Here is a 55,203-nt window from a genome sequence, read left to right as displayed (position 1 = left end):
TAAACTGGTTACCAAAATCCGTCGCAATATGAAAAATAAACTATTGACCATCAAAGAAAAGTTTATGTTGAAGCGAAGAGCTTTGATAGAAACAGTGATTGATTTACTAAAGGACTTTCAGGATTTGTGGCACACCCGGCATCGTAGTGTGGACAATGGATTTAATAACATGCTTGCCTGCCTGGCCGCATATAACTTCAGAGATATCAAACCTACCTTCAAAGCGCATAAACGAAACTTTTGGATCGCTATTGCTGCCTAAATCTTGTCGAACTCACGTTATATTATTACCGAAAATACAAGAGATTTTTATTTCTCAATCATTGAAGTGGATACTGCGGCTGATTTTTTGAAAAAGCATTATAAAGGTGGATATCAGCGATAAAACAGTCCGAAATAGAGGATAAGCAATATAAGACCGTGAAGCAGCGCTATAAAAAAGAAGCTTCTTTTAATGATGAACCCCTTTATAATATTGATAACCACCAGGAGCGCGATGAGCACCATAAAAAAGATCAGCGCCATACTGCCCAGTCCGGGGGCACCGCCGTCGTGATCCGGACTTAACTTTACGAATACAAAAACGATAAGCGCGGCGAGAGTATAGAATAACAGTACCAGAACAGATGCTCTTTTCATAGTAGGGCTTTTAGGATACACTTGCTGATAGAGCCACAAACTTTATGCTAAACTGGGAGCAGGTGAAGATCCGGCAGAGCCCTCTTGCGCCCCGGTATGGCAGGAGCCGTTATTCCCCGGCATCGGAGAGCTTTGATCTGCAATGCTCCGGAAATCATCAAAGCTTACAGCTGCCATATTATGAAGGGGCCCCGCTACAACTGGTAACCCCGCAAAAAATCTTCGATAGCCATGCGTTTTTTCCCTTCCAGCTGGATCTCTTCCAGGTCCAGGAACCCATCAGTACAAGCAAAAGAAAGACGGGTTTTGCCATCTGTTTTACAGGCGCCGGGCTGCCGGTCCGTTGTTCCTTTTCTTGCAGATGCGCGGAAGATCTTAAACTTTTTGCCGTTTAAGAACGTAAAGGCACCCGGGTAAGGCGAGAGCCCGCGCACAAGATCATGAACTTTCTCAACCGGTTGGCTAAAGTCAATCTGACAGGTTTCTGTAAAGATCTTTGGCGCATGGCGCAGCGGCGTCCCGGGCACGATCTGCTGCGGGGTTTCTGTAAGCGATCCGTTTGCCAGGCCCTGTACGGTCTTTACCAGCAGGCGGGCACCTACTTCCTTCATGGTGTCGTGCACGGTACCCGCGGTATCTTCTGTTGAAACAGGAAAGCGGTCCTGCAACAGGATATTGCCGGTGTCAATCTCATGCTGTAACTTAAAGGTGGTTACACCAGTTTCCTTTTCACCGTTGATCACAGCCCAGTTGATCGGAGCTGCGCCCCGGTATTGCGGTAGCAGGGAGCCATGCAGGTTGATCGTGCCCATGGGAGGCATGTTCCAGACAACTTCCGGAAGCATTCGGAATGCGACACAGATCTGAAGGTCGGCTTTTAAAGAACGCAGTTCCTCCAGGAATGCAGGGCTCTTTAGTTTTTCAGGCTGCAGGATCGTCCATCCTTTTTCCAGGGCGTATTTTTTTACGGCGCTTTGTTGCAGCGCCATACCTCTGCCTGCGGGCTTATCGGGGGCAGTGATCACGCCAACAATGGAACATCCGGCTTTTGCAAGGGCATCCAGGCTGGCTACCGCAAATTCCGGGGTTCCCATAAACACGATACGTGGCTTTTTTGCCTGTTCATTCAGCGTCATCCTGCAAAAATAGCAGTAAATGGTCTATCTTTGAAGAGTTAAGCCGTGTTTCAGACAGCAATTTGCCCCGGTCTGGAACCGGAGTTACAGACACTTTTTATTTTCCCGCTTTCATCATTCAGTAATTTTTAAAAACGATATTATGAAACAGCTGTTGATCTGTCTGTTTTTATTTGGCGCAAGTAACTTGGTGCACGCTCAGAAAGCTGAGGTCGCGCCCGGAGACCGGAAGTTTGCCGTTGATTATTATTTAAAAACAAAAGAACGGTTGCTCCGCGACGTGGAAAAGCTGAGCGACCAACAATTGAATTATAAACAGGATTCTTCGCGCTGGTCAATTGCACAATGTGTAGAGCATATTGCGCTGGCAGAAAGCGGGTTGTGGCAGTGGTGCATGATGACCCTCAAAGACGATTCCGCTAAACTGATAAAACCGGGAAAGCTGATCACCAATGAGCAGCTGATCGCCGCGGTAACGGACCGTACAAAAAAGGCGCAGGCTCCGGAAATGTTACGGCCGGGAAACCAGTTCCCTGGCGCGAAGGCGGCTTTAGCAGCTTATATTTCGAGAAGAGACTCCACAATCGGGTATCTGGAAACCACGCGGGCGCCGCTGCGGGATCACTATATGCAAACGCCCGCCGGAACACTGGATGTTTTCCAGGGGCTGCTGCTGCTGGCAGCCCATAGTGAGCGGCATACCCTGCAGATAGAAGAAGTGATGAAAAGCCCGGGTTTTCCACGGAAATAGACGCCTGTCCGGCACAAGATACCGCGGGCCAGATTGCGGCATCTGGGTAAAAAAGACTACCTTGCCCCCGAATCCGTTTATTCATTTTAAATTCTATCAATGCAACAAGCAAAAAAAGGAGATAAAGTAAAAGTACATTACCACGGCAAACTGATCACGGGGGAAACATTTGATTCTTCCGAAGGACGGGATCCGCTGCCGTTCGAGATAGGTGGGGGAATGGTGATCAAAGGTTTTGACGATGGTGTTACAGGAATGACGGTTGGTGAAAAAAAGACCATCACTATTCCTGCCGATGAAGCATACGGCCCGGTGAACCCGGATATGGTCATCGAGATGCCCAAAGATCGCCTGCCCCAGGATATGGAAGTGGAAGTAGGCATGCCGTTGGTGATGAGTGATCCGCAGGGGCAGCAGTTCCAGGTAACGGTAAAAGAGATCGCCGAAGATAAGATCGTGCTGGATGCAAATCATCCGCTGGCCGGAAAAGACCTGGTCTTTGACCTGGAGCTGGTAGAAATAGAAGGCGGTAGCCCATTGATCATTATGCCTTAATACAAACCTGATTCATTATTGGATAAAGCAGCTTTTAAGCTGCTTTTCTATTGCTTGTATCTTTTTTAAATGATTGATATTGCTTTGTTTATTCGTTATTATTTATTTTTTTAATGATATTGTTGGCGTAACAATAAATGACCATGACCTACAATTTTACGGTCGCTGACCGCTTTTTGAAATATGTGGCCATCGACACCCAAAGCGATCCGCTGTCGGATACAGTGCCTTCAACAGCCCGGCAGAAGGACCTGAGCAGGATCTTGGTTGATGAATTAAAGGATATGGGAGTGCAGCAGGCCGCGTTGGATGATTTCGGGTATGTTTATGCCACGATCCCGGCGAACACGCAAAAGACTGTTCCTGTAATCTGCTTTTGCAGTCATGTAGATACATCATCCGACTGTTCCGGCGCCGGGGTAAAGCCCATCGTGCACCGTGAATATGATGGCAGGGAAATCGTACTGCCCGATGATCCCGCACAGATCATCCGCCCCGGCGACCACCCTTACCTGAAAGCAAAAAAGGGCGAAGACCTGATCACGGCCTCGGGTACCACGCTGCTGGGAGCAGATGACAAGGCCGGTGTAGCCATTATTATGGATCTGGCAAACTACCTGGTAACCCATCCGGAAATAAAACACGGCACCATCAAAATTTTATTTACGCCGGATGAAGAGATCGGGCGCGGTGTTGACCATGTGGACCTGGAAAGACTGGGTGCTGATTTTGGTTATACGCTGGACGGAGGAGAACGGGGTAGTTATACAGATGAGACTTTCAGTGCCAACGGGGTTACCATTCATTTTTATGGCAACAGTATCCATCCGGGCTATGCCAGGGGAAAGCTCATTAATGCCATAAAAGTAGCTGGTACTTTCCTGGAGCTCCTGCCCAAAGATGGCTTCAGCCCGGAAACCACCGAGGACCGGGAAGGGTTTGTACACCCGGTGCATATGGAAGGAGGCGCAGAAAAAACCTCGCTCAGTTTCATTATCCGGGACTTTGATACCTCAAAATTAGCATTACATGAAGCGCGGCTCGAACAGTTTGCAAAACAAGCCACCGGCAGGTATCCGGGAAGCAGGTACGAGTTTGAGAGCCGGGAGCAATACCGGAATATGAAGGAAGTGATCGACAACCATCCCGAGATCGGGGAATACGTAAAGATCGCTATGGAGCGGAGCGGCGTGGTTTTTAAAAAAAGCAGTGCCCGCGGGGGAACGGATGGTTCGCGTTTGTCGTTCATGGGCATCCCGTTCCCAGACATTTTTACCGGCGAAATGGCATTTCATGGCAAGCATGAATATGTAAGCATACAGGATATGCAAAAATCTGTGGAAACCCTGATCCATTTGGTGCAGGTTTGGGAAGAAAAAGCTTCCTGAGGCTGAACGGGATGGGCTCCTTTACAAAACTTAAAAATTACATTTTATGATCAATCCTTTTTACATTATTCTTGTGGTGATCCTGCTGGCCGTTCTAAGCGGGCTCTTTACCATTAACCAGGCGTATATCGGCGTCGTTACCATGTTTGGCAAATACAGGCGCATAGTAGGGCCGGGGCTGAATATCAAGATCCCGTTTATAGAAAAAGTGTACCGGAAGGTTTCTGTCCAGAACCGGTCTGTGGAGCTCGAGTTCCAGGCTGTGACCCAGGATCAGGCCAATGTATATTTTAAGAGCATGCTGTTGTATGCGGTGCAGAATGAGTCGGAGGAAACGGTAAAAAAAGTGGCGTTCAAGTTCATTGACGAGCGGAATCTGATGCAGGCACTGGTGCGCACGATCGAAGGAAATATCCGTGCATTTGTGGCTACCAAAAAGCAGGCGGAAGTACTGGGGCTGCGCCGTGAAATTGTGCAGTATGTAAAAGTGGAAATTGATCACACGCTGGAAGAGTGGGGGTATCATTTGCTGGATCTGCAGATCAATGACATTACATTTGATAAAATGATCCTGGATTCCATGAGTAAAGTGGTCGCCAGTAATAACCTGAAAGCCGCTGCAGAAAATGAAGGGCAGGCATTGCTGATTACCAAAACAAAGGCGGCAGAGGCGGAAGGAAATGCCATCAAGATCAGTGCGGAAGCAGAGCGGGAAGCGGCACGCCTGAGAGGGCAGGGGATCGCGCTGTTCCGGGAGGAAGTGGCCAGAGGCGTTTCTTCGGCGGCCGTTGAACTGCGACAGGCCAACCTGGATACCAATTTTATTTTATTCAGTATGTGGACGGAAGCCATCAAGAACTTTGCGGAATACGGAAAGGGTAATGTGATCTTCCTCGACGGCAGCACGGAAGGAATGGAGCATACGATGAAACAATTTCAGGCAATGATGATGCGCCCCGCGGGTACCGACGCCTTAAAGAACGAGGCCTGACGTTTCCTTGAAGCCGGCTTCTACAAACCGCTGTTTACCCTGCAAGTCGTTCTGAATGACCGCAGAAAACCCGTGACTTTCATAGAGGGATGCTGTGGCCCCTGCCTGCTGCTCGTGCACTTCCAGATAGATACGGCCCTGCGGATGCAGGATTCGGTGGGCGAGTCCGGCTATTTTTCTGTAAAACAGCAGAGGGTCATCATTGGGCACAAACAGCGCAAGGTGCGGCTCATGATCCAGTACGTTCCGGTGCATGGCCGTCTTGTCCGTCTCCGGAATATAAGGTGGGTTGCTTACCAGTACATCCACTTCCTGAAGTTGCTCCCAATTGCGCTCGTCCAAAATATCCAGCTCTTTAAAGTCTATCTCCACCCCGTGGGTGGCGGCATTTTTACGGGCCACTTTCAATGCACCGGGACTGACATCGCATGCAGATACGGTGGCCTGTGGCAGCTTCCTTTTCAGGATGACGGGGATGCACCCGCTTCCGGTTCCGATATCCAGCACCCGTAGGGGTTGCCGGTTCCGGTATTCCCGGATGATCCTGTCGGCCAGTTCTTCTGTCTCCGGCCGGGGTATGAGCACATTTTTGTCCACATAAAAAGGAATATCATAGAACCAGGCTTCGTTCAGAATGTATTGCACCGGCTCTGCTTTCAAAAGTCTTTTTTTGATCTCCGCCAGCATTTTTATATAACAGGGGTCGGGGGTGAACCGTTGATCCGGGTTATTGCGCAGGTTCATACCCGTCAGGCTTTCAATGACCAGGTACCATATATGCTGCGCTTCATTTTGCGGATAAAGCACCCCCAGCTCCGTAACAAAGCTTTGTTCTATGTTTTTTAAAGCCATGCTGCAAACTTAATTCTTTTACTTTTGTAAAAATGGTTACGGAAGCACATCGTATATATCTGCAACGCTGTTTTCAGCTGGCGCGCCTGGGTGCGGGCAATGTGGCCCCCAACCCGATGGTGGGCGCCGTGCTGGTACATGATCAGCGGATTATTGGTGAAGGATATCACCAGCGGTACGGGGAAGCCCATGCAGAAGTGTATTGCATCCGGGAAGCCCTGAAAAATGACGCGGCCCTGATCCCCGGGGCTACCTTATATGTTTCTTTAGAGCCCTGCGCGCATTATGGCAAAACGCCTCCCTGTGCCGACCTCATTATCCGGCACCGGATCCCGACGGTAGTGGTAGGCTGTCGCGATAGCTTTGAAGCGGTAAATGGAAAAGGGATCGAAAAGTTGCGGAATGCCGGCATAACCGTGATCGAACAGATCGCTGCCGGGGACGCGGTGACCCTCAACAAGCGGTTCTTTACCTTTCATGAACGGAAACGTCCGTATGTGATCTTAAAATGGGCACAGACAAAGGACGGGGTCATGGCTTCGGCGAGCACAGGGCGTTTAAAGATCACCCATCCGGTAACCGACCGCCTGGTACACCGGTGGCGTTCTGAGGAAGCTGCCATTATGGTGGGGGCGGCCACAGCGGCTAAAGATGATCCGCTGCTGGACAACCGGCATTGGGCAGGGAATGCACCGCTGAAGATCATTGTTTCTGCTTCGGGCGATCTGCCGGGGGATCTGAAGCTGTTGCATTCGGGCAACGCTACCTGGGTATTTAACTGCAAGCAGTCAAAAAAAAGTGCGAAGGCAGAGTGGATCAAAGTGGCGGATGATGAGTTGATCGCGGGCATGTTGCGTGTTTTGCTGGAACGGCAGATCCAGAGCGTTTTTGTGGAAGGCGGGCATCGGTTGCTGCAATCTTTTATCGACGCAGGCTTATGGGATGAGGCCCGGGTAATTACCAATACGGAAATGATCGCCGGCGGCGGGTTGCAGGCCCCCTCACTACACGATCAGGTACGGCTGCAAACAACGATTTTGGGAACCGATGAAGTAACCGTTTATAAGAATACGCATAATCAGTTTATCATTTAAGATGGAGCAGGGGAATTATTATCAGACCATTGAAACCAGTGCGCAGGCAGAGTTTAAGGACCGGGGAAGCCGGTTTCTCGCACTTGCCTATCCCATCAGGGATACGGATGATTTTAAAAAGATAATGGCTGCTGTAAAGAAAGCGCATCCCAAGGCCAACCATCATTGTTTTGCTTACCGGCTGGGCACGGATGGCAATACCTTCCGGTCCAGCGATGCAGGAGAACCGTCCGGAACGGCCGGCCGGCCCATACTTGGGCAGATCGACAGCCGCCAGGTGACTGACGTCCTTATTGTGGTGGTCCGGTATTTTGGAGGCACCCTGCTGGGCGTTCCCGGACTGATCAATGCCTATAAATCGGCCGCGGCCATGGCTTTACAGGTAACGCCGGTAGTGCGCAAACCGGTACTAAAGGGATACAATCTCCAGTTTGATTATACACAGCTGAACGAAGTGATGAACGTGGTGAAGCAGTTTGACTGTATGGTGCTCAAACAGGAGCTGCAGCTTTTTTGCTCTATGGACATCGGCATCCCCAGGAACCGGCTAACGGAAACGGTGATGCGGCTGGAAGATATTAAGAACCTGGCGCTGAAAGAGGTTGCGGCTATTTCAGCTTAGCCAATACTTTTTCTTTGCGGATATAACCCAGGGTCGACCATTGCAGCTTCCCGTTCTTATAAAGATGCAGCACCGGCAACGCATCGATCCTTAGCTCCCGGGCAAGCTCCCGGCTTTCGTCCACATTGATGCGCAGCACCGTTACGGTAGCGGCCTTTTCGCGGGCTATTTCTTTCAGGTAAGGTTCCATCTTTTTGCAGGGCGCGCACCATTCCGCGTAGAAGTCAACCAGAACAAGTTTATCGGTGACCAGCGCTTTGTCAAAGTCTGCCCGGACAAATGCGTCGTTCACGGCTGCTGATCGTTCTTCGGGCAGCCCGTCAGCGCGCCATTTCATCATTCCGCCCGCCATTTCATATACCTTTTTAAACCCCTTTTTCCGGAGAAAATCCGCAGCCTTTGCGCTTCTGCCTCCACTCAGGCAATAGAGATACACCGGCTGGTCTTTGGGCAACAGCCGGGCCCTGGAAGCAAAAGAAGAATCGTTCCAGTTAATATTTATGGCGCCTGCTACATGGCCCGCATGATATTCTTTGGGAGTGCGCACATCCAGCAATGTCCTGGAGCTGTTGTCTTCTATTTTGTTATAAAATGTTTGAACGGGTAATGCGGCCGTTTGTCCGTATGTAGAGAAGAACAGTGCGGTGCCAACAATGGCAAAGAGTAAATATTTCATCCGGGATTATTTTGTGATCCATTTTAAAGAAACGGGAGCATCGGTCTTTATTTCCCTGCCGGTAGGCGCAGGAACTCCGGTTTGCGGGTCTATTTTAAAGATCGTAATGTTATTGCTTTTTTGATTGGCCGCCAGCAGCCAGTTGCCAGAAGGATCGATGGTGAAATTCCTTGGAAAATCTCCGTTGGTGGATAAGCTGCTCACGAATGTGATCCTGCCGGTTTTACGGTCGGTCCGGTAAACTTCAATGGTGCTGTTACTGCGTTGCGATACGTAAAGGAATTTATTGTCTGGTGAAAGGTGAATATCTGCTCCCGCAGCTTCTCCTTTTTCCGCCTTTAAAGCATCTTCTGTTTGCAGCTGTTGCAGCTGCCCTTTATGCAGGGCGTAAACGTTCACGGTGCCAAACATTTCATCTACATTGTAAACGAATTTTTTGTTTTTCGAAATGACCATATGGCGCGGACCGGCGCCGGGTGCCGTTTGAATAAAGGACTGTCTTGCTGTATCCACTTTTCCCGTTTGGGCATTAAAGGGATAAGAAACGATCCGGTCTGTTCCCAGATCGCATACGTACAGGAACTTATTGCCGGGGTCGATGGTGGTACTGTGCACGTGCGGGGTCTGCTGGCGGGTGAGGTCCGGCCCGCTTCCGGTATGTTTTACCAGTTGAGAAAAAGCGCCGATGGTGCCATCGCTGTTGATGGCATAAATGGAAAAATCCCCGCTGGAGTAGTTGGAAGCAAACAGCCACCTGCCTTTCCGGTCGCTTTCGAGGTAGCAGGGATCATCTCCCATACTCTTTACCGAATTTAAAAGCGTAAGTTTCCCGGTGCCGTTATCAACCGAAAAAGCGCTGATGTCCCCGTCTTTGGTTTCATTAACGGAATAAACAAATCTCCCGCCTTTTGAAACAAGCTGGTAAGACGGGTTTACAGTTTCCGTCATGCCCGCGGCCACCAGGGTGCCGGTGCGGGGATCAAAGTCGTAAACATAAATGCCTTTACTGGTACTGTTGTGCTGGGTGTAGGTGCCCACAACGAGGTATTGGCCATACGCTTTGTTTTTCAGCGTAACGCTCATAAGAAGCAACAAGATAAAAAATGCCTTCATGCTAAAAGTTGAGATGCAAAGGTACGATAAGTTTGAGGTTTGAAAGTGCGCATTCCCTGCGGGATCCGGGCGAGCATATCCGGATGACGGTACGGCTGCGGCCGTTGCTTGTAAGGACGAGGCTCGGCCTGTTTAAAAGATCTGGGGAGTGGATGGCGTGTCGCTGGCCGGCGTATCATTCATTTGTCGGCTTAAAATGTGTTTGCCCGGGTGCGGAATATTCCAGGTTCGCTTTTATCTGTTTTTTAACAAATGTCATGCAATTTTCATAACCAATAGAACTTCTATATATTAAAGAAATGTGGCGACAGGAAAATTTGAAAACAATTAAACTTTAACTACCATGAAACGGATTTTTACATTTTCAATTATAGCGGTTTTAGCTGCTGTTGTTTTGACAAGTTGTTCCAAACGGGATTATTGGAGGGATGATGATCCCTATAATGATGAATCGGGGATCACGGTTTATATTTCCGAGGTAGGCTCTCCTTATTCGGTTATACGTATGGATTATGACGGCAGGTATGCTATAGTTTATAGCCAGGAAAGTGACAAATATTACTGGCCGGAGATGAATGATGTGATTTATGGTGATTTTTCGGTGGGAGGCGGCAGAACCTTATACAATAAAACTGCGGGGTTCAATATCCGGTTAGAGGTAGATGAGTTTTTTGATTATAAGAATGATGCCGTTAATGCAGTGATCCGGCGGGAAGACAATGAGGGTTACGCCAAGGCTTTTAATAACACAAAGGTTTCGCTTCAGAGACGCAGTGGCGTGCAACCGGCTCCCATAAAATAAATTTTGTAGTCCGTTCCCTATAGGGCTGCCTGTGCGGGCGGCCCTTTTTTATGTCTTTTAAAATGGTATGCCTTCATTGCTACAAGGCCTATGCGGCGCTGGAATTTTTTATTTTTTAGAGTCTTTGTGGATGTCCGCGGTCGGTTGACTGCAGCTTGGTAAAAGCATGAAGCAGCGCTTCTGTTGCCTTGCCTGGCAAAGACCGGCGGCAATTGATTGCCTGGCTACCGTGGCATTCGTGCTGAGAAGCTGTTTAAAAACAGTTCAACATAATCCGTATAACCATTAAATGCGCCAACCTTCTATTGTGTCTCTTATGGCCCCGCAGTAGCCACCATCTGTAAAAGATCGGGGTTAAACGATCATTGAGCAAAAGAGGCATCGCCTCGAAAGATCCGGCAAGAACGGATTTCAACCTGTTTGTTAAGCCACAAAGAGCGGAAGAGAGCCCCCGGCCTGGTGCATGATGGGCCGTGCCCATGGCACTCATGAGATTTCCGCTCGTTAAGGTCATGCTCAAGTGCGGCTTTAATGATAACAACGCGATGGTGCTTATAAGGGGAATCGAAATTCTATTTTTAAACGGGCTTCAAAGTAGGCCGTAGATGCGAAGGACTGCGCTGCCCGGATCGGGAGACTGTTTTATTTGCAAAAAAAATGCCACCCGTTAAGGATGACATTTTTATAGAAGGATACCTGTTTTTAAAGAAGGGTTTATTTAACAGCCGCATCAGTGGTGCTGCCCGCATTCCAGATCCGGTATTTCAGCTCATATCCGTCCGGAACAAATACCACTACCGGCAATTTGCTGTTATAGCGGATCTGTTCGGATTTTGCTCTCACAAATTTTTCGACTTTTTTGCCGTCGGGGCAAGCCATCATGGTTGAGATCACGGTACCATTGGTTGCAAATTCATAATAACTGTATCCCCATCCCCGGAGATCTTTTTCTACAATTTTACCATTCAATGAGCGGGTATTGCAGTCGGTAGGCATTACCTTGCCGGGAATCAGCTCCAGTTTAAAATCCGCCTCTGATGAGCCTTTTTCCGGAGGCAGGATCACATAACGTTTATATCCTTTTTTCTCTTTTGGAAAGTGCTCCAGCTGTTTTTGTGCTTCTTCATTTTTTACCACGGTCTTTCCTGTTTTTTGGGTAGTACTGCAGGAGATCAGCGCCATCGCGATGAATAAAAACCCTGCTAATTGAAATCTTTTCATGGATCATTATTGTTTAATGGTGAAACGAATTATTTCATGTTTTGCAACACCAGGATGCAAAAAAAGACGGGATTGCATAAAATGCCGTGTTCGCAAGGCAGACCGGCGAAGCGGGGTAAAGGTTGCCTCTTTCCGATAATGATGATCTTGATCAAAAAATCAATGCGCAGGATGCGGCGCACGGTAAGGGGACGCTGTTTTAGCCCGGCTGCAGAATTGCGGAGTCCTGGTTGGTAATAGAGTAACGATAGGTTTCCTGTATATTCCGGGTAATGCTGTTTACAAAACTGCTGATATCATGAAAGCTGATGCTTCCTTCGATGATCCATTCAATGCTCTTGTGATCGGACATTATTTCTCCCGATGATCTTTTTACATTCCGAGTATAAACCGCTTCTTTTAACAGCCTGACCAGCTGTACGAGGATGATGTCTGCTGCTTTTGGAATATGGATCAGGATTGTATATGCCGCCATTTTCGTGTGTTTAAGTGGTTATAAGACCGGCTCACCCTAAGAGGACAAAACAGATAGACAACCGGTATTCCTCCCGGGAAAGATACCACTGCTTCCGGGCCGGAATATTAGTCTACTAAATTTGTAGACAAAAATACTGTAAAATGATCAACCGGACAAATTGTTATCCGGCAAAGAAAAATGGTTGCGGCTTTTCAACTATGCGGGTAAAAAAGTTCTTGTTCCGGGACTCCGGCTGCAGGATCCGGAAAAGGGGATATTGTTATGCACAGTCCTTTGTTTCTTTGATGGCACCGCTTACATTTGCAGCCCAACGAATAAAAAAATGGATGTAAAATACATACAGCAGATTGCAATGGACCTGAGCCTGCCGGTGAAGCAGGTGGGGAATGTGGAACAGTTACACGCAGAAGGGGCAACGATACCGTTTATCAGCCGTTACCGGAAAGAAGCAACCGGCAATATGGATGAGGTGCAGGTAGCCAACGTGATCGATAAGATCCGTTATTACGATGAGCTGGAGAAGCGAAAGGAGACGGTTTTAAAGACCATCGAAACTGCGGGGAAACTGACGCCGGAACTAAAGGGAAGGATCGAAGCCTGCATCAGCGCAACAGAGCTGGAAGACATCTACCTGCCTTACAAACCCAAACGCAAGACCCGGGCTTCGTTGGCCATTGAAAAAGGCCTGGAGCCGCTGGCCGATCTGCTGTTTGCGCAAGGGGGCATCCAGGTGGAAGAAGAAGCCGCCAAATACATCAGCGAGCAGGTTAAGGATGCGGCGGATGCACTGCAGGGCGCAAGGGATATTGTGGCTGAGCGGATTGCCGAAAGCGAACAGGCCCGTACCCTGGTTCGTGCTATGTTTGCGGAAACATCTGTTGTTTCCTCGCGTGTGCTGACCACCAAAAAAGACGAGGCAGAAGCCCAGAAATACCGCGATTACTTTGATTTCAAAGAACCGCTTTCGAAATGTCCGTCGCACCGGATCCTGGCCATCCGCCGTGGCGAAAAAGAGGGGTACCTCATTATGGATATTGCTATAGAAAAAGATTCGGCGACCGGCGCGCTGAAAAATGAATTCATCCGGTCGTCGGGTGAAGCCGCCGGCCAGGTGGCATTGGCCATTGATGATAGCTATGCCCGGTTGCTGAAACCGGCTATTGAAACCGAGTTCCGGATGAACAGCAAAACGGTGGCTGATGAGGAGGCCATCAAAGTGTTTGCCGAAAACCTGCGGCAATTGCTGCTGGCTTCGCCGCTGGGTCACAAGCGCGTACTGGCGATCGATCCGGGTTTCAGAACAGGATGTAAAATAGTATGCCTAGACGAAAGCGGTACCTTTCTCAAATATGAAACGATCTTTCCGCATGCGCCCCAGAACGACGGGTATGGGGCAACGGAAGCGCTAAAGCGCCTGGTAAGCAGATATGATATTGAGGCGATCGGCTATGGGAACGGAACGGCCAGCAAAGAAACCGAAAAGCTGGTAAGGGGAATTGATTTTGGGAGACCGGTATCTGTTTTTATGGTGAATGAAAGCGGTGCTTCCATTTACTCGGCCAGCGAAGTAGCCCGGGAAGAATTTCCAGATGAAGACGTAACAGTGCGGGGCGCGATCAGCATCGGGCGCCGCTTGCTGGACCCGCTGAGCGAACTGGTAAAGATCGACGCAAAAAGCATCGGGGTGGGCCAGTATCAGCACGATGTGAACCAGAACCGTTTAAAGGACAGTCTGGACCAGGTAGTGCAAAGCTGCGTAAACTATGTGGGCGTGGATGTGAATACAGCCAGCAAGCATCTGCTGATGTACGTATCCGGTTTAACCGCTACAACGGCAAAGAATATTGTGGAATACCGGGTAAAGAACGGGGTGTTCAAAAGCAGGGAAGCATTGCTGAAAGTGTCGATGCTGGGTCCCAAGGCATATGAGCAGTGCGCCGGGTTTTTGCGCATACCCGATGCCGCCAATCCATTGGACAATTCTGCCGTGCACCCCGAGAGTTATGCCGTGGTGGAGGCAATGGCCGGAAACCTGAATTGTACAGTTGGGGAATTGATCACAAAGCCGGAACTGCGGAAGGGGATTAAGGCACGGGATTTTGTTACGGAAACGGTTGGACAATACACCATCGAGGATATCTTAAAAGAACTGGAAAAACCGGGACGCGATCCCCGTTCGGCCATAGAAGAGTTCCGTTTTGCAGAGGGGCTGGCTGCCATTGCCGATCTGAAACCGGGGATGAAAGTGCCCGGTATTGTGACCAATATCACGAATTTTGGAGCCTTTGTGGATGTAGGAGTAAAACAGGACGGACTGGTGCATGTATCGCATCTTGCGAACAGGTTTGTAAGCGACCCCAACGAAGTGGTAAAGCTGAATCAGAAAGTAATGGTTACGGTGCTGGAGGTGGATGCCGCGCGCAAACGGATCTCCCTGAGCATGAAAGATACCGCCCCCGGTGAAAGCGGGGGCCGGCCTGCGAAACAACACCAGCAGAAACAGGCTCCGAAGGCTGCACCTGCGGGGAAGAACAACTTTCAGTCGAGCCTGGACGCACTGCGGAAAAGATTTGCCGATTGATCCTGATATACCGGGGCAAACAGAAAGCGGCTCGTTAAAATGCATTGGATTACGGCCTGCTCTTTAATTTTGTATGCGAAATATTTGGGGAAATATGAGAAACAAAAGAGCAGCTTTTTTGCAGACCGGCATTGTATTGTTATTCCTGTTCATTGCTGAACATCCTGTAAGCGCACAGCGGGTAAAGGAACCTGAAAATGTTCCGGCAGACTGGTCGGCGCCCTACCCACCATTCAGGATCGCCGGTAACCTCTATTATGTAGGCACCCACGAGCTGACTTGTTACCTGGTTGCAACAGATAAAGGGAATATCCTCATCAATACAGGACTGGCCGGATCGCTGCCATTGATCAAAAACAGCATAGAGCGGCTGGGGTTCCGGTTAAAGGATACGAAGATCCTGCTGACCTCCCAGGTACATTATGACCACGTAGGAGCAATGGCTGCCATAAAGCAGCTAACGGGCGCACGCATGATGGTAAACGCAAAAGATGCGCCTGTACTGGCAGATGGCGGCCGGTCCGATTATGAGCTGGGAGGGCTGGGGGTACAGTTTAAACCGGTACAGGCAGACCGTTTATTGTATGACGAAGATACCATTGCGCTGGGTAATACCTGTTTGATCCTGCTCCATCATCCGGGACATACCAAAGGATCGAGCAGCTTCCTGGTCACTACAAAAGATGAAAAGCGTTCCTACCGGGTGCTCATTGCCAATATACCCACGATCATTACTCGGCGCCCCTTTGATGCCATCCCGGCCTATCCGGATATTGCACGGGACTATGCGTATACACTGGAATCCCTGAAGCACCTGTCATTTGATCTTTGGGTGGCGGCACATGCCAGCCAGTTTAAGCTGACGGAAAAACGTATGCCAGGCAGCCCTTACGATCCGTTGGTGTTTGCGGACCGGAAAGCGTATGATACGCTCATCCATGACCTATACGGGGCCTACCGCGAAAAAACGGGTCAGAAAGATCCATAAGACATACCGGCCGTGCAATTGCCGCGTTGGTTATGGAGAACACAGGTGGCCTGTTGCAAAACAGGCTGGCCCCTCATGATTGGTCCGGGGCACCGGCGGCGCCTGTTTAGCCGGCTTTTATTGTAATATGGAACAGGACGCTGTTGTATAGTAATCCACATTCCGGCCTGCCAACTGTGGGGAAGCGGTTTCTTTTGATAAACCTTTTCCCTTTATTTTTGTAATACATACAACTTTTAATAACATAAAATAACATTGTAGATGCCGCCCCGATTAGCCTATCGGGGTGTTTCGGCATTATCGTTCAAATCGACAATATGACACAGGAAACAGGAGCAGAAAGAGTAAAATGTTTGATTATCGGCTCGGGGCCGGCAGGATACACGGCAGCTGTTTATGCCTCCCGTGCCAACCTGAACCCCGTTTTATACCAGGGGATCCAGCCCGGAGGACAGCTGACCATCACTACCGAAGTCGAGAACTATCCCGGGTACCCGGATGGGGTACAGGGACCGGAAATGATGATCGACTTTGAAAAACAGGCCAAAAGAATGGGGGCCGACATCCGTTTCGGGATCGCCACAAAGGTGGATTTTTCCAGTCACCCGCATAAGGTATGGATCGATGATGAAAAACTGATCGAGGCCGATGCGGTGATCATTTCAACGGGCGCTTCTGCAAAATGGCTGGGCCTGTCGAGCGAAGAGCGCCTGAACGGGTTTGGTGTAAGCGCCTGTGCGGTGTGCGATGGTTTCTTCTTCAGAGGAAAAGACGTAGCCATTGTGGGCGCCGGCGATACAGCGGCAGAAGAGGCCTTGTATCTTTCGAAACTTTGCACCACTGTACATATGCTGGTACGGAAAGGGGAGATGCGGGCGTCCAGAGTAATGCAGGACCGTGTTTTGAAAACTCCCAATATCAAGGTTTACTTTAATACGGAAACAGAAGAGGTATTGGGTGAAAAAACCGTAAACGGTGTGCGGGTCCGGAATAACCAGACCGGGGAAACCCAGGAGATACCGGTAAGCGGCTTTTTTGTTGCCATTGGACATCAACCCAATTCCGATATCTTTAAAGGATTCCTCGATATGGATGAAGCCGGGTATATCAAAACCGTCCCGGGTACCTCAAAAACAAATGTGGAAGGTGTTTTTGCTTCGGGAGATGTGCAGGACAAGATCTACCGGCAGGCCGTCACCGCTGCGGGAAGCGGCTGTATGGCTGCACTGGATGCCGAACGTTACCTGGGAGAAAAAGGCATTCATTAAATTCCCGGTTGCGAAAACGGTGCGGCGGCGCTCAATGGAGTTTTCAGAAGACGTGCCCCTCCCGGATCTTCAGGCAAAAACAACAAGCTAAATGGCACAACTCATCACCATTCACCTGGAGCATTTGCGCTTTTTTGCGGGTCACGGATTATATGCCGAAGAAAAAAAGACCGGCAATGCGTTTGAAATGAGTCTTTCGGTTTCCTTTCCAAAAGAGGACGGCGTGATCAGCAAACTGGAAGATACCCTGAACTATGCCGAGGTGTACGGCCTGGTAAAAGAGGAGATGCAATATCCAAGGGAATTACTGGAAACGTTTCTTACGGAACTGGCCGGGCGTTTGAAGGACCGGTTCCCGGAGATCTCTGCGTTAAAAATGAGCTTATATAAGCTCACCGTCCCCATCGAAAGCTTCGCAGGAAGAGTAGGGGTGGAGCTGGAACAAAGGTTTTAAGAACCCTTCCGGCCCGATTGCTGAGGAGAACCCGCGGCGGTGCTTTTAACAGTACTTTCAGGATTCCGTTTACCGGTTTCTGATCGTTCTCTTCTATCTTGTGTGCTCAACCACTGTCATTTATGAAAAAACAACTCATTGCTGCTTTTTCCTTTCTTGTGTTGGTGACAGCCTGTGGCAAAACGGATGTGGAGCTGCCGGAAAAAAAGCCGGGAAAAGAAACGGTTTCCCTGTGGGCCAAAACCGAAGGGCGGCTGGCATTGCCTGCCTATGCAGGTAAAGGATATGTATTGGCTTCTTCAGACACTGCTATTGCAAAAGCCGTTTGGAAAGGGAACGGGGCGCTGATAACGACCCATGCCCCGGGCAATACGACCGTCACTGTTCAGGATAAAAGTACAGGGAAGCCGCTGTTGCAGATCGGCGTTTTTTCACGGTCGGTAGAAACGGCGTATGGCTGGAGGAATATAGAAAATGAACAATGGAAGACATCGGTTGTGGTTAAAGCCCGTAACGCCACGGATTCCCGCGCATTGCAAAATCAATTGCTTGATTCCATCAAAGCCGGAACAGCCGGCAGTGGTTTTATTTTCCGTAAAAATGAAGCGGCGGAATATGCACAGAATCGGCAGCTTTATAAAGTAGGATACACTTTTGACAACTGGTTACTTACCCTTCGTCATGAAGGCTGGCTCGAGCAGATCTTCCTGAACCCGGTTCAATACAATGTGATCGGACTGACGCAGGACCTGACAGACCAGTATAAGGCCCGCTACCCCGGAAAGAAGATATTGAAAGTGAAAATTACCCGGTATTTTACAGAAGTGCTTCCACCCGGGTGATCTCTGCAGAAAAGCATTATATTTTTTCGAAACTCCACTGTTCCAGGATATCAGCCCCGGATGCCCAGATCATCGTTGCCAAAAGCGAGGGGAAGCAGATCCTTTATGGTGTCAATGATGTAAACAGGTCCTTCCATGCCGGAGAGCAACAAACGAATGGGGCTGCCAGTGCGTTTTTCATATTCCGATAGCGCCTGGCGGCACATGCCACAGGGAGAAATGGGCCGGTTGCTGTTCCCGGTATGGGAATGATAGGCTACCGCAAGGGTAAGGATCGGCTCATCGCTGTACTGTGTGCCTACGGTTGCCAATAGTGCTCTTTCTGCGCAGATGCCTACGGGATAGGAAGCGTTCTCCTGGTTGGAGCCTACAACCGTTCTGCCATTGGCCAGTTTAGCGGCGCAGGCCACACTGAACCGGGAATAGGGGGCATATGCTCTCCGGGTCGTTTTTCGTGCTTGCTGCAGCAAAGCAGCATCTTCTGCTGCCAGTGCGCTGCTGTCTTCTGCTACGGTATAGGTGAACTGAAATTTTTTTTTCTTCATGATCTGCCGGCCCGGTGTTTTTAAAACAGAGGGTATTAAAGATAAGGAATATTTTTTTGGATAAGAGGGTTGATTTTTTTAATGATTAAAGGTTGGTGTGTTGGGTACGGCATTTTAAAATGTAATCAAGTTTGATTGCATTTGTATCATGTTGGGAAAGTTTGAAAAATATCATTGGGGATTTATAAAAGAAGATATCGAAAAAGCTGTTGCTGTATGTAAAGTCATATAGCTGTTGCTCCGTCTTCAAACGATTGGAGTTTCCTCCGTTTAATTGTGACAGATCTGTTGGAGCAAACCAACCTGATATCTTTAACGCACAATGGCCTGTGCGCGCCTCAGGTTATCGGTGCATTGGAGGATCTTGGCTTTTAAATGACCATTCAATTCCTGATGGCGTTGCAAAAATGTAGTGACCGTATGGTAGGCCGATGCGGATTGATAGCTTCCGAAGCTTGACTGGAGCCAGTTGCCCGGGAAAAAGATGTCGCCGGTACTCTGGATCTCGGGTAGAAGCTCCAGTGTTTTTTCCAGGTATTTTTCCGCGGAGGGCTGCCGGAGCGGGTGATGGAGATAGGAAAGTGCTGTTCCCACGGCAGATTCATTGGCCCGGTTCTCCTGCCGTTGCAGGCCGGCAAAGAACTGGTCCCGGACAGCCGGATCGTGCGAAAGTGCAGGCATGATGAGTCGGAACCGCTTTATCCGGTCCGGGTCTTTGATTCGCTGCAGTTGCCGGTCCAGGATCTTGTCGCCGGTTGTGTTTCTCAGCGCCAGTGCAAAGGCAAGGTCAGTATAATCCTCTTCCTTCAGAACTATGTTTACAGGAGGGTCCTGGCTGTACCAGATCCCATAGAGCCGTGCAGCCGCAGGCTCGGTTCCAAAAACAGATTGATAGCATCCAAAAAGGATCTTTTTGTTGTTGGGGCTTTTTTGCTTTTTCAGGGCGCTCCATATACTCTTCTCCAGGTGCTCAGTCCGTTGATGGCGTTGCTGCGGGGAAAGGAAGTTCCAGTAAACGGAACGGAGGTAGCCGGTCAGCAAACGCAGATTCAGCTCGGTGGTTTCTTTGCTAAGACCGGATTCAAAAAGCCGGAGCAGCTGCAGCGGGGTATTGTAACGGCCATTCAGCATATTTTCATAAAGCGATATGTACGCAGAGGCCCGGCTTACATAGTTGTCGATCCGGAACAGGTGGGGCAGCATAGCGGTATCTACCGGCCAAACCCCGTATCCTATGCCGGATGCATTGAACTGGATGAACAGGGGCCGTTTGCGCTCCAAGGCCCGCGGCACCTGCTGCGCTGCAAGACTATCGCTTACGGTTATGGTGCGCACCAGCCCTTTATAGTAGAAGCTGATGTCAAAGCGCTGGGGCCACACTTTTCCGGAGCCGAACTCCGGTTGCTGAAAAACGGAAAAACCAGTGATCTGGCCGCCTGCAGGGTCCAGTTCGGTTTTATAATCAAATACAGGGCGCCCCGGCTCGTTTACCCAAACCGCGTTCCAGCTCCGGAGATCTGCCGGGGTATGGCGATCCAGGATCCGGATCAGGTCTGGCCAGGAAGCATTTTTGAAAGCATAGGTGTTCAGGTATTCCTGCACGCCTTTTTGAAAACCGGATGTTCCCATCAGCGTTTCCAGCTGTCGCATCATTACCGGTGATTTATGGTAAATGATCCCTCCATACAGGGTGCCGGCCTTTTCCAGGTTTGTCAGCGTCTGCCGGATGGGGTTGGCACCGGTGGTGCGGTCGATGGCATAGGCAGGCGGCAGATGATCGGTAAGGAATTTCAGCGAGAAACCCTGCTCATGATCTGGAACTGCAGTGGCCTTGTCTGCCATAAAGTTGGCAAACACTTCCTTCATCCATACGTCGGAAAACCAGTCCATGGTAACCAGGTCGCCAAACCACATATGGGCCACTTCATGTGCCAGCAAATGAGCGCGGCTGTTCAGCTGGCCTTCTGTAGCATCCCGGGTCAGGAACAGGGTGGATGCCTGCAGCAGGATTGCGCCCGGGTGTTCCATGCCGCCAAACTGGAAATCAGGAATGGCCACCATGCCGTGTTTTTGAAACGGATAGGCAATTCCGGTCCATTGTTCATTGAAGAGCACCATTTTTTTATACTGGTCAAAAATGGCATGCAGGCTGTTATTGACCTTCTCGGAGTCTGTTTCCCGGTAAAGGAATTCGATCTCGCTGTTCCTCCATTTTTCCCGGGCAGTATTGAATCTGCCTGCTGCAAACGAAAAGAGATACGTGCTGATCTTATCAGAGGGAGCAAAATACAGGGTCTTTCTTCCGTTGCGGGCAACGGAGTCCTGTAGTTTGCTGTTGGCGATCGCTGCCCAGTCCCGGGGGATCACAAGGGTGAGCCTGAAGACGGCCTTCAGGTCGGGCTGGTCAAAACAGGGAAAAACGGTCCGCGCGCGATCGGGTACAAACAAGGTGTACAAAAAATCATCCCTCCGGTTTAGTGCGCTGTTGCCGGCGGTAAAATCAATAGCGATGGTATTGGCGCCTTTTTGCAGCAGGCGGGCATCCAGGACGATGTGTTCGTTTTTATAGCTGACCGGCACTTCTTTTTCGTTGATGACGATCTTTTTGAGCTTTTGTGGATCCTCTTTAAAATCGAGGAGCAGGGGCGCCCCGGCAGCCCCTGCATAATGAAAGGATAACCGCATCTTTGCGGCAATATCTTCCTGTTTTTTCGCGGGAATATCAAAGGACAGCTCATACTGAAGGCCGGTAACCCTGCTGTTCCGGAAGCCGGCCAGTGTATCAGAAACACCATTGCTGACGGCTGTTTTTTTTGGGTGCTCATTACAGGAAACCACACAGAGGGCAAACAAAATAAAAAGAACCGGCATCCATTTCATAGCTGCAAAGATATTGTGGTTTGCTATCCGGTGTAAATAACTCCGTTATTGTATACTTTTTTTTGCAATACCCTGCCTTATAAAAAAATGATGGACCGGATCCGTATTGCCCGGCAGGTTAATAAAAGAGTTTGGTTATATTAGCAATCGTTTACGATTGCAGGCATTTATGAAACGGAGAGACTTTATTGAACTGTTGAGCGGCAGCGGTGCCGGTGTGGCTGTAAGCGCCGCCATCCCTGGTGTGCGTTTGCTATCCGGGCAGGAAACAAAAGTTACGGATGAAAGAAAGGCATCTGAGGCGGATGTGGTGATCGCCGGCGGTGGACTGGGAGGCGTGGCAGCGGCGCTGGCATTGCTGCGGAATGGAAATTCAGTAATACTGACGGAGACCACGGATTGGCTGGGTGGTCAGCTGACGGCACAGGGAGTACCGCCCGATGAGCATCCCTGGATCGAAACCCATGGAGCGCCCCGGTCCTACCGCCAATTCCGGAACCGGATCCGGGATCATTACCGGCAGCATTATCCGCTGACCGAAAAAGAACGGAATAATCCGCATCTGAACCCGGGGAATGGCGCTGTTTCCCATCTTTGCCATGAACCGGCAGTGGCCGAAACCGTAATCCGGCAAATGCTGATACCTTATCTTTCCAGTGGCCGGCTGCTGTTACTGATGGAGCACAGTCCCGTAAAAGCAGCCGTAAAGAGCACGAGGGTACAGTCTATTACAGTAAAGAACGAAAGGAACGGGATGCTGACCACGGTGAAAGGCGTGCATTTTATCGATGCTACAGAACTGGGAGACCTGTTGCCACTAACGGGTACGGCTTACGTAACAGGTACGGAATCCCGGAGCCAGACGCATGAACTGCATGCACCGGAAACAGGAGATGCCGCCAATAACCAGGCGTTCACAATGTGCTTTGCCATGGACCATATGGAAGGCGAGGACCATACCATTGCACGACCTGCAGATTATCTTTTTTGGAAAAACTATACCCCGCTTCTGAAACCGGCCTGGCCGGGCAGGCTGCTGGGGCTTCAATATGCACAACCCCAGACACTGCAACCGAAAGACCTGGGTTTCTCCCCGGATGGAAATTCCACCGGACCGTTGCTGAATTTGTGGAACTACCGGAGGATCATCGACCGGAAAAATTTTAAAGAGGGGGCTTACAGAAGCGATACTACGGTGGTCAACTGGCCGCAGAATGATTATATGCCCGGAAATATAGTGGATGTATCGCCCCGGGAATTGAAAAAGCATATTGATGCTGCCAAACAGTTGAGCCTGTCGTTGCTGTACTGGTTGCAGACAGAGGCCCCAGGGCCCGGCGGAGGCAGGGGCTGGAAGGGATTGCGCCTGCGTAACGATATTATGGGCACTGCAGATGGATTGGCCAAATATCCTTATATCCGGGAGTCGAGAAGGATCAGGGCTCAGTTTACGATACTGGAAGAGCACGTGGGCCGGGAGAACAGGGCCCGGGTAGCTTTTTCCGGCCAGGAGAAAGCCGCACCCTTTTTTGATTCGGTGGGTATCGGTTATTATCACATCGACCTGCATCCCAGCAGCCGGGGTAATAATTATATTGATTTTCCTTCATTGCCGTTCCAGATCCCGCTGGGAGCGTTACTGCCCCTGAAGATGGAAAATATCTTCCCGGCAAATAAGAACATCGGCACCACACATATCACCAACGGGTGTTACCGTCTGCACCCTGTTGAGTGGAGTATTGGCGAAGCCGTGGGGTTGCTGCTGGTATTTGCGGCCAACAACGGGGTACTACCGGCGGAAGTGCGGAAAACGCCCGGCTTGCTGAAAAGGTTCCAGGCTTTTTTACGGACCGAAGGGGTGGAAACGGAATGGCCGGGTTCATAAGAGTCGAAAAGGAATTGGCAGGCATGGTGCATAAAGTGTTTAAAATTATTATTTTACGTGTGTTGTCTTTTTCTTTTCTTGTACGGGATCTTACCTCCAAAGACCGCTGCTGCTGATTCCTGCACCCCGGGGCCGTGCATCTCGGGATCATACCGTACCTTTGCAGCTTCTAAAATTGAAATTCCGGTTTTGAAAGCGAGAACATTAAAGAAAGATAAGGTAAACATCATTACCCTTGGTTGCAGTAAAAATATGGTAGACAGTGAAGTGTTGAGCGGACAGCTGCGGGCCAATGAAATTGATGTGGTGCATGAAAATAAAAGGTCTGATCACAATATTGTAGTGGTCAATACCTGTGGGTTTATTGATAAGGCCAAGGAAGAAAGCATCAATACCATATTGGAACAGGTAGCGTTGAAAAAGCGGGGAAGGTTGGATAAAGTATATGTTACCGGCTGCCTGAGCGAGCGCTATAAGAACAACCTGGAAACCGAGATCCCCGAAGTGGATGCATTTTTTGGTACCATGGAACTGCCGCTGATCCTGAAACAATTTGAGGCTGACTATAAATCTGAGCTATTGGGTGAACGCCTGCTGGCGACTCCCAGGCATTATGCATACCTTAAGATATCAGAAGGCTGCAACCGCACCTGTTCTTTTTGTGCCATCCCCCTGATGCGGGGCAAACATGTCAGCAAAACGGTGGAGCAGGTAGTGGCAGAGGCCGGGGGCCTGGTAAAGAAAGGGGTGAAAGAGATCATGCTGATTGCCCAGGAGCTGACCTATTATGGCCTGGACATCTATAAAAAGCGAATGCTGCCGGATCTGCTGAACCGGCTGGCGGATATTCCGGGTCTGGAATGGATCCGCCTGCATTATGCCTATCCTACAAAATTTCCGCTGGAGATCCTGGATGTGATGCGCCAACGGGACAATATCTGCAATTACCTGGATATGCCGCTGCAACATGCTGCGGACAATATGCTCAGCGCGATGAAGCGCCAGATCACCCGTGCAGAAATGGAAGCGCTTGTAAGCACGGTCCGCGAGAAAGTTCCGGGGATCTGTCTGCGCACTACCCTGATCGCCGGTTTCCCCGGTGAAACCCCGGATGATGTTGAGGAGCTGAAACAGTTCCTTGCGAAGGAACGGTTTGACCGTGTGGGCATCTTTACCTACTCGCATGAAGAAGATACATCGGCCTACCAGCTGGCAGATACCATTCCCCAGGAGGAAAAGGAACGCCGGGCGCAGGAGATCATGGAGTTCCAGCAGGAGATCTCCTATGAGCTGAACCAGGATAAAATAGGGAAGACCTTTAAAACCCTGATCGATAAAAAAGAAGCCGGCCGGTATATTGGCCGTACAGAATTTGACAGTGTTGAGGTAGACAATGAAGTGATCATTACCAGTGCCGAAAAACTAACGATCGGCGAATTTTATAATGTGAAGGTCGAAAAAGCCTATGACTACGACCTGGAGGGAGTTGTAGTGAAATGACCCCGACCGGCAGTGGATTGAAATGCCATCCGCTGCCTCGTTCCCTGGTCTGAAGCCGGTGATCTTATTGCCGGGCTTCTGGTGACCCTTCTCAATCAAAGGGCAAGAGGCGCGTTACATTAATTGTACACTTTCTGATCATTCCTGGGGAGGTTAAACTGACCTTCAGTAATGGTGACGGTTTTGCCCGCGTCATCTACATAGGACATATTCCCTTTAAAATACCCGGCGAGTTTCCGGGTTGTATCCACTACTTTAAACTCGTGCAAACTGATCGTGCCCAAATTAGCACTGCCACCGAAGGGAGAAGATCTTGTCTCAATTACCTTTTTATTGTTTACAGTGTATTCAAAGTGATGAAAGCTATATTTTGTGGTGGGCGGATGCATCACGGTACTATCGGCATTATACCGGATGATGGTGATATTGAAATTAAACAGCAGGTATTCTTTTGTTTGCTCGTTCTTCGCGCTGAAAGCCAGGAATGGGTGATTGTCTCCGCTGTACTCGGTGCGCAAAAAAGCACCCAGGTCGTCGGGAAGGTATCTCCATTGATTGTCGATTTTAACTTTAAAGTACCAGCTGGAGGTATCAATGGAGTCTTTCTTATTTCCACAGGATAAGCAAAGGATTACGAACAGCAGGATTAGTGCTAACTGGCTTTTTCTCATATTGTCAAGTTTTTTCGAAAATACATAATTTCCCGTATGACCTCCTCCTCATTTACTAACAGCGAACCCCGGGTCGTTATAAAAACCTGAAACGGAAGCAGGAGAACCATAGGTTCGGATCATGAATTGACGGCTATGGTGGCAGCACTGGCCATGTGCAGGTTAAAAGGGGAGGAAGCGCGCCCAGGGAATGGGCCCTTGCGAATTATGGTGCCGTCCGGCGGATCGGACGCATGTAAAATAGCGGCACTAAAAAGATGTTTGTACCTGTGTTTATATTAAATTTATCTCGGGAAAATCATTGATGAACAGCATCTTGTTTTAAAATGCACCGATGAAAGCATTTAAGGCGGTCTTAATCTCCATGAGCGGTGTACGGTATACAACCAGAAACTGCTGGAAATGGGGCTAACGCTTCCGGGGTTTGTAGACCGGAGCCGGGTTATTGCAAGTTTGCCGGGCCTGGGATTGCTGACACTTGCAGCGCATACACCCGAAAACTGGGAGATCATTTATAAGGAACTGGACGATTATACGGAGGATGATTTGGAAGGCATTTCGGAGGAGCAGCCTGATCTTATCGCTTTTTCATCATTGACCGCGCGGATCAATGAAACCTACAAACTGGCAGCCTGTTTCAGAGCCAGGGGTATAAAGGTGGTGATCGGCGGTCTGCATGTATCGGCGCTGCCCGAAGAAGGCGTCCTGCATGCCGATGCCGTGATCCAGGGAGAAGGAGAGCGCATCTGGGAAAAACTATTGCATGATGTGGAGCTGGGACAGCTGCAAAGAAGATACAGTTCACTGACTGACCCCGGTTTTGCTTTCCATTTTCAGGACGCCCGGGTGCCGCGCTATGAACTGCTGGATATTTCAAAATACAACCGGCTGACGATACAGACCACCAGGGGCTGTCCGCTGCACTGCAGCTTTTGTGCTGCGTCCAGAACGATCAGTACGTATAAGAAAAAACCTATCGTGCAGGTGCAAAAAGAACTGGACGCTATTTTCAGCATTTGGGACCGTCCCTTTATATTATAGAGCTGGCAGATGATAACACTTTCGTGGATAAGAAGTGGTCAAAAGAATTGCTGCGCCTATTTTCAGGCTACCGGATGAAATGGTTTACGGAAACCGATATTTCCGTAGCCTATGATGACCAGCTCCTTGAGCTGCTGGCGCAATCAAACTGCAGCCAGGTGCTGATCGGTTTTGAAACCGCATTGCCGGCCGGCCTGAAAGGACTGGATAAGGCTAACTGGAAATACCGCCAATTTGATTCTTATTTGAAAGCCATCGATAAGATACAATCTGCCGGAATTTCGGTAAACGGATGTTTTATACTGGGTTTTGATACGGATACTCCTGAAACCTTTGCCGAAACAGCCGGGTTTATTCAAGAGAGCCGGCTGTCAGAAGTGCAGGTTACCATGTTGACGCCTTTTCCCAACACTGCTTTGTATCATCAGCTAAAAAAAGAGCACCGGCTATTAGCCGATCCGTTCTGGAACAAATGCACGCTGTTTGATGCGACCTTCCGGCCTAAAAACTTTTCGGTAGCGGACTTCGAAGTATATTTTCAGGATCTGATGCGCTCCGTGTATTCAGAAGAGCGCGTAGCACAGCGAAGGGCAACCTTCAAACAATTATTACGAAATAAAATTTTGCCAAATGGAAATGAGCACATTTAAGTATATAACAAACCTGCTTTTCTTCAGGCTGGAGCGCGGGCAACTACTACAGTTTAATAATACCCATTTGATCACCGGGATCATCGGTACCTGGATTGTAGGTATGGGGCGCTATTGGGACGATCCCGGCGCCGGCTTATTGCAACGTATGGGTATGGGATCTGTTATATATATCTTTGTATTGGCGGCATTTATCTGGCTGCTGCTGCTGCCGTTTAAAGTAACGGCGTGGAGTTATAAAGCTGTGCTGACCTTTATTGCACTAACCTCGTTTCCGGCTGTTTTTTATGCGATCCCGGTGGAGCGTTTTTTTCCTGTTGCTGTCGCAAACACGATGAACGTATGGTTCCTTGCCATTGTGGCGTTTTGGAGGCTTTGCCTGCTTGGTTATTTTCTAACAACCTATACGCGGCTGAGTACCGGGAACATTGTTACTGTTACCTTAATGCCGGTTTGCCTCATCATTTCTGTGCTCACCCTGCTCAATCTGCACCGGGTGGTGTTTGAAATTATGGGTGGCATCAGGAATCCTTCTCCACATGACAGTTCCTATTTGGTACTCATGGTCCTTACCGGGATTTCTATGTTTTTAAGCATCCCGCTACTGATTGCCTATGGAGCTGGCATCTGCAACAGGAGGAAGCACCTTAAAAACGAGTGACAGCAAGGGAGTCGGAAACCGGTTGCCCGGCCCGTTAATACTGCTCCTGCTCATTCGGGAAGGCGCCGGATTGCACGTCTGAAATATAGTGCTGAACGGCAGCAGTAGCCTGTTCAAAAACATTGAGATATTGTCTCAAAAATTTGGGCTTGAATTCGGTATTGATGCCCAGCATGTCGTGCATGACCAGCACCTGGCCGTCACAGTATTTTCCTGCACCAATGCCAATAGTGGGTATGTACAGGCTTTCGGTAACTTCCTTTGCCAAAAGAGCGGGTATCTTTTCGAGCACAATGGAAAAGCACCCGGCTTCCTGCAGCAGCTGCACATCGTCCCTTAGTTTGTTGGCTTCATCTTCTTCCTTTGCGCGTACCGCATAGGTGCCGAATTTATAAATGGACTGAGGGGTAAGCCCGAGGTGACCGATTACAGGAATGCCGGCGGAAACAATTTTTTTAATGGATTCCACGACTTCAGCGCCGCCTTCCAGTTTTACGGCATGGGCGCCGGTCTCCTTCATGATCCGGATGGCAGAGGCCAGGGCGATCTCGGAGTTGGACTGGTATGCCCCAAAGGGAAGGTCGACCACTACCAGGCAGCGTTTGGCCCCGCGGATAACGGATTGCGCATGATAGATCATTTGATCGAGCGTAATGGGCAATGTAGTTTCATGACCCGCCATTACATTGGAGGCCGAGTCGCCTACAAGGATCACATCGATTCCCGCACTGTCGATGATCCGGGCAAACGAAAAGTCATAAGCCGTAAGCATGCTTATTTTTTCACCGGCTGCTTTCATTTTTGCCAGCGTATGGGTGGTGACCCTTTTTACTTCTTTATTGATGGACATACCTTATCTTATTTTGTTTCAGGTTTCAGGTTTAAAGTTTCAGGTCAGGTCCCGTTTGATGCCCGGTGATCCATGCGGAGAAGGGACGGATGCAAACTGAAAAATTCATTCCTGACTGCAAATCTCTTCATACAAACTCTGGATCAATCCGTCTGCCAGCCCGATCTTGGGAACAAGGATCTCCTCGGCCCCGGCCCATTTCAATACATTCATATAGATCAGCAAGGCCGGAACGATCACATCGGCGCGATCTTCCCGCAGTTTAAAATTACTCATCCGCTCGCCAAGCGTCATGTTACTGAACTCTTTGTAGTAATCGCGGAGCAGCTCCACTGAAAGCGGGCGCCCTTCCTTGCGCTTCGACAGGGAAAATACTTTGTTGATATTTCCCCCGGATCCGATCCCGGTCATTTTTTTTAGTCCCTTGGTGCGGCTCCGGATATAATCTTTCATTTCTTCCCACTGTTCTGTGGTCACCTGTTGTTTCAGCAAACGGATGGTGCCGATATTGAAGGAATGTTTAAAGGCCATTCCCTCGCTGGTAAAACAGGTCAGCTCCGTGCTGCCCCCGCCCACATCGATGTACAGGTATGATTCGCCCCTGGTAAGGGTTTCCGCCACATGGCTTTCGTAGATCAAAGCCGCTTCCCGGTCGCCGGAAATGATCTCAATATCCAGGCCTGTTTCTTTTTTTATCTGCTCAATGATCTGCTGCCCGTTCCTGGCGGCACGCATCGCGGCCGTGGCACAGGCTTTTACCCGCGGTACCTCATAGGCATCCAGCAAATGGCGGTAAGCCTTCATGGTGCTGAGGATGTGCGCGGTTTTTTCAGGAGAGATCTCACCGGTTTCAAAAACATCAAAGCCCAGGCGTAAAGGAACCCGGATCAGGTTGGATTTGATAAAGTCCGGCTTGTTCTTTTTGATCATCCGTACATCGGTGATCAGCAAACGGGCTGCGTTACTGCCTATGTCGATGGCGGCTAATTTCAACTATGAATACTTTTTATTAATGAGATAATGATAAACGGCCTCCTGGGATCTTGTTTTTTTAGAAGCCGAATGTACATATTTATTTTTAAGTTCGTTGTCCAGTACCCTTGCTTTTACATTGTCATTGAGCTGGATGTTCAGGATATCGATGAGCTCATTTTTTAACCGGGTATCGGTAACGGGGCAGGTGGCTTCTACCCGGTGCTCGATGTTCCGCAGCATCCAGTCAGCTGAAGAAAGGAATACCCGCGGTTTGCCGCCGTTATGAAAAACAAAAACACGCGCATGTTCCAGGTATTCATCCACAATGCTGATGGCGGTTACCTTATGTTTGAATTTCTTGTTTTGCGATAACATACAGAAGATTCCCCGTACGATCAGTTTGACCACGACACCGACCCGGGCGGCCTCGTACAGCTTCTGGATCATATCAATATCCGAAAGCGAATTCATCTTGATGATCATTTCGGCCTTCTTTCCCTTTCTGGCCATTCCGATCTCATGGTCGATCAGTTTTACCAGGAAGGTCCGGATCAGGTGAGGACTGGGAATGATGGTGGTGCATTTTTGCAGCGCCAGCTCATTGGTTTTGGGTTTTTCCAGGTAGGCAAAGATCCGGTTGATGTCGGCCATGATCTTTTTATTGGAAGTCAGCAAACAATGATCGGCATAGATGCGTGCTGTTTTTTCGTTCAGGTTGCCGGTGCTTACAAAACCATAGTACCCGGTCCGCGGGCCTTTCTTTTTTTTGATGATGCACAATTTGGCATGCACCTTCATGTTGGGAAATCCTGTTAAAACGGTTGCGCCTACATCTTCCAGCCGCTGTTTCCATTCCATATTGGCTTCCTCATCAAAGCGGGCTTTCAGCTCCAGCATTACCGTTACCTCTTTGCCGTTGCGGACCGCATTGATCAGCGCATTGATGATCTTTGACTGGGAAGCGAGGCGGTAACAGGTGATCTTGATCGATACTACGTCCGGGTCGAAGGCCGCTTCGCGGATCAGGTCGATGGTGGGGGTGAAATTGTGATAGGGAAAGCTCAAAAGCACATCGCGGTGCAGGATCACGTCGGAAATACGCTGCTCCAGAAGCAGGGGATGATCAAAGGGCTCCTTGCGTTTGCTTACATTCCGGAACACCTTGGGAGGGAAATCGATAAAATGCCGGAAATTATGGATGGCCCCGGCCGGGCTGATGGCATCCTGTTTGCCAAATCCCATGCGGGTGACCAGGTGGGCGAGCAGGTCCGGGTCCATGCGGTCGTCGTAAGTAAAGCGGACAGGCGTTCCCCTTTTGCGGTTTTTAAGCCCCGTTTCCAGTTTTTGAATGATCGATGTGTTGTCTGCGGTATCAATATCCAGCTCGGCATCGCGGGTGAATTTAAAAATATTGGCCCTGAACTCATCATAGCCCAGAAAACGGAAAATATCCGGAAGATTGGCAATGATGGCATCCTCCAGCAACATAATGTTGTGCTGGTTGCTGCGCGATGGAAGCTCAATAAAACGTCCCACGGCAGTAACCGGCACTTCAATAATGGCATATTTGCGGTCCTGCCGGTTATAGCTTTTGCGCATGACCACACCCAGGAAGATGGATTTGTCGCGGAGCGTGGGAAATTTTTTAATGTTCTCGATCATCAGGGGAATGATGTTGGGACTGATCTCCGTTTCATAAAACTCCCGGATGAATTTTTTTTGTGTATAGGTGAGCTGTGTTTCTGTCTTCAGGTAGATCTTGTTACGGTTCAGACTGCGCTGCACATTCTTCCAGACCCTTTCAAATTCTTCCTGCTGTTCGGCCATCAGCTCGTGGATCTGCTCCAGGATCTTTTTGGGGTTCTTTTCCGGATGCATATTCAGCTTCGATTCGATCCGCAGCATTCTTTTGAGCGAGGCGATCCGCACCCTGAAGAACTCGTCCCGGTTGTTGGAAAAGATCCCGAGGAATTTGATCCGTTCATTCAGCGGTACGGTAGGATCTGCAGCCTCCTGCAATACCCGGCCGTTAAAGGCCAGCCAGCTGATATCTCTCGGTATAACCTTCTGCATATCATTTCTGTGTAGGGTCACAATAATAACACTTTATCGGCAGAATTACGGGTAATAATCGAGAGTTATATCCCGCCTGTTTTAAATTATTATTAAATTATGAAGGGTGTGGCAGGGCAGGCAGGGGCATTAAAATACATGCAAAGCGCGATGAGCCGGGTTCCATTGTAAAAAGAGCGTGTCTTAAAAGTATTTTTTGGGGCTTGTAAGGCAGTAAGACGGCAAGGATTGATATATAAACCCCTCCCGTTTTTCCGTCTTCCGGGCTGATGATTGATTCATTGCTTTCGGGGCAGGTCTTTTTCTTATATTTTTAGAAGTTACGCCACTCCCTGGCTGCTTTGGAGATTTGAATGTGCCTGCCAGGCGTAGCAGAGGCGGTTTCTGTAATTTGTATTTACATTTGCGGTTCACTATAAAATACCGATCAATGACCCATGAACGGAAAGAAAAGCTGGAGAATGTCATCCGCAAGCGGCAGGAAGGGCTCGGCATTGTGCTGGAGAATGTATTTGATCCGCACAATATTTCTGCTGTAATGCGCAGCTGTGATGCGGTGGGGATACAGGACGTGTACATCCTCAATACAAAGATACCCCGGCACAAAAAATGGGGCGCCAAAAGTAGTTCCAGTGCAGCCAAATGGCTTTCCATTCATCAATACGACAATGCTGCGGCGTGTTTTGCGGATTTAAGAAACCGGTATGATCAGGTATTCACCACACACCTCAGCTCCGGAGCGGAAACCTTGTATGACCTGGACCTTACCCAACGGGTCGCCCTGGTTTTCGGAAATGAGCGCAGCGGCGTCAGCGAGGAGATCCGCGTGCTTGCCGACGGCAATTTTATCATTCCGCAGGTGGGCATCATCCAGTCATTGAACATCAGTGTGGCCTGCGCAGTCAGTATTTACGAGGCATTCCGTCAGCGGAGTATGGCCGGACTGTATGACCAGCCCGCTGATTCTGAATACCACCGGCAATTGCGGGCAGAATGGGGGACGGGCGAAATTTAAGAATGTGGAAATTTGAGAATGTAACAATGTGGATCTTCCTTCTCATATTGACTATTCGCTATTCACCAACAACATTTTCGCCTGGTATTTTACATTTTCCGCAGGTCTCAGAAGCTGTTTAAAAACGATTCAGGAGCATCCTTATCGCCACAAGAAGGTTCCGGCTTTTTATTGCCTTTACTTAGGGCTTCGCTGTAGCCGCCATCTGTAAAAAGCGGGGTTCAGCGATCATTTTAGCAAAAGAGCATGGCCTCGAAAGATCCGGCAAGAACAGGTTTCAACCCATTTATAAGTCCAAAAGAACAACAGGGCGCCTTGGGCACGGATCATCATGCCCCGCGCCCATGACACTTATGAAATTAGAGCTTCGTTAAAGCCGTGCGAAAGCGCGGCTTTAACGACAACAATGCGCCGGATGGCGCTTATAAGGAGCATCAAAATTTTATTTTTAAACAGCTTCTTAGTACTTTTAAATTTTACATTCTAAATTCTTCAGATATGCCTTCATTTGATTTTGCCAGTAAAGTAGACGCGCAAGCGCTGGATAATGCCGTGAACGTGGTGGAAAAAGAGATCACGAACCGCTTTGACTTTAAGGGATCGCATGTGGTGATTGAACTGGATAAAAAAGCGTTCAGGATCAGTGTAGAGACCGAGGACGACATGAAGATGAAACAGTTGCTGGATGTATTGGTCAGCCGCGCCCACAAACAGGGCATTGCCCCGGAAGCTTTTGATCTGAGCAAAGAAGGGAACCAGGTCGGGAAGGCCTGGAAAAAAGAGGTTGAAGTACGTAACGGCATCCGGCAGGAAGATGCGAAAAAGATCGTAAAGCTGATCAAAGACGCGGGACTAAAAGTGCAGGCATCCATTCATGAGGATGTGGTACGGGTGACGGGGAAGAAGATCGATGACCTGCAAAGCGTGATCCAGGCGTCCAAAAGCTGGGAGCTGGGTGTGCCCCTGCAGATAGAAAATATGCGGAGTTAACGAGGGAAACCGGAAAATCAGAAATTAGTAATCAGAAATTAGCAATTTATCGTACCTTCGCACCTCAAATTTTATTAACAACCGTACGGCAAAATCCGTACAACCTTAAAAATCATATAGTTATGAAACAAGGGCTCCATCCGGAAAGCTACCGTTTAGTAGTTTTTAAAGACATGAGTAACGGCGATACTTTTTTAAGCCGTTCTACTGCAAATTCAAAAGAAACCATCCAGTGGGAAGACGGTAATGAGTATCCGGTTGTAAAACTGGAAATTTCAAGTACTTCACACCCTTTCTTTACGGGTAAAAATATGCTGGTAGATACGGCCGGCCGTATCGACAAATTCAAAAGGAAATACGCAAAAAAGTAGTCCATACAGTTTTTTACAATTTTACAGACCCCGGATCCCTCCGGGGTTTTGTTTTGCTCTCATTTCTGTTTATCTTAGGCGCCTCAATTTATGTGCGCAATCATTTTTACCCATAACTGGCATCAGGCAGAAAAATTGTTTCCCTTTAGTTTGACGACTGCAGCGGAAGATATGCCCGTGGGGATGCTGACCAACCGCCGGCGGTGGGAGCTTATCGTGCAAAAGGAATTAAAAAATGAGCCAGGCATGTATTGGTTCATTCCGGCCAACCTGCTGCCTTCCCGGCAGCTGATCGAACGGCTGCGATGCTTTTCAAAAGGGGATTTTATCATCCTGGCTAACGGGCAGCCTATTGGCTACGGGGAATCCGAAGCCGGTTTTTCCGGCGCGCTGGTGGCCGGTCTGCCCGCGGATGCTGTAGATTTTATAGAATACAGCTGGCAATTGTTTGAGCGGAACGCCGGGTTGCTGCATTTCGATTTTTCACTGCTGACAGATCAGGAGCTTTCCGCTCCGTTGGATGCGGGCAACCGTCTGGCGGGTGAAGAAAATATCTTTGTGGAAGCGGGTGCCGATGTACGGTTTTCCATGATCAACGCAACGGAAGGTCCCGTATATATTTCAAAAAATGCCTTGGTAATGGAAGGTACCTGCATTCGCGGCCCCGTATTTATCGGCGAGCATGCGGTGGTAAAAATGGGGACAAGGATCTACGGCGGTACCACGATCGGGGCCTTCTGTACCGTAGGCGGCGAGATCAAGAACTCGGTATTGTTCCCTTTTTCCAACAAAGCGCATGATGGTTATCTTGGCGATTCGGTGATCGGAAAATGGTGTAATCTGGGTGCCGGAACCAGTAACAGCAACTTAAAGAACACGGCCGGAAATATTCGTGTAACCTTGCCCTCCGGAACCTACAATGCCGGTATCAAATGCGGGGTGCTGATGGGGGATTATTCAAAAGCTGCAATCAATACCTCCTTTAATTCCGGAACCGTTACGGGGGTCTGTGCAAATATTTTTGGAAAGGGGCTCACCCCGAAATGGATCCCGTCTTTTTCCTGGGGGGATGATGCGGCAACAATATATGACCTGTCAAAAGCGTTAGAACACCTGGAGCGGTGGATGCAGACCAAAAAACAATCAATGACCGAAGCGGAAAAAGAGTTAATTACCCATATTTATAATCAAACAAAAACAGAGAAATCATGAGACAGCAAATAGCAGCGGCTAACTGGAAGATGAACTTAACGTATGTAGAAGGGCAACAGTTGCTGAAAGATATTCTGGATGAGCAGATTGAAACAAGCGAACATCAGCTGGTGATCTTTGGCGTTCCGTTCCCTTATCTGATGACGGCCAATGAAAAGGTAAACACGTTGAAGAATTTTTATGTAGCGGCGCAGAACTGCTCCAATAAAAAATCGGGTGCTTACACAGGGGAAGTTTCGGTAGAGATGCTGAAATCGCTGAACATCCGGTATTGCATCATTGGCCACAGTGAGCGCCGGGAGTACTTCAATGAAACGAACCTGGATATTTCCGAAAAGCTGGATCTGCTGCTGGGCGCCGGTCTGAAGCCTATTTTCTGTTGCGGTGAGCCATTGAGCATACGCGAAGCCGGTACGCAAAATGAGTATGTAGAAAAGCAGCTCAGGGAATCCCTGTTTCACTTATCTGCGGATGATCTGAAGCAGGTGATTATTGCTTATGAGCCGATCTGGGCCATTGGTACCGGAAAAACGGCCACTACCGAACAGGCCCAGGAGATCCATGCCTACCTGCGCTCCGTGATCGCAAAACAATACGGCCAGGAGATTGCTGATTCCGTGTCCATCCTCTATGGAGGAAGCGTAAAGGCAAACAACGCCAAAGAATTGTTTTCCAGCCCGGACGTAGACGGTGGGCTGGTTGGCGGTGCTTCGCTGGTTGCTGTGGATTTTGTGGAGATCATCAAAGCATTGAAATAGATCCCCGGATCTGTTTTTTTAGGGCATAACATTTTTTAAGTCGCGTTGCACGCTTGCGGTGTTGCTGTACATTACGGCCTGCCCGCAAGGGCGGGATGAAGACCGGGGAAAATGTTATGCCCTTTTTGATCCGCAAAACGGAAAATGGAATTGTTTTAAATTTGTTCAAATCTTTATATGCTTCGTGTTTTGTGGTTGTGCAGCTGGTATCCGAATGACCTTTCTCCCTTTGAAGGGGATTTTGTACAACGGCATGCGCGTACAACTTCGCTGGTGCATAAGATCGATGTGCTCAAAGTGACCCATGATCCGCGAGCACAAACGGTGCGAAAAAGCGTTGTTACCGACAAGCGTTGGCCGAACCTCACCGAAACATTGGTTTATTATCCTTATAAAGATCATGCCTGGTATAAGCCGGTTTCGTTTTACACCTGGCAGAAAATCTGCAGGCAGGAAGTAAGGAATTATATTGCGACTTATGGAAAGCCAGACCTGGTTCATGTACATGTGACCCTTAAGTCTGGTTGTATCGCCAGCTGGATAAAAAGGGAGTACGGGATCCCGTTCATCATTACGGAGCGGTGGTCGGGGTACAGCAATATCGTTAACGGAAACAGCTACCGGCAGCTTCCGTTTTGGTATAAACGACTCATACAGGCGTCCTGGAAGCAGGCATCGGGTCTGCAAACGCCTGCCGGTTTTTTGGGTGATGCGGTTGTTCAAAGAGGTTACCGGGGTAAAGTGTGTACGATCTACAATATGATCGACGCAAACATTTTCTACCATGTACCAAGGGCCGCTTCGGATAAAATGATTTTTGCGCATATTTCCAGCGGGGTAAAACTTAAAAGACTGGACCCGATCCTTGAAGTATATGAGCAGGTAAAAACGGACGCAACCCGTTTGATCGTGATCGGGCTGGACGAAGCATCCAATGCTGCTTACCAGCTGACGCATCCGGATGTGGAGTTTTTGGGAGTGGTGCCTTACGAAATAGTGGCCAAAACAATGCGGGAGCGTATTGATTGCCTGGTGGTGTTTAGCGAGGTCGAGATCTTTTCAAATGTAACGGCCGAAGCGGTTAGCTGCGGTGTGCCGGTAATTGCAACGCAAAACGGCGGTCTTGGTGAATATCTTGATGAGCGGAACGCCATACTGGTAGATCCGTATGACCCTGACACGCTTAAAAGGGCGTTGATAAAAATGATTGCGGAGCGCCGGAATTTTGACCGGCAGGCCATTGCAAAAAAAGCACAGGCATTGTTTTCGGTGGGCGCCATTACCGAGCAGATGGATGCCTGGTACCGGGAGGTGGCGGGGAAATAAACCATCGCTGTTCCGGATCAATATGAGCGGCTTATGACTTATTCTGGCTTATTGCCTCAATGGTTCTGAAAATATATATATTGAGCGGGTCTTTCCCGTTCTCCCTGAAAAGGCATCCCTGACCTGTCTGTTTATTTTTGGAGAATGCCCTTCTATCGGTACCGCGTTCTGAAATACATCCTGTGCAGCCTTTTAACGGCTTTTTGAAGCAGGGTGCGCCGGTTGCCCAGCGGTACTTTTTCAAACTCCTTTTTAGCGCTCAATACAAGAAAGACATAATCGTTCTCGTGCCAGATACCATAGGTCTCTAAAAAATCGAGCTTCAGGCCTGCCTGGTCGGCGCGGGTAATCAATACCGGGAGGTCAACCGGCTGATCGATGACCTGGAGGTCTTCAGCATTGTGTTTTATATGATAGGCAAGGTGGTCTGGATTGGGAATATGGATCAGTATGCGGGTACGCCTGCTGCACAATGCAGCCAGACGGGCGAGAAGCTCCGAATGCTGCGCCAGCGGAATGTGTTCCAGCACATCAAAGAGTGTAATGAAATCGATGTTCCCAGATCGGGGAGTATAATGTACAATATCGGCTGTTGCAAAGCTGACATTGGGATGGCGGATCTTTTGCCGGGCATATGCTATGGAGCCGGGGCTGATGTCAACCGCTTCAACGGTTCCTCTTTTAGCGCACCGGCATAGCAGATGGGTCAGTGTGCCTGTGCTGCAGCCGAGCTCCAGTACCGTAGAGCGTTTCTGCAATCCAAGCCTGATCATCCGCTTATACAGGCTATAGACCCGCTCATTGAGGCCCACCCGGATGTGGTAGGTTACATTGTCGTCATAAAAATCAATAATTGCTTTCTGGTCCATTGTGCCGTTTTTCGATATCAACAGCGCTCTAAAACTGTTGGTCTGCGATCATTTTTTTGAATACTTCCGATTTGCAGCTCAGCTCTTCAAAGGAGCCCTGCTCATAGAGGGTCCTGTTCTTCAGCAGGTAGATGGTGTCGGATCTTTTGATAGTGGCGAGGCGGTGCGCAATGATGATGATGGTACAATGACCATGCAGTCGCTCCAGGCTTGCCTGAATGATGTTTTCCGTTGCCGAATCCAGCGCAGATGTGGCTTCGTCCAGGATCAGGAGGCTTACCTCCTTATACAGTTCCCGTGCGATGGAAAGCCGCTGTTTCTGTCCTCCGGAAATGTAAATGCCGTTGTCGCCTACCTGTGTGTTTTCTTTATCCGGAAGCGCGTTTACAAAATCTGCCAGGGATGCCTGGTACAGGGCTTTATGGAAGCGCTCCCTGTTATCCGGAGTAGGCGGGTCAAAAAATGTAACATTATTAAAAATGGTATCACTGAATACAACCGGGTCCTGGGTGATATATCCGATCTTGTCCCGGTAGGCATTCAGATCAAGTTCATTGATAGGGGTGGCGCCGATCCATACATTGCCCGTAGTAGGTGGGATGAGCCCAATGATGACATTTGCCAGGGTGGTCTTTCCGGAGCCGCTTTCGCCAACAAAAGCGATGGTCTGGTTCCGGTTGATCTGCAGGTTGACCCCTTCCAGGATGGTCCGTTTACCGTATGTTACGGATACATCGGAAAGGCGGATACCGCTGATCACTACCGGATCTCCGGGAGCGGTGCGGGTTTCTTCTTTGAGCTGCCGTACCTGCCGGACGATCTCTGTAACCGAACGGATGCTGCCGTTGTTTTGGGCAAAAAATTGCCAACTGGTCTGCAACTGGCTGAGCTGTGAAAGGGAACGGTAGAACAATAAAAGGCTCACCAAAACCGTATTCTTATCGCTCTCCGGGAAAAAATAGAACTGGATGCAGAGCACGGCCCCGATGGCGATAATGGCTACGGGCTCTTTGATTCCTTCGGACAAAGCGCTGAAAGTGCCCATTTTGAAGTGCAGGGCTTCGGTTTCCTCAATCACTTTTTTCAGTTTCTGCATGTAGCGCTTAAAATAATTGGTGGCCTTCAGGTAACGGAAATGCGTTACGGATTGTATGAGATAGCTGTTGAAATCGTTCCCTTTTTTTGATGCGTGGGTAGAAAGCTTTTGGGTTTTGGAGAACAGCCGTTTGAAAATAAGATTGCTTAATGCCCCGCTGATGATGACCAGGGCTGCAAATTGCATGTTTGCCATAAATGCCAGAACATAATAGGTGGCGAGGATGCCCACATGCTGCATCGAATTGAAATAGGTGGTCATGGTATTGAACAGGCCCGTAATTTCTGTTGTAAGCGTGTTCTGGATCTTTCCGGCATTGAGTTTTAGGAAGCCGGTATAGGAAATATCATTCAGCGATTGCAGCAGGGCGGTGCGTATCTTGCGTATGAAGAGGAAACGCATCCGGGAAAGATAGCGCTGCTGTAAAAAACGGACGAATCCTTTTACCGAAAACGTCAGGATCACAAGGATAAGAATGCTCGTTATAGTAAAGGGAATACCGGCTGCCGAAAAGAAGTCAGTGAGGTAATGCATTTTCCCGGTGTAAAGCGCCTCTTCATTTCCGGCGCTGAAAAGCAATGTGAAGAGCGGAATGAACAGGGTTAATCCGATACCGTCCAGCAATCCCATAAGCACGTTCAGGCAGAGGTACAGATATACTTTATTGCCTAAAACGGAATGGTAGAACCGGAAATACCCCAGGAAGTTATGCTTAAAATTTACCTCCACTGCAAATGGTTAATGAATATATCTGGTGATGTGCCAAAAGAACATACTGTAAATTTATAGGTTAAATATCAATCCGGTGCAGTGCAGGGAGATAAACGTATGAAAATCGCCGCTTATTTAAGGGCGCTTCCTTTTTTGCAGATGAAAATACCGGCCCGGCAAGGATGCATCAATAAGCAGTCTTTCAGGCCGCATTTTTTTTGTTGTTGCAACAGGGCCGGTTTAACCGATGGCTACGTAGTTCTGCACGTCTGCGGCAGTGATGGTCTTTCCGCTCAGGATCACCAGCCGCTCCACAACGTTCCGGAGCTCGCGGATATTCCCGGTCCAGTTGTACTGCTGCAATGATTCAATGGCCCCTTCATCGATACCTTTTTTGGAAATACCGTAGTCTTTACAGATATCATCCAGGAACTGGTCTACCAGTAAAGGAATATCATCCTTCCGTTCGTTCAGGGAAGGAACGTTGATCAGGATCACGCTCAGCCGGTGATACAGGTCAAGGCGGAAGTTCTTGTCGTCCACTTCCTGAAGCAGGTCTTTATTGGTCGCTGCAATAACCCGTACATCTACGTTGATGTCTTTATCGGCGCCAACACGGGTGATTTTTCCTTCCTGCAGTGCGCGCAGTACTTTAGCCTGCGCATTCAGGCTCATATCACCGATCTCGTCCAGGAACAGGGTGCCCCCATTGGCCTGCTCAAATTTTCCGATGCGTTGCTTGATAGCTGAAGTAAAAGATCCCTTTTCATGCCCGAATAATTCAGACTCAATGAGTTCTGTTGGTATGGCGGCACAGTTTACCTCAACAAGCGGGCTGTTGGAGCGACTGCTCAATTCATGGATCCACCGGGCTACCAGTTCCTTTCCAACCCCGTTGGCGCCTGTTACCAGCACCCGGGCTTCCGTGGGAGCAACCTTATTGATGGTTTCTTTAATTTTTTGGATAGGGGCAGAGTTGCCCACGATCTCCTGTACTTTGGATACCTTTTTGCGCAGTACCTTGGTTTCCGCCACCAGGGATGTTTTCTCCATGGCATTGCGGATGGTGATCAGCAACCGGTTCAGGTCGGGTGGCTTTGAAATAAAATCATAAGCTCCTTTTTTTACGGCTTCCACTGCTGTTTCGATGGTGCCGTGCCCGGAGATCATGATGATGGGAATATCAGGTGCAAGGGCATTGGCTTTTTCCAGGAACTCGATGCCGTCCATTTTGGGCATTTTAATATCGCACAAAACGGCATTAAACGCCTTTTCCGAAAACAACTTCAGACCCTCTTCTCCATCTGTTGCTTCCGAAATCCGGTAACCTTCAAACGAAAGGATCTCAGAAAGCGTTTTTCTTATAGATACCTCGTCATCGATGATCAGGATCTCATGTTGATGATCGTTGTTTTTATTCTTAGCCACAGGATTATTTTTGTTTCAATCAGGATACGCATGGCCGGCTTTTCAGAAAGCTTCTATGCTTCAACGGCGGTTATTTCTTCAGATACATTACTTCTTTCACCAGCTTTACGGTTCTGGGTACGTCGGGCAGCGCCGCTGCCACCAGGTTCGGGGCATAGTGCAGGGGTGCATCAGCAGCAGTAATTCTGCGGATGGGTGCATCCAGGTAATCGAATGCATCTTTTTGAACCCTGTAGGATATTTCAGAAGATACGGAAGCAAACGGCCATTGTTCTTCTACGATAACCAGCCGGTTCGTTTTACGTACGCTGGCAAGGATCGTTTCCATATCCAGCGGGCGGATCGTTCTGAGGTCAATCACCTCTGCACTTATGCCTTCTTTTTCCAGTTCTGCAGCCGCGCTGAGCGCTACTTTCATCATTTTATTAAAAGAAATGATGGTTACATCTGTTCCGGGTCTTTTCACATCGGCCTTACCCAGCTCAATATAGTATTCTTCTTCCGGCACCTCCATTTTATCACCATACATCACCTCGCTTTCCATAAACATCACCGGGTCTTCTTCGTAACGGATGGCCTGCTTCAAAAGACCTTTGGCATCATAGGGAGTACTCGGAGACACCACCTTGATGCCGGGAATATTGGCATACAGGGCTTCAAAGGCTGTGGAGTGCTGTGCACCCAATTGACCGGCAGAACCATTGCCTCCCCGGAAAACGATCGGGCAGGATATTTGCCCACCGCTCATTGCCAGCATTTTAGAAGCGGTATTTAAAATTTGATCCAATGCGAGAACGGCAAAATTCCAGGTCATGAATTCTACAACCGGGCGAAGACCATTTTGGGCCGCACCTACGCCAACAGCGGTAAATCCCAGCTCGGAAATGGGCGTATCGATCACTCTTTTTTCACCAAATTCGGCCAGCATTCCCTGGCTTACTTTATAGGCGCCATTGTATTCAGCTACTTCCTCACCCATCAGAAACACGCGTTCGTCTCTTCTCATTTCTTCGCTCATTGCCTCTCTGAGGGCTTCTCTGAAAGCTATACTCCTTGCCATATTTGTAATATTGTCGTTTTAAGAGTGGCAAATTTAAGTGAGATACGGCAGAATACCAAAGAAGGCAAGGGCGTTCGCTTTTTTCGGTTGCTGCTCTTTTTTTTGGTGCCCGCCGAACGGTCAGGATTGGTTTCCGGCTATAGCGGAAGGGGGCAAAATTCCGGACTGCTGCGGCGACCCGTATGGCTGCTTTTGAGCGGCGCTGCACTATGCATGCCGTAAAATTTGGGATTTGAACGCTGATCCTTGAAATTTGCAGAATGCAACATTTTTCGATCGTTATCATCGGGGGTGGCCCTATTGGGCTGGCTTGCGGTATAGAGGCGCAAAAGGCCGGCCTGGATTATGTGATCTTTGAAAAGGGGAGCCTGGTGAACTCGCTGTATCATTACCCGGTAAACATGACTTTTTTTTCCACATCGGAGCGGCTGGAGATCGGCGGAGTGCCCTTTGTATCCAATAACCCCAAGCCGGTCCGGAATGAAGCGCTGGAATATTATCGCCGTGTAACCGGTTCCTTTAACCTGAATATACGGCTGTTTGAGCCCGTGGAGCAGGTTTCGCGGACGGTTGATCTGTTTGAAGTGGTCACGTCCAAAGGTACCTGCACGGCTGATCATATCATCATTGCCACCGGCTTTTATGATATTCCGTACCTACTGAATGTGCCGGGGGAAGAGCTGCCAAAAGTGACGCACTATTACAAAGACCCGCATTTTTATGCGTTCCAGGATGTGATTGTGGTAGGCGCTATGAATTCGGGGGTAGACGCTGCGCTGGAAACCTGGCGGAAGGGCGCGCGGGTGACCATGGTGGTGCGTGGGCCCGAGATCGGTACCCGGGTCAAATACTGGGTGCGCCCGGATATTGAAAACCGGATCAAGGAAGGATCCATCACCGCTTATTTTAACGCATCGGTCAGGGAGATAAGAGAAGATGAAGTGGATATTGATACCCCGGAAGAGATGATCACTTTGAAAAACGATTTTGTGATCGCGGCAACCGGTTACCAGCCCAACCTCCAGTTCCTGAAACAGATCGGGGTTATGCTGAGCGATGATGCCGTAAAGTGCCCGGTGCTGGATCCGGATACCCACGAATCGAGCGTAAAAGGAATTTACCTGGCCGGTGTGATCTGCGGGGGGATGAACACGCACCGGTTGTTTATTGAGAACTCCCGGGAGCACGCGGTGAAGATCATAAATGCCATTAGCAGAAAGCGATCATAAAATGACTTTTGTTGCGGGTTTGACCTCATTTCTTACTTGATGTTAACGTAGTCTTGAATGCTGAATCCCGCTTTCCGGTTCTAACCGTTTGCAACTATGTAATCTGAAACAGTAAGTTTCAAACTATAGGAAAGTGAATGATAATTCAGGCCGATGCTTTCCTGTATAATGCGCCCAACAGCTACTATCGGGATGATAGCCGTTTCGGCCAACGGGCTATTACGGATAACCAATCGGTATTAGCACATGCGCAGATTTTCAAATTATATTCTCGATCACCATCGCGCTGGCACCACCGCCGCCGTTGCAGATGCCGGCAGCACCATACCGGCTGTTTTGTTGTTTTAGTATGTGGATCAGGGTCACGATGATGCGCGCACCGCTGGCACCCAGCGGATGCCCGATGGATACGGCACCTCCGTTCACATTTACTTTTGCCGGATCCAGTTGCATACGCCGGGTATTTTCAATGCCCACCACGGAAAATGCTTCATTCAATTCCCAGCAATCAATATCGGTCATTTGCAATCCTGCCTTTTCAACAGCTTTAGGCACCGCAAGCGAAGGCGTGGTCGTAAACCATTCCGGAGCCTGCTCGGCGTCGGCATAGGCCAGGATCCGGGCAATGGGCTTTAATCCCAGTTCATCGGCCTTTGCCTTGCTCATCAGCACCAGCGCCGCAGCTCCATCGTTCATAGTACTGGCGTTGGCCGCGGTAACCGTTCCCTCTTTTTTAAAAGCAGGTTTAAGGGCCGAAATTTTATCAAACTTCACATTGAAGGGCTCTTCATCCTTTGAAAAAATAACGGGATCGCCTTTGCGGGAAGGGATTTCAACAGGGATCACTTCCGCATCAAATTTCCCGGCTTCCCAGGCCGCCTGGCTTCGCCGGTAGCTTTCGATAGCAAATGCGTCCTGCTCCTCCCTCGAAATGCCGCATTCGCCGGCGCACAATTCAGCTGCCATACCCATCGCTTCGCCGTTGTACACATCGGTCAGTCCATCCTTTGCCAGGCCGTCGATGACTGCCCCGTTCCCGTATTTATTGCCCCAACGCATTTTGTCGAGGTAAAACGGAACATTGCTCATGCTTTCCATTCCGCCGGCAACAACGATATCCGCATCACCGAGTGCAATGCTCTGTGCGGCACCCGCGATCGCCTTCATACCGCTGGCACATACTTTATTCACCGTAGTGCAATTGACCTTATCCGGCAGCCCGGCAAATTTTGCGGCCTGCCGTGCAGGGGCCTGACCCAGGTTGGCCTGCAGTACGCAGCCCATCAGCACATCTTCTACCAGGCTGGACTGAATGCCGGCTTTTGCCAGCGCCCCTTTAATGGCGGTAGCACCAAGCTCTGTGGCGCTGAGCTCTTTTAAGGTTCCTCCAAAACTGCCCAGCGGGGTGCGTACGGCAGCAATGATATATACTTCTTTTGGTAACATCCGTTGTTGTTTTCAACAAATGTAGGGGATTTTTCTTTTTATTAACGGGTGTTAGTGTTTTGCGGAAAGGCAGGAGCAGGCAGCGAGTACGAAGGAGGGTTGCCAGGCATCTTTTTGCGTTATTGTGCGTAATAATGCTGTTTTTTCTAAAGGAAGCCGTATTTTAGCTATTGTCCGATTTTAATTTTATAAACGAAACTACATGAAGCTTCTATTCTTTAACCTGCTGCTGATCGCTGCAGGTATTTCCTGTGCCACGGCCCGGGTTGCCGGAACGCAGGCCACGCAGCCGGAACAAGCCATCAGGACCGGTGCTGATCAGACAGAAAAATATATTCCGTACCTCACCGGAAAGCGGGTGGCGGTGCTGGCCAATCCTACCACAAGGATCGGCGACAAACATCTTGTAGACAGCTTGCTGGCCCGCGGTATAAAAATCGTAAAAGCATTTGGCCCGGAGCATGGCTTTAGGGGTGATGCCGATGCAGGTGCGTCCGTAAGCGATGCTGTGGATGTCAAAACCGGTATCCCGGTCATCTCCCTGTACGGTAAAAAGAACAAACCTTCCAAAGAGGACTTGGCGGATGTGGACATCATGATCTTTGATGTGCAGGATGTAGGTACCCGTTTTTATACCTATATCAATGTAATGGGACGCATCATGGAGGCCTGTGCAGAGAACCACAAGGAATTACTGATCCTGGACCGCCCCAATCCGAACGGCTACCTGGTAGATGGCCCGGTACTGGACATGCGGCTGAAATCCGGTATCGGCGCCTATCCGATACCGATCGCTCATGGTCTTACCATTGCGGAGCTGGCGCAGATGATCAACGGGGAGGGGTGGCTGCCCCATAAGATGAAAGCGCAGCTTAAGATCATTCCGGTAGCGCATTATACGCACGACCGGCCCTATACATTGCCGGTGCCGCCTTCTCCCAACCTGAACACGCAGCAAAGCATCCTGTTGTATCCCTCACTTTGTTTATTTGAGGGAACCATTGTGAGCCAGGGGCGGGGCACCTATTATCCGTTTACAGTGCTGGGCGCCCCGGCGTTGAAAGGAAAGTATGATTTTTCCTTCACCCCCGTAAGCATTAAGGGAATGAGCGCCACCCCGCTGCATAAAGATCAGACCTGTTATGGTCTGGACCTGCGGACATACGACATGACGGACCTGATCCGTGAGCGGAAGATCAATATCCGGTGGATGATCGACCTGTACAACGCCTACCCCAACCGCTCAAAGTTCTTCGACAGAACGCAAAGCAACCAGATGGGTGATATTAATAAGCTGGCAGGTGTGTACGATTTTAAAAAGCAGATCATCGAAGGGAAATCAGAAGCGGAGATCCGCAAAAGCTGGGAGCCGGGGCTGGCGGCCTATAAAAAAATGCGGGAAAAGTATTTGCTGTATCCATAACGGTGTTCAGTTTTTGAGAATGTGAAAATTTGAGAATGTGGAAATGTAGGGGAGATAAAATTGGATCTGATGTAAAATTTTAAACATCGGACGGGCCATATCGATTCCTGCCGCATGACATTAAATCTGAATCAAAAATTTTATGTACGTTTGCTCCCTTAACAAGAAAGCAAGTGCAGGCGAGATTTGAAATAGACGGAACGCATTTTGTAGATGCAGAGAACAGTGTTTTGGCCGTTCAGGCCGGGCCGGGTTATTTAGCTTACGCAGTCTGTGACGCATTGGGTTCAAAGTTGGGAGCACTGAAATGGTATTCGACCGAAAAAAGCAGCCCGGACGAAATATTGCCGGACATTCCCCAGGTCCAAAAAAAGATCATCGCCTTTGATTTTCCCGCATACACCCTGCTGCCTGCAGCGCTGAATCAGGGCGATAACAGTGCCTTGCTGCACCTGGCCGGGGGAGACCCGCAGGACCATATCCTGAATGAGTATATCGGAGATGATATTGCCCTGAATTATTCCGTGCCTTTTGTGCTGTTGAACAAATGCATTCAGCATTTGCCGGGTGCAGCCTATTGGCACCTGCAAAAGATCCGTGTTACCGAAGCCCTGGGCGATAAGACAGCGGCGGTTATAACGGTCAATTTTATTGATAACGCGTTTTCTGTGGTCGCTGTAAAGGACGGGGTGCTGCTTTTGGCACAACATTATACTTACCGCGCTCCGGAGGATGTATTGTTTTACCTGCTTAAGATTGCCGGAGTTCATGGGCTGCCGCAGACAGAGGTACAGCTGCATATATCCGGACTGATAAATGCCGACTCGCGGTTGTATAACATGCTGTATGCTTATTTCCTTAATGTCCGGCTGATGGATGCCGGCTGGTTAGAAGCGCCCTCGCCCCTGTACCCGGCACACTATTTCACCACCTTAAAACAGGTTGCCCTATGCGCATTATCGCCGGTGATTTAGGCGGGCGGAAGATCCATCCGCCGGCTAAAATGCCTTATACCCGGCCTACTACCGACGTTGCCAAGGAAGGGCTTTTTAATGTGCTGCAGCACCGGATCAGCTTTGATGGGATCAAGACGCTCGATCTTTTTGGCGGCACCGGCAGTATCAGCTATGAGCTGGCCAGCAGGGGCGCGGCAGACCTTACAATTGTGGAAAAGGACAATGCGATGTTTGCGTTTATAAAAAAAACGGCAGCGTTCCTCAAAATAGAGAACATGAAATTTGTAAAGATGGATGTTTTCAAATACCTGGAGACCTGCTCCATCGCGTATGATTTTATTTTTGCGGGTCCCCCGTATGCGCTTGCCACCATCGACGAGCTGCCCCGGATCATCATCGAAAAACAGCTGTTGAAGGAAAATGGCTGGTTTGTGCTGGAACATACACCTAGGAATGATTACAAACCATTTGAAAAATACAGTTTCGAAAAAAATTACGGCACCACCATTTTTTCCGTTTTTATCAACCGGCCGGTGTAGGCTCCCCGGTAATGAAAACGCATGGAACCTCGCCTGTTTTTTGTACTTTTGCCAATGCTAAAGTCGGAAGCAAGAACCGTATATCTGCAAAAACGCGCCCAGCTTACCTTAAAACAGCAGGCGGTCTGGGATGACCTGCTGCTGATCAGGGTTCAGCAACTGCCCATGCCGCCGCTGCATTCCGTATTTAGCTATGCTGCCATTGCACGGCGTAAGGAGATCAGCACCGATGCCATTTTAGGATATCTTGAATTCCGGAATCCCGGTGTTCGGTTTGCCTATCCGGTTTATGATCCTGTTTCTTCGGTCATGAATGCCATTTGGGTTGATGACGAAACCCTGTTTTCCATCAACGAGTTTGGCATCAGCGAACCGCAGAACGGCCCCGTTGCACATCCCCGGGAACTGGATCTCATATTTGTACCGTTGTTGTGCTTCGATGAGCGGGGGTACCGGGTAGGATACGGAAAAGGCGTCTATGACCGGTATCTGAAAGAACTGCGGCCGGATGCAATGATCGTTGGATTAAGTTACTTTGAACCGGTACCGCGGATTGCCGATACCGATAAATTTGACGTACCTTTAAATTATTGTATCACGCCGCAAAGGATTTATGAGTTTTAAGAACGTCATCAGAAAAAAAAACAAATTACTTTTACCCATTTCTTGGCTTTATATTGCAGGCGTTCGCATCTTTAGCTTCCTGTACGATTCGGGGATAAAGAAAAGCCATTCTTATCCGTTGCCGGTGATCTGTGTCGGCAATCTTTCCGTAGGCGGAACCGGTAAATCGCCGATGGTAGAGTACCTGGTGCGTTTGCTGAAAGACCGTTACCGGCTGGCAACTATCAGCAGGGGATATGGCCGGAAAACCAAGGGCTTCCTGCTGGCCGGCAGCACTGCAACCGCTGCCACCATCGGAGATGAGCCCATGCAGTTTTACACGAAGTTTCCGGACATTACCGTTGCTGTTTCTGAAAAGAGGACCGTAGCGATCGAAACATTGCTCCGGACCTTAAAACCGGAGGTCATCATTCTGGACGATGCCTTACAGCATCGCGCTGTTACCGCCGGGTTAAATATACTGCTGACCGCATACGATAACCCGTTCCCGCGCGACAATTACCTGCCGGCGGGGCAATTGCGGGACCTGAGATCCCACTACGAAAGAGCCGATTGTATCGTAGTAACAAAATGCCCGGCTTTGCTGACCGCACAGGAACGGCAGGCCATTACGGAGGAGATCCGGCCCGTTGCAGGACAGTCCGTTTTTTTTGCAGCACTGCAATACGGACAGCCATATCCTGTTTTTGGAGAGCGCAGCTGGGCACCCGGGAATATGGATGCCCTGCTGCTGGTGACCGGTATTGCAAACCCGGCGCCTTTGCGGGCACAGCTGGAACAATATGGAAAAGCGATCCGGGAGTTTTATTTTGAAGATCATTACGAATTCCGGAAGGAAGACCTGTCCCGGATCCTGAAAGCATACACGGCATATAAAAAAGGAACTGTTGCGATCATCACCACAGAGAAAGACAGCGTTCGCCTTGCTAAATTCCGTGAAGAGCTGGCATCCGTGACATTGTTTGTACTGCCGGTGCGCCATAGCTTTTTATTGGACGGGAGCAAAAAATTCGATACCTTGATTAAAGAATTTATTCAAAACTTTGAAAACCCACAAATACAAACGTATCTATGACAAAAAAAATAAAGAAGAAAAAAAATAAATCGTCTTCGGGCAATGAACAACTGCTGAAGGGGACCCTCGAAGTGACAAAATCCGGAAGAGGGTTTGTGATCGTTCCGGGGCAGGAAGAAGATATTATGATCCGCCCGGAAGACATCCGCAATGCAATGGACGGGGATGTGGTCCGTGTAAAGCTGACATCCGGTTATGATGCAAAGCTGAAAGGCAAGATCGTGGAAGTGGTGCAGCGCAACCGTACCGAATTTATCGGAACGCTGCAGCTGAGCCGGGGATTTGGGTTTGTTTTGGGTGATAAGGAGCGGGGTCTGCCTGATATTTATATACCGGAGGAGGCACTGAATGGCGCCCTGAACGGGCAAAAGGTAGTAGCCAAAATGCTGCGCTGGGAAAAAGAGGATAAACGTCCGGTGGGTGCCATCGTTTCGGTACTGGACGAAGCGCATGCCGGCGACATCGCCATGAAGGAAACCCTGCTTGAGAAAGGATTCCCCCTGTCTTTTTCTGACGAAGCAATGGAAGTGGCCGGCCGCATACCGGATACCATTACAAAAGAAGACCTGGCAAAGCGGAAAGACATCCGCAATGTCCTCACGTTTACGATCGACCCGGAGGATGCGAAGGATTTTGATGATGCGATCTCCTTCCGGGTGCTGAAGAACGGCAACTATGAAGTAGGCGTGCATATTGCCGATGTGAGCCACTATGTGGTTCCGGGCACGGCGCTTGATGAAGAAGCTTACCAGCGGGCCACCTCTGTGTACCTGCCGGACCGGGTAAATCCCATGCTGCCCGAGCATATATCCAACGTATTGTGTTCCTTAAGGCCCAACGAGGATAAGCTGACCTTTTCCGCAATCTTTCAGCTGAATGAGAAAGCCGAGGTAAAACAGTACTGGCTGGGAAAAACAGTGATCCGGTCCCAAAGACGGTTTACATACGAGGAAGCGCAGGAGATTATAGAAACCGGGGCGGGTGATCATGCAGAAGTGATCTCGATCGTCAATAAACTTTCCCAGCGGCTGCGGCAGAGCCGTTTTGATGAAGGGGCCATCAACTTTAATTCCACCGAAGTACGCTTTAAGCTGGACGAGCACGGCGTGCCTACCGGGATCGTATTAAAAGTAAGCAAGGAGGCACACCAGTTGATTGAAGAGTTGATGCTGCTGGCCAACAAATACGTGGCCGAGGCTGCTTCCAAAGTAAAGATCAACAATAAAACCTTACCGTTCCCCTACCGGATCCACGATACGCCGGATGAGGAAAAACTGTTGCCCTTTGTGGCGTTTGCCCACAAGTTTGGTTATAAATTTGACATTTCCAGTGCCGAGACCATTGCAGCCTCTTTTGATAAATTGCTAAAAGATATAAAGGGCCGGCCGGAAGAAGCGGTGCTGCAGCAACTGGGGATCCGCACCATGGCCAAGGCAAAATATACTTCCTCCAATATCGGTCACTACGGACTTGGGTTTGAGAATTATTGCCATTTTACTTCGCCCATCCGCCGTTATCCCGATATCATGGTGCACCGCATCCTGTTGGAGATCCTGGAGGATAAAGCAAAAATCGATAAGAAGCTGGAGGAGAAATGCGGGCATTGCAGCGAGCGCGAAAGGGCAGCCATGGAAGCCGAACGCAGTGCGAACAAGTACAAGCAGGTCGAATACATGCAGCAATTTGTGGGAGAAGAATTTGATGCCATCATCAGCGGGGTTTCCAAGTTCGGTTTCTGGGCCGAGACGGTAGATCATCTGTGCGAAGGAATGGTAAGCATGACCAGTCTGGCAGACTATGATTCGTTCAAACATTCAGAAGCCGATTATGCCATTATCGGCATGCGTACCGGTACCCGGTTTACCATGGGCGATAAAGTACGTATACAGGTAGTAGCAGCAAATCTTGAAAAGCGCTATCTGGACTACCATTGGGTGCAACCCGCCACATCAAAAGCGCCGAGAAAAACGGGAGGGAGGAAAAAGAAATAAACAGGCCTTATATCGTACGCGATCTTTACCGGCCACCGGTCATCAGGCAGCCACAGGGTGATATTCCGAACCCGGAAGCCGGATCTTAATATTTAGCATTTAGTACTTAGAATTTGGGATTTATAGTTTAGGATTTTACATTTGATATTTTATATTTTCCGGTTGAATCATGCATACATTCGAAGAATTATCCGCGTTGTTTTCCGAAACATTTGGAAAAACACATTTTCCGCGGGAGCCACATACCTTGTACGAACCCAATAACTACTTCTTATCAATGGGGGGAAAAAGGCTCCGGCCCACATTGTGCCTGATGGCAAATGAGTTGTTCGGGGAGATCAGTCCCGACGCCTGGAATGTGGCCACCGCCATCGAGCTGTTTCATAATTTTACACTGATCCATGACGACATCATGGACAAAGCCCCTTTACGGCGGGGTCAGCAAACCGTTCATACCCGGTACAATGGAAGCACGGCCATCCTTGCAGGCGATGTAATGATGATCCGGGCATATGAATATATTTCGGGGATCGACCTCTCACTGGTGCAACGGATCCTGGAGCTGTTCAATCATACCGCTGTTGCCGTTTGTGAAGGGCAGCAGTTAGATATGGATTATGAACAGCGAGACCGTGTAACGATGGAGGAGTACCTGGAAATGATCACCAAAAAGACATCCGTCCTGCTTGCTGCCAGTCTGCAGATGGGAGGCATCCTCGGGGGCGGAAGCTACGGGAACCTCGATCTTCTGTACCAGGCGGGCAAAAAGATCGGCCTGGCCTTCCAGGTGCAGGATGATTACCTGGATGCCTTCGGCGATCCTGAAAAATTCGGCAAACAGGCCGGCGGCGACATCCTCGCGAATAAGAAAACATTCCTGCTGATAAAGGCCCTGGGAGATGTACGCGGAGCACAAAAAGAGGCGCTGGATCAGTTGCTGGCCGGGAATGATCCGGAAAAGGTGAGCAAAGTGATCAGCATTTACCGGGATTGCAAAATTGACGACTGGGCCATTGAACTGAAACACCGGTTTTTAAACGAGGCCCTGCAGCATTTTGATGATATGGCTGTGGTCTCTAAACGGAAAGCACCCCTCAAAACCCTTGCCCAGCAATTGGTAAAGAGGGAGCATTAACCATAAAATCGATTCATATGCCAAATCCTTTACTGCGGAAAAAATCGGTGACGGTGTTGTTAAAAGAGGCCGAAAGCGGCTTAACAGATACGCACGGTTCCGGTCTGAAAAAAGTATTGGGAGTAAGGGATCTTACCGCACTGGGCGTTGCGGCGGTCATCGGGGCCGGCGTCTTCAGCAGCATCGGCAAAGCTTCAGCAGACGGAGGGCCGGGAGTGGTGTTCCTTTACGTATTCACAGCTGTGGCTTGCGGGTTCGCCGCCCTTTGTTATGCACAGTTTGCTTCAATGGTTCCGGTTTCCGGAAGTGCCTACACCTATTCCTATGTGGCATTTGGTGAGATCTTTGCGTGGATCATCGGTTGGGATCTGCTCATGGAATATGCCATCGGCAATATTGCGGTTGCCATATCCTGGAGTGATTATTTTACCCATCTTACCAGTAAGGTAGGACTGCATATACCCGACTGGCTGACGATGGATTATATGACCGCCAAACATGGTTTTCTGGAAGCCGGAGCACAGGGCATCAGCAGCGTGGTGGCGGGAATGGATCCCATGCTGGCAGAAAAGGTGGGGGCCTGGGTCAACGCCCCCCGGATCGGGAACTTGCGGATGATTATGGACCTGCCTGCTTTATTCATCGTGGTCGTCATAACCTATATTGTCTTTGTAGGCATCAAAGAATCAAGGAATGCCAGCAATCTGATGGTGGCGCTCAAGCTGGCTGTCATTTTTGTGGTGATTGTCCTGGGAGCTTTTTATATAAATCCGGATAACTGGTCGCCATTCACCCCCACGGGCGTTGGTGGCATCCTGAAGGGTGTTTCCGCTGTTTTTTTTGCATATATTGGCTTTGATGCCATATCCACTACTGCTGAAGAATGTAAGGACCCGCAAACGGATCTGCCCAAAGGGATGATCTATTCGCTCATCATCTGTACCGTGCTCTATGTATTGCTGGCCCTGGTGCTTACCGGTATGGTCCCTTATACCACCCTGAATGTAGGTGATCCGCTGGCCATGGTATTTGACGCAAAGGGTCTGAAGTTCATCTCTGCCGTTGTGGCCGTCAGCGCCATTTTTGCCACCGCAAGTGTATTGTTGGTTTTTCAGATGGGGCAACCCCGTATATGGATGAGCATGAGCCGCGACGGGCTGTTGCCCAAAGCTTTTTCAAGGGTACATCCCCGGTACAAAACGCCTTCTTTTGCAACGGTTGTTACGGGCCTGGTGGTAGCAATACCCGCTTTATTCCTGAACCTGGAAACCGTTTTGGCTTTAACCAGTATTGGAACGTTGTTTGCATTTGTACTTGTGTGTGGTGGCATCCTCGTGCTGGACAACCGTCCCGAGAAGCCGGTATCTAAATTCAAAGTGCCTTATGTAAATGGCCGGTACATTGTTCCCGCGTTGTTTTTAGCGGCATTGATCCTGGTTATAAAGAATGCACCACAGCATTTTAGCGATATTCTGACGGTGGAAAAATTCCCCATGATCCTTTTCTGGATCGTATTGCTGATAATAACCGTGTTTTCTTATATAAAGAAATTTTCGCTGATCCCCGTACTGGGAATGATTTGCTGTTTTTACCTGATGGCCCAGGAAAGTCATTCTAACTGGTTCCGTTTTTTGATCTGGCTGGGCATCGGGTTGATCGTTTATTTTAGTTACAGCCGTTTTAACAGCAGACTGGCAAAGGATACATTGACAAAAAATGAAATATCAGATAGGTGATAAAGTATTGATCCTTCATTCGGACGAAGAG

52 protein-coding genes (1 of these 52 cut by a window edge) are annotated in these 55,203 nt (G+C 49.2%); 34 read left to right on the top strand and 18 right to left on the bottom strand.

Annotated elements, in window-relative coordinates; all coding sequences use genetic code 11:
• On the top strand, nucleotides 1–262 hold a 262-nt coding region (locus B160_RS29695), incomplete at its 5' end, for a transposase (protein WP_018629550.1).
• A gap of 113 nt (nucleotides 263–375) precedes the next feature.
• On the opposite strand, the gene B160_RS0119185 is transcribed toward B160_RS29695, so the two are convergent.
• Together B160_RS0119185 and fmt are read right to left on the bottom strand one after the other, a co-directional pair.
• Nucleotides 376–639: a hypothetical protein gene (locus tag B160_RS0119185; RefSeq protein WP_018629549.1), complete on the bottom strand. Its 264-nt coding sequence runs from the start codon at nucleotides 637–639 to the stop codon at nucleotides 376–378.
• A gap of 194 nt (nucleotides 640–833) precedes the next feature.
• Nucleotides 834–1,775 carry a methionyl-tRNA formyltransferase gene (fmt, locus tag B160_RS0119180; RefSeq protein ID WP_018629548.1) on the bottom strand — a complete coding sequence of 314 codons (942 nt, stop codon included), beginning with the start codon at nucleotides 1,773–1,775 and terminating at the stop codon, nucleotides 834–836.
• A 142-nt stretch (nucleotides 1,776–1,917) separates the two neighbouring features.
• On the opposite strand from fmt, the gene B160_RS0119175 reads away from it, so the two are divergent.
• From B160_RS0119175 to B160_RS0119160, 4 genes are all read left to right on the top strand, one after another.
• The gene (locus tag B160_RS0119175) at nucleotides 1,918–2,526 is read left to right on the top strand and encodes a DinB family protein (protein WP_018629547.1); all 609 of its coding nucleotides are present in this window, start codon (nucleotides 1,918–1,920) and stop codon (nucleotides 2,524–2,526) included.
• 99 nt (nucleotides 2,527–2,625) lie between these two features.
• The gene (locus tag B160_RS0119170; RefSeq protein WP_018629546.1) at nucleotides 2,626–3,081 is read left to right on the top strand and encodes an FKBP-type peptidyl-prolyl cis-trans isomerase; all 456 of its coding nucleotides are present in this window, start codon (nucleotides 2,626–2,628) and stop codon (nucleotides 3,079–3,081) included.
• 143 nt (nucleotides 3,082–3,224) lie between these two features.
• Complete coding sequence (gene pepT, locus B160_RS0119165; RefSeq protein WP_018629545.1) at nucleotides 3,225–4,469, top strand: peptidase T; 1,245 nt, start codon at nucleotides 3,225–3,227, stop codon at nucleotides 4,467–4,469.
• A 46-nt stretch (nucleotides 4,470–4,515) separates the two neighbouring features.
• Nucleotides 4,516–5,460, top strand: coding sequence for an SPFH domain-containing protein (locus B160_RS0119160; protein WP_018629544.1), 945 nt, complete (start codon nucleotides 4,516–4,518; stop codon nucleotides 5,458–5,460).
• On the opposite strand, the gene prmC is transcribed toward B160_RS0119160, so the two are convergent.
• Nucleotides 5,443–6,312, bottom strand: coding sequence for a peptide chain release factor N(5)-glutamine methyltransferase (gene prmC, locus B160_RS0119155; RefSeq protein ID WP_018629543.1), 870 nt, complete (start codon nucleotides 6,310–6,312; stop codon nucleotides 5,443–5,445). The genes B160_RS0119160 and prmC overlap by 18 nt on opposite strands.
• Nucleotides 6,313–6,344: 32 nt before the next feature.
• On the opposite strand from prmC, the gene ribD reads away from it, so the two are divergent.
• Together ribD and B160_RS0119145 are read left to right on the top strand one after the other, a co-directional pair.
• Nucleotides 6,345–7,406 carry a bifunctional diaminohydroxyphosphoribosylaminopyrimidine deaminase/5-amino-6-(5-phosphoribosylamino)uracil reductase RibD gene (ribD, locus tag B160_RS0119150; protein WP_018629542.1) on the top strand — a complete coding sequence of 354 codons (1,062 nt, stop codon included), beginning with the start codon at nucleotides 6,345–6,347 and terminating at the stop codon, nucleotides 7,404–7,406.
• A 1-nt stretch (nucleotide 7,407) separates the two neighbouring features.
• Nucleotides 7,408–8,028, top strand: coding sequence for an IMPACT family protein (locus B160_RS0119145; protein WP_018629541.1), 621 nt, complete (start codon nucleotides 7,408–7,410; stop codon nucleotides 8,026–8,028).
• Here the strand turns inward: B160_RS0119145 and B160_RS0119140 are convergent.
• Both B160_RS0119140 and B160_RS0119135 read right to left on the bottom strand, forming a co-directional pair.
• Complete coding sequence (locus B160_RS0119140) at nucleotides 8,015–8,704, bottom strand: thioredoxin domain-containing protein (RefSeq protein ID WP_018629540.1); 690 nt, start codon at nucleotides 8,702–8,704, stop codon at nucleotides 8,015–8,017. The genes B160_RS0119145 and B160_RS0119140 overlap by 14 nt on opposite strands.
• Nucleotides 8,705–8,710: 6 nt before the next feature.
• Entirely contained in the window at nucleotides 8,711–9,817 is a 1,107-nt protein-coding gene (locus B160_RS0119135) for a lactonase family protein (RefSeq protein WP_018629539.1), read from the bottom strand.
• A gap of 343 nt (nucleotides 9,818–10,160) precedes the next feature.
• On the opposite strand from B160_RS0119135, the gene B160_RS0119125 reads away from it, so the two are divergent.
• Nucleotides 10,161–10,619, top strand: coding sequence for a hypothetical protein (locus tag B160_RS0119125; protein ID WP_018629538.1), 459 nt, complete (start codon nucleotides 10,161–10,163; stop codon nucleotides 10,617–10,619).
• Between the two features lie 714 nt (nucleotides 10,620–11,333).
• Here the strand turns inward: B160_RS0119125 and B160_RS0119120 are convergent.
• Together B160_RS0119120 and B160_RS0119110 are read right to left on the bottom strand one after the other, a co-directional pair.
• Nucleotides 11,334–11,840, bottom strand: coding sequence for an ecotin (locus B160_RS0119120; RefSeq protein WP_018629537.1), 507 nt, complete (start codon nucleotides 11,838–11,840; stop codon nucleotides 11,334–11,336).
• A gap of 199 nt (nucleotides 11,841–12,039) precedes the next feature.
• The gene (locus tag B160_RS0119110) at nucleotides 12,040–12,315 is read right to left on the bottom strand and encodes a hypothetical protein (protein WP_018629535.1); all 276 of its coding nucleotides are present in this window, start codon (nucleotides 12,313–12,315) and stop codon (nucleotides 12,040–12,042) included.
• 325 nt (nucleotides 12,316–12,640) lie between these two features.
• Between B160_RS0119110 and B160_RS0119100 the strand changes: the two genes are divergently transcribed.
• The 5 genes from B160_RS0119100 to B160_RS0119075 all read left to right on the top strand — a co-directional run bounded on the left by B160_RS0119100 (nucleotide 12,641) and on the right by B160_RS0119075 (nucleotide 18,451).
• A complete protein-coding gene (locus B160_RS0119100) occupies nucleotides 12,641–14,899 on the top strand; it encodes a Tex family protein (protein ID WP_018629533.1) in 2,259 nt (752 codons plus the stop codon).
• 118 nt (nucleotides 14,900–15,017) lie between these two features.
• Nucleotides 15,018–15,887 carry a subclass B3 metallo-beta-lactamase gene (bla, locus tag B160_RS0119095; RefSeq protein WP_026309873.1) on the top strand — a complete coding sequence of 290 codons (870 nt, stop codon included), beginning with the start codon at nucleotides 15,018–15,020 and terminating at the stop codon, nucleotides 15,885–15,887.
• A 317-nt stretch (nucleotides 15,888–16,204) separates the two neighbouring features.
• Complete coding sequence (gene trxB, locus B160_RS0119085) at nucleotides 16,205–17,155, top strand: thioredoxin-disulfide reductase (RefSeq protein WP_018629530.1); 951 nt, start codon at nucleotides 16,205–16,207, stop codon at nucleotides 17,153–17,155.
• Nucleotides 17,156–17,246: 91 nt separating this feature from the next.
• Nucleotides 17,247–17,609, top strand: a complete 363-nt coding sequence (gene folB, locus B160_RS0119080; RefSeq protein WP_018629529.1) for a dihydroneopterin aldolase — start codon at nucleotides 17,247–17,249, stop codon at nucleotides 17,607–17,609.
• A 122-nt stretch (nucleotides 17,610–17,731) separates the two neighbouring features.
• A complete protein-coding gene (locus B160_RS0119075) occupies nucleotides 17,732–18,451 on the top strand; it encodes a hypothetical protein (RefSeq protein WP_018629528.1) in 720 nt (239 codons plus the stop codon).
• 50 nt (nucleotides 18,452–18,501) lie between these two features.
• On the opposite strand, the gene B160_RS0119070 is transcribed toward B160_RS0119075, so the two are convergent.
• Together B160_RS0119070 and B160_RS0119060 are read right to left on the bottom strand one after the other, a co-directional pair.
• Nucleotides 18,502–18,996, bottom strand: a complete 495-nt coding sequence (locus tag B160_RS0119070) for a cytidine deaminase (protein WP_018629527.1) — start codon at nucleotides 18,994–18,996, stop codon at nucleotides 18,502–18,504.
• A gap of 312 nt (nucleotides 18,997–19,308) precedes the next feature.
• The gene (locus B160_RS0119060) at nucleotides 19,309–21,876 is read right to left on the bottom strand and encodes a M1 family metallopeptidase (protein ID WP_018629526.1); all 2,568 of its coding nucleotides are present in this window, start codon (nucleotides 21,874–21,876) and stop codon (nucleotides 19,309–19,311) included.
• 169 nt (nucleotides 21,877–22,045) lie between these two features.
• On the opposite strand from B160_RS0119060, the gene B160_RS0119050 reads away from it, so the two are divergent.
• Together B160_RS0119050 and rimO are read left to right on the top strand one after the other, a co-directional pair.
• Nucleotides 22,046–23,761: an FAD-dependent oxidoreductase gene (locus B160_RS0119050; RefSeq protein ID WP_026309872.1), complete on the top strand. Its 1,716-nt coding sequence runs from the start codon at nucleotides 22,046–22,048 to the stop codon at nucleotides 23,759–23,761.
• A 189-nt stretch (nucleotides 23,762–23,950) separates the two neighbouring features.
• Nucleotides 23,951–25,261, top strand: a complete 1,311-nt coding sequence (gene rimO / locus B160_RS0119045; protein WP_026309871.1) for a 30S ribosomal protein S12 methylthiotransferase RimO — start codon at nucleotides 23,951–23,953, stop codon at nucleotides 25,259–25,261.
• 119 nt (nucleotides 25,262–25,380) lie between these two features.
• Here the strand turns inward: rimO and B160_RS0119040 are convergent, their stop codons facing one another.
• Nucleotides 25,381–25,932 (bottom strand): hypothetical protein, encoded by a 552-nt coding sequence (locus B160_RS0119040; protein WP_018629522.1) that lies wholly within the window; start codon nucleotides 25,930–25,932, stop codon nucleotides 25,381–25,383.
• Between the two features lie 402 nt (nucleotides 25,933–26,334).
• On the opposite strand from B160_RS0119040, the gene B160_RS30795 reads away from it, so the two are divergent.
• The 3 genes from B160_RS30795 to B160_RS0119030 are packed head-to-tail and all read left to right on the top strand — an operon-like array spanning nucleotide 26,335 to nucleotide 28,284.
• Nucleotides 26,335–26,973: a B12-binding domain-containing radical SAM protein gene (locus tag B160_RS30795; RefSeq protein WP_051107212.1), complete on the top strand. Its 639-nt coding sequence runs from the start codon at nucleotides 26,335–26,337 to the stop codon at nucleotides 26,971–26,973.
• Nucleotides 26,949–27,623, top strand: a complete 675-nt coding sequence (locus tag B160_RS30790) for a B12-binding domain-containing radical SAM protein (RefSeq protein WP_051107211.1) — start codon at nucleotides 26,949–26,951, stop codon at nucleotides 27,621–27,623. Before B160_RS30795 ends, B160_RS30790 begins: the two co-directional genes overlap by 25 nt.
• Complete coding sequence (locus B160_RS0119030; RefSeq protein ID WP_040680081.1) at nucleotides 27,610–28,284, top strand: hypothetical protein; 675 nt, start codon at nucleotides 27,610–27,612, stop codon at nucleotides 28,282–28,284. The genes B160_RS30790 and B160_RS0119030 overlap by 14 nt, the downstream gene beginning before the upstream one ends.
• 34 nt (nucleotides 28,285–28,318) lie before the next feature.
• On the opposite strand, the gene panB is transcribed toward B160_RS0119030, so the two are convergent.
• From panB to ppk1, 3 genes are all read right to left on the bottom strand, one after another.
• Nucleotides 28,319–29,134 carry a 3-methyl-2-oxobutanoate hydroxymethyltransferase gene (panB, locus tag B160_RS0119025; RefSeq protein ID WP_018629520.1) on the bottom strand — a complete coding sequence of 272 codons (816 nt, stop codon included), beginning with the start codon at nucleotides 29,132–29,134 and terminating at the stop codon, nucleotides 28,319–28,321.
• A 105-nt stretch (nucleotides 29,135–29,239) separates the two neighbouring features.
• Complete coding sequence (locus tag B160_RS0119020) at nucleotides 29,240–30,127, bottom strand: Ppx/GppA phosphatase family protein (protein WP_018629519.1); 888 nt, start codon at nucleotides 30,125–30,127, stop codon at nucleotides 29,240–29,242.
• Nucleotides 30,128–32,182, bottom strand: a complete 2,055-nt coding sequence (ppk1, locus tag B160_RS0119015) for a polyphosphate kinase 1 (RefSeq protein ID WP_018629518.1) — start codon at nucleotides 32,180–32,182, stop codon at nucleotides 30,128–30,130.
• A gap of 430 nt (nucleotides 32,183–32,612) precedes the next feature.
• Here ppk1 and B160_RS0119010 point away from each other — a divergent pair, with 430 nt between their 5' ends.
• The 6 genes from B160_RS0119010 (at nucleotide 32,613) to B160_RS0118980 (ending at nucleotide 37,854) form a co-directional block, all read left to right on the top strand.
• Entirely contained in the window at nucleotides 32,613–33,197 is a 585-nt protein-coding gene (locus tag B160_RS0119010) for a TrmH family RNA methyltransferase (protein ID WP_018629517.1), read from the top strand.
• Between the two features lie 498 nt (nucleotides 33,198–33,695).
• Entirely contained in the window at nucleotides 33,696–34,187 is a 492-nt protein-coding gene (locus B160_RS0119005) for a YajQ family cyclic di-GMP-binding protein (RefSeq protein ID WP_026309870.1), read from the top strand.
• 122 nt (nucleotides 34,188–34,309) lie between these two features.
• Nucleotides 34,310–34,558 carry a type B 50S ribosomal protein L31 gene (locus B160_RS0119000; RefSeq protein ID WP_018629515.1) on the top strand — a complete coding sequence of 83 codons (249 nt, stop codon included), beginning with the start codon at nucleotides 34,310–34,312 and terminating at the stop codon, nucleotides 34,556–34,558.
• Nucleotides 34,559–34,648: 90 nt separating this feature from the next.
• Nucleotides 34,649–35,770 (top strand): hypothetical protein, encoded by a 1,122-nt coding sequence (locus B160_RS0118995; RefSeq protein WP_018629514.1) that lies wholly within the window; start codon nucleotides 34,649–34,651, stop codon nucleotides 35,768–35,770.
• Nucleotides 35,767–36,528: a triose-phosphate isomerase gene (tpiA, locus tag B160_RS0118990; protein ID WP_018629513.1), complete on the top strand. Its 762-nt coding sequence runs from the start codon at nucleotides 35,767–35,769 to the stop codon at nucleotides 36,526–36,528. Before B160_RS0118995 ends, tpiA begins: the two co-directional genes overlap by 4 nt.
• Nucleotides 36,529–36,705: 177 nt before the next feature.
• Nucleotides 36,706–37,854: a glycosyltransferase gene (locus B160_RS0118980; RefSeq protein WP_083927733.1), complete on the top strand. Its 1,149-nt coding sequence runs from the start codon at nucleotides 36,706–36,708 to the stop codon at nucleotides 37,852–37,854.
• Between the two features lie 152 nt (nucleotides 37,855–38,006).
• Here the strand turns inward: B160_RS0118980 and B160_RS0118975 are convergent, their stop codons facing one another.
• The 4 genes from B160_RS0118975 to B160_RS0118960 all read right to left on the bottom strand — a co-directional run bounded on the left by B160_RS0118975 (nucleotide 38,007) and on the right by B160_RS0118960 (nucleotide 43,018).
• On the bottom strand, nucleotides 38,007–38,723 hold the full coding sequence (locus B160_RS0118975) for a class I SAM-dependent methyltransferase (RefSeq protein ID WP_018629510.1): 717 nt from the start codon (nucleotides 38,721–38,723) through the stop codon (nucleotides 38,007–38,009).
• A gap of 28 nt (nucleotides 38,724–38,751) precedes the next feature.
• A complete protein-coding gene (locus B160_RS0118970; protein ID WP_018629509.1) occupies nucleotides 38,752–40,548 on the bottom strand; it encodes an ABC transporter ATP-binding protein in 1,797 nt (598 codons plus the stop codon).
• Between the two features lie 222 nt (nucleotides 40,549–40,770).
• Complete coding sequence (locus B160_RS0118965; RefSeq protein ID WP_018629508.1) at nucleotides 40,771–41,958, bottom strand: sigma-54-dependent transcriptional regulator; 1,188 nt, start codon at nucleotides 41,956–41,958, stop codon at nucleotides 40,771–40,773.
• A 70-nt stretch (nucleotides 41,959–42,028) separates the two neighbouring features.
• On the bottom strand, nucleotides 42,029–43,018 hold the full coding sequence (locus B160_RS0118960; RefSeq protein WP_026309868.1) for a pyruvate dehydrogenase complex E1 component subunit beta: 990 nt from the start codon (nucleotides 43,016–43,018) through the stop codon (nucleotides 42,029–42,031).
• Nucleotides 43,019–43,278: 260 nt separating this feature from the next.
• On the opposite strand from B160_RS0118960, the gene B160_RS0118950 reads away from it, so the two are divergent.
• Complete coding sequence (locus B160_RS0118950) at nucleotides 43,279–44,247, top strand: YpdA family putative bacillithiol disulfide reductase (RefSeq protein WP_018629505.1); 969 nt, start codon at nucleotides 43,279–43,281, stop codon at nucleotides 44,245–44,247.
• Between the two features lie 258 nt (nucleotides 44,248–44,505).
• Here B160_RS0118950 and B160_RS0118945 read toward each other — a convergent pair whose 3' ends face one another.
• Nucleotides 44,506–45,693, bottom strand: coding sequence for an acetyl-CoA C-acyltransferase (locus B160_RS0118945; RefSeq protein WP_018629504.1), 1,188 nt, complete (start codon nucleotides 45,691–45,693; stop codon nucleotides 44,506–44,508).
• A gap of 202 nt (nucleotides 45,694–45,895) precedes the next feature.
• On the opposite strand from B160_RS0118945, the gene B160_RS0118940 reads away from it, so the two are divergent.
• From B160_RS0118940 to B160_RS0118900, 9 genes are all read left to right on the top strand, one after another.
• Nucleotides 45,896–47,116 (top strand): exo-beta-N-acetylmuramidase NamZ family protein, encoded by a 1,221-nt coding sequence (locus B160_RS0118940; protein WP_018629503.1) that lies wholly within the window; start codon nucleotides 45,896–45,898, stop codon nucleotides 47,114–47,116.
• A gap of 173 nt (nucleotides 47,117–47,289) precedes the next feature.
• Nucleotides 47,290–48,090, top strand: coding sequence for a DUF3822 family protein (locus tag B160_RS0118935; protein WP_018629502.1), 801 nt, complete (start codon nucleotides 47,290–47,292; stop codon nucleotides 48,088–48,090).
• On the top strand, nucleotides 48,066–48,611 hold the full coding sequence (locus tag B160_RS0118930; protein ID WP_018629501.1) for an RsmD family RNA methyltransferase: 546 nt from the start codon (nucleotides 48,066–48,068) through the stop codon (nucleotides 48,609–48,611). Before B160_RS0118935 ends, B160_RS0118930 begins: the two co-directional genes overlap by 25 nt.
• Before the next feature lie 54 nt (nucleotides 48,612–48,665).
• Nucleotides 48,666–49,235 (top strand): 5-formyltetrahydrofolate cyclo-ligase, encoded by a 570-nt coding sequence (locus tag B160_RS0118925; RefSeq protein ID WP_157558132.1) that lies wholly within the window; start codon nucleotides 48,666–48,668, stop codon nucleotides 49,233–49,235.
• Complete coding sequence (gene lpxK, locus B160_RS0118920; protein ID WP_018629498.1) at nucleotides 49,225–50,310, top strand: tetraacyldisaccharide 4'-kinase; 1,086 nt, start codon at nucleotides 49,225–49,227, stop codon at nucleotides 50,308–50,310. The genes B160_RS0118925 and lpxK overlap by 11 nt, the downstream gene beginning before the upstream one ends.
• Nucleotides 50,307–52,301 (top strand): ribonuclease R, encoded by a 1,995-nt coding sequence (gene rnr / locus B160_RS0118915; protein WP_018629497.1) that lies wholly within the window; start codon nucleotides 50,307–50,309, stop codon nucleotides 52,299–52,301. The genes lpxK and rnr overlap by 4 nt, the downstream gene beginning before the upstream one ends.
• Before the next feature lie 169 nt (nucleotides 52,302–52,470).
• On the top strand, nucleotides 52,471–53,436 hold the full coding sequence (locus B160_RS0118910; RefSeq protein WP_018629496.1) for a polyprenyl synthetase family protein: 966 nt from the start codon (nucleotides 52,471–52,473) through the stop codon (nucleotides 53,434–53,436).
• Nucleotides 53,437–53,453: 17 nt separating this feature from the next.
• Nucleotides 53,454–55,172 (top strand): amino acid permease, encoded by a 1,719-nt coding sequence (locus B160_RS0118905; RefSeq protein ID WP_018629495.1) that lies wholly within the window; start codon nucleotides 53,454–53,456, stop codon nucleotides 55,170–55,172.
• A protein-coding gene (locus B160_RS0118900) for a Smr/MutS family protein (RefSeq protein ID WP_018629493.1) crosses the window boundary here: on the top strand, nucleotides 55,153–55,203 show its start. Its footprint extends 972 nt past the window's final position; 51 of the gene's 1,023 nt are visible here — the first part of the coding sequence; its start codon is at nucleotides 55,153–55,155; its stop codon lies off the right edge, out of view. The genes B160_RS0118905 and B160_RS0118900 overlap by 20 nt, the downstream gene beginning before the upstream one ends.

Origin of the sequence: Niabella aurantiaca DSM 17617 (assembly GCF_000374125.1) — a bacterium.
In the GTDB taxonomy this organism is placed as follows: Bacteria; Bacteroidota; Bacteroidia; order Chitinophagales; family Chitinophagaceae; genus Niabella; species Niabella aurantiaca.
The sequence above is the reverse complement of the archived record's forward strand: the minus strand, read 5'-3'. Positions and strand labels throughout refer to the sequence as shown.

What these genes read in the sequence shown, in the direction of transcription:
- B160_RS0118945 (WP_018629504.1), bottom strand. Translation starts at nt 45,693, where the DNA reads ATGTTACCAAAAGAAGTATATATCATTGCTGCCGTACGCACCCCGCTG.
- B160_RS0118910 (WP_018629496.1), top strand. Translation starts at nt 52,471, where the DNA reads ATGCATACATTCGAAGAATTATCCGCGTTGTTTTCCGAAACATTTGGA.
- panB (WP_018629520.1), bottom strand. Translation starts at nt 29,134, where the DNA reads ATGTCCATCAATAAAGAAGTAAAAAGGGTCACCACCCATACGCTGGCA.
- B160_RS0118980 (WP_083927733.1), top strand. Translation starts at nt 36,706, where the DNA reads ATGCTTCGTGTTTTGTGGTTGTGCAGCTGGTATCCGAATGACCTTTCT.
- B160_RS0119060 (WP_018629526.1), bottom strand. Translation starts at nt 21,876, where the DNA reads ATGAAATGGATGCCGGTTCTTTTTATTTTGTTTGCCCTCTGTGTGGTT.
- B160_RS0118975 (WP_018629510.1), bottom strand. Translation starts at nt 38,723, where the DNA reads ATGGACCAGAAAGCAATTATTGATTTTTATGACGACAATGTAACCTAC.
- B160_RS0118925 (WP_157558132.1), top strand. Translation starts at nt 48,666, where the DNA reads ATGCTAAAGTCGGAAGCAAGAACCGTATATCTGCAAAAACGCGCCCAG.
- tpiA (WP_018629513.1), top strand. Translation starts at nt 35,767, where the DNA reads ATGAGACAGCAAATAGCAGCGGCTAACTGGAAGATGAACTTAACGTAT.
- B160_RS0119140 (WP_018629540.1), bottom strand. Translation starts at nt 8,704, where the DNA reads ATGAAATATTTACTCTTTGCCATTGTTGGCACCGCACTGTTCTTCTCT.
- B160_RS0119145 (WP_018629541.1), top strand. Translation starts at nt 7,408, where the DNA reads ATGGAGCAGGGGAATTATTATCAGACCATTGAAACCAGTGCGCAGGCA.
- B160_RS0119010 (WP_018629517.1), top strand. Translation starts at nt 32,613, where the DNA reads ATGACCCATGAACGGAAAGAAAAGCTGGAGAATGTCATCCGCAAGCGG.
- B160_RS0119100 (WP_018629533.1), top strand. Translation starts at nt 12,641, where the DNA reads ATGGATGTAAAATACATACAGCAGATTGCAATGGACCTGAGCCTGCCG.
- prmC (WP_018629543.1), bottom strand. Translation starts at nt 6,312, where the DNA reads ATGGCTTTAAAAAACATAGAACAAAGCTTTGTTACGGAGCTGGGGGTG.
- ppk1 (WP_018629518.1), bottom strand. Translation starts at nt 32,182, where the DNA reads ATGCAGAAGGTTATACCGAGAGATATCAGCTGGCTGGCCTTTAACGGC.
- B160_RS0119175 (WP_018629547.1), top strand. Translation starts at nt 1,918, where the DNA reads ATGAAACAGCTGTTGATCTGTCTGTTTTTATTTGGCGCAAGTAACTTG.
- trxB (WP_018629530.1), top strand. Translation starts at nt 16,205, where the DNA reads ATGACACAGGAAACAGGAGCAGAAAGAGTAAAATGTTTGATTATCGGC.
- rnr (WP_018629497.1), top strand. Translation starts at nt 50,307, where the DNA reads ATGACAAAAAAAATAAAGAAGAAAAAAAATAAATCGTCTTCGGGCAAT.
- B160_RS0118950 (WP_018629505.1), top strand. Translation starts at nt 43,279, where the DNA reads ATGCAACATTTTTCGATCGTTATCATCGGGGGTGGCCCTATTGGGCTG.
- B160_RS0119120 (WP_018629537.1), bottom strand. Translation starts at nt 11,840, where the DNA reads ATGAAAAGATTTCAATTAGCAGGGTTTTTATTCATCGCGATGGCGCTG.
- B160_RS0119110 (WP_018629535.1), bottom strand. Translation starts at nt 12,315, where the DNA reads ATGGCGGCATATACAATCCTGATCCATATTCCAAAAGCAGCAGACATC.
- B160_RS0119050 (WP_026309872.1), top strand. Translation starts at nt 22,046, where the DNA reads ATGAAACGGAGAGACTTTATTGAACTGTTGAGCGGCAGCGGTGCCGGT.
- folB (WP_018629529.1), top strand. Translation starts at nt 17,247, where the DNA reads ATGGCACAACTCATCACCATTCACCTGGAGCATTTGCGCTTTTTTGCG.
- pepT (WP_018629545.1), top strand. Translation starts at nt 3,225, where the DNA reads ATGACCTACAATTTTACGGTCGCTGACCGCTTTTTGAAATATGTGGCC.
- B160_RS0119075 (WP_018629528.1), top strand. Translation starts at nt 17,732, where the DNA reads ATGAAAAAACAACTCATTGCTGCTTTTTCCTTTCTTGTGTTGGTGACA.
- B160_RS0118905 (WP_018629495.1), top strand. Translation starts at nt 53,454, where the DNA reads ATGCCAAATCCTTTACTGCGGAAAAAATCGGTGACGGTGTTGTTAAAA.
- B160_RS0118995 (WP_018629514.1), top strand. Translation starts at nt 34,649, where the DNA reads ATGTGCGCAATCATTTTTACCCATAACTGGCATCAGGCAGAAAAATTG.
- ribD (WP_018629542.1), top strand. Translation starts at nt 6,345, where the DNA reads ATGGTTACGGAAGCACATCGTATATATCTGCAACGCTGTTTTCAGCTG.
- B160_RS0119170 (WP_018629546.1), top strand. Translation starts at nt 2,626, where the DNA reads ATGCAACAAGCAAAAAAAGGAGATAAAGTAAAAGTACATTACCACGGC.
- B160_RS0118960 (WP_026309868.1), bottom strand. Translation starts at nt 43,018, where the DNA reads ATGGCAAGGAGTATAGCTTTCAGAGAAGCCCTCAGAGAGGCAATGAGC.
- B160_RS0119185 (WP_018629549.1), bottom strand. Translation starts at nt 639, where the DNA reads ATGAAAAGAGCATCTGTTCTGGTACTGTTATTCTATACTCTCGCCGCG.
- B160_RS0118940 (WP_018629503.1), top strand. Translation starts at nt 45,896, where the DNA reads ATGAAGCTTCTATTCTTTAACCTGCTGCTGATCGCTGCAGGTATTTCC.
- B160_RS0119000 (WP_018629515.1), top strand. Translation starts at nt 34,310, where the DNA reads ATGAAACAAGGGCTCCATCCGGAAAGCTACCGTTTAGTAGTTTTTAAA.
- B160_RS0119040 (WP_018629522.1), bottom strand. Translation starts at nt 25,932, where the DNA reads ATGAGAAAAAGCCAGTTAGCACTAATCCTGCTGTTCGTAATCCTTTGC.
- B160_RS0119005 (WP_026309870.1), top strand. Translation starts at nt 33,696, where the DNA reads ATGCCTTCATTTGATTTTGCCAGTAAAGTAGACGCGCAAGCGCTGGAT.
- B160_RS0119160 (WP_018629544.1), top strand. Translation starts at nt 4,516, where the DNA reads ATGATCAATCCTTTTTACATTATTCTTGTGGTGATCCTGCTGGCCGTT.
- B160_RS0118930 (WP_018629501.1), top strand. Translation starts at nt 48,066, where the DNA reads ATGCGCATTATCGCCGGTGATTTAGGCGGGCGGAAGATCCATCCGCCG.
- B160_RS30795 (WP_051107212.1), top strand. Translation starts at nt 26,335, where the DNA reads ATGGGGCTAACGCTTCCGGGGTTTGTAGACCGGAGCCGGGTTATTGCA.
- B160_RS0119125 (WP_018629538.1), top strand. Translation starts at nt 10,161, where the DNA reads ATGAAACGGATTTTTACATTTTCAATTATAGCGGTTTTAGCTGCTGTT.
- B160_RS0119135 (WP_018629539.1), bottom strand. Translation starts at nt 9,817, where the DNA reads ATGAAGGCATTTTTTATCTTGTTGCTTCTTATGAGCGTTACGCTGAAA.
- fmt (WP_018629548.1), bottom strand. Translation starts at nt 1,775, where the DNA reads ATGACGCTGAATGAACAGGCAAAAAAGCCACGTATCGTGTTTATGGGA.
- B160_RS0119070 (WP_018629527.1), bottom strand. Translation starts at nt 18,996, where the DNA reads ATGAAGAAAAAAAAATTTCAGTTCACCTATACCGTAGCAGAAGACAGC.
- lpxK (WP_018629498.1), top strand. Translation starts at nt 49,225, where the DNA reads ATGAGTTTTAAGAACGTCATCAGAAAAAAAAACAAATTACTTTTACCC.
- B160_RS0119030 (WP_040680081.1), top strand. Translation starts at nt 27,610, where the DNA reads ATGAGCACATTTAAGTATATAACAAACCTGCTTTTCTTCAGGCTGGAG.